Below are 57,671 nucleotides of genomic sequence, written 5' to 3'. Positions count from 1 at the left end.
CTATCCTTCGCAGCTTTCGGGCGGACAGAGACAAAGAGTCGCCTTGGCACGGGCGCTAGCGGTAGAACCAAAAGTTTTGTTACTAGACGAACCCTTTGGGGCGTTAGATGCCAAAGTGCGCAAAGATTTACGCGCCTGGTTGCGTCGCCTCCACGATGAAGTTCACGTTACCACAGTATTCGTGACTCACGACCAAGAAGAGGCGATGGAAGTTGCCGATGAAATTGTGGTGATGAATAAAGGTAAAGTCGAACAAGTAGGTACGCCAGCCCAAGTTTACGACCACCCCGCTACAGCGTTTGTGATGAGTTTCATCGGCCCGGTGAACGTGTTACCAAGTTCGGCGAAAATATTTCAGGGTAACGGGTTTGATTCTGCCCACCCAGAAATCTTCCTGCGTCCCCAAGATGTGGCGATCGAGACAGAACCTAACAGTACGAGTGTCCCTGCGAGAGTCAGTCGGATTATTCATCTGGGCTGGGAAATTCAGGCAGAGTTAACCTTGGACGACGGACAAGTGGTCATGGCGCATCTCACTCGCGATCGCTTCGACCAACTGCAACTCGAACCGCAGCAAAAGGTTTATGTCAAACCCAGAGAAGCGAAATCTTTTCCGTTATACTATTCGATTTAATGCCATTGGTCATTGGTTAAGACAGTGATGCGTGGTGCGTGGTGCGTGAGAAGAAGGTCTCTGTTTCCTGACTCCTGTACGGGCGGGTTTAGCAAATAAACTAACAGCTAGAACCGAAAATTTTTGGTCAAAACCCGCCCCTACGACTTCTCTGACTCCTGTACGGGCGGGTTTAGCAAATAAACTAACAGCTAGAACCGAAAATTTTTGGTCAAAACCCGCCCCTACGACAACTGATAACTGATAACTGGCTAAATCGAAAACACTAAAAAATATGAACTGGTTTGGTTTATCGCGCAGGCAATTTTGGTCGTGGGGAAAATTCTTTAGTCTGCTGAGTCTATGCTGCTTGCTGATTGTTAGTTGTAACACTTCACGTCCGCCAGCACAGACAACAGTGCCTACTCCTGGTGGTGGGGGTAACAGTCGCATTACCGTGGGGACAACTTTAAGACCGAGAACGATCGATCCCGCAGATAATTACGAATTAGCAGGCACTAATATTACTACAAGTCTGTGCGATCGCCTCTACACATACAAATTAGGTACGGGAGAATTAGAACCCCAGCTAGCTACAGCTTTGCCTAAAGTCAGTCAAGACGGTTTGACTTACACGATTCCCATCCGTCAAGGAGTTGTTTTTCATGACGGAACTCCATTCAACGCCGAAGCGATGGCGTTTTCGCTAAATCGATTTATTAAAAATGGCGGGAAACCAAGCGCCCTGCTGTCTGATGTAGTGAGTTCTGTAGCGGCGACAGGAAATGAGGAAATAACAATTAAATTAAAAAATTCTTTTGCGGCATTCCCTTCAGTCTTAGCTTTTCCTGGGATGTGCGCTGTCTCTCCCAAAGCCTATCAAATTGGTAGCAGTAAATTTTCGCCGACAAAATTCGTCGGTACGGGACCGTATCAGTTAAGGCAGTTTACACCAAATTTGGTACGGATGGATGCATTCGATAAGTATTGGGGTGCAAAACCGACAAATCAAGGTATCGACTTTCAAATTCTCTCGAATGCGGCAAATTTATACAATTCTTTCCGCACGAGTGCAGTAGATATTGCCTATCAAACCTTCGATCCGCAGCAAGTAGAGAGTTTAAAACAGCAAGCAACATCAAAAGGATGGCAGGCGATTGAAGAAAAAAGTAATACTGTCACCCATATGATTTTGAATGTCAAGCAAAAGCCTTTAGACCAGTTAGAGGTGAGACAGGCGATCGCTTCAATGATAGATCGTCCCCTACTGATACAACGAGTTTATCAAAATCAGGCGCAACCACTCTACAGTATGCTGCCCGATACCTTCGACAGTTATAAACCCGTGTTTCAATCGGCTTATGGCGATGGCAATGTAGAGAAAGCAAAAGCACTATTAGCCAAAGCGGGATACACCAAAGAGAACCCGTTGAAATTACAAGTCGTTTATCCTGGGTATTCCCTGATTCGAGAACAAATTGCAGGCACTTTGAGGGGATATGCAGCGCAAAAACTCGAAGGAATAATTCAAATCCAGCCGCAGCCAGAAGAATCAGCTACCTTTTTCGCCAACCAAGCCAAAGGAGCATATCAGGCAATTTTACAAGATTGGTATCCCGACTTTGGCGATCCCGATAACTACATTCAACCATTTTTAAGTTGTCCTAAAGGCGACGCTAGCGGTTGCGAGAATGGTGCTAGTCAAAGCCAAGGTTCGTTCTATTACAGCGATCGCATGAACAAATTAATCTCTCAACAGCGCCAAGCACAAGATCCGCAAGCGCGGGCAAAAATCTTTGGTGAAATCCAAGACTTAATTGCCCAAGACGTACCGATTATTCCCTTAGTTCAAAATAAAGACTATGTTTTTGCCCAAAAAGGACTTCAAGGCGTACAAATCGATCCGATTTTGAAACTTCCTTTGTGGCAGATGAAGAAAGGTTGAAAAAGTCAAAAGTCAAAAGTTAAAAGTCAAAACGTGCGTTAGCAAAATTATAGGCTGGCGATCGCGCCAAATACAAGACAACCGAGGGCGATACGTAAGAGAAACGGTAGCTTGATAATACTTGCAACTACAACAACTATACTTGCAGCGATCGCCCCCCAAATTTCTACAGTTGACTCTCCCAAGTCAGCCACGCTACTGGTAGCCATCACCAAAATTACCGCAAAACCAACTTTATCCAACCAACCCGCTTGCAACCGATCTGTTCTTACCCAAATGCCCACACTTCGCATCAAGAAAGTACCCAAACCAGCTAATAATATAATCCACCAAATATTCATCAGTTATCAGTTGTCAGTTGTCAGTTATCAAAAAGATAATTTCTTATCCGCGTTCATCCGCGTTTATCTGCGTTCCTATCTGCGTTTAAATCTTTTCTCGCAACACCACAGCCACGCAAGTCACCCCGAAAATTGACAGTAAAAAACCCCAAGTTCCCCAACTTTGAGTTATCAGTACCAAACCAATACCGATCGCCACTACCAACCACTCTCTACCGAGACGATCGCCAAGACTATCAACCAAAAGACAGATAAACAAACTCGGCAAAGCAAAACTCAACCACTGTACGGGTAACTTTGCCCCGATTTGACATCCCAACCAAGTCCCAGAAATCCAACTTAACCAACATAGAGTATGGATGCCGAAATAATAGAAATGCGATCGCGGTTTGCTAGTAATATCTAAAGCAAAAGCTTCATCTGTGAGTCCGTGAGCGAGGAATAATCGCTGTCCCAGCCCAAAAGAGTTAAAAATGCGATCGCTAGCCAGACTCATCGGAATATGGCGCAAATTAATCAGCAGCATCGTCAGCACGATACTCATCCAAAAGAGATCTTGCTTGACTCCTTCCAAAGCGGCAAATTGGGCAGCACCAGCATAAACCCAAATAGACATCGTAACCGCCGCTGATGTGGATACACCTACTCCAGTTGCCAACGCCCCAAAACTCATCGCCACGGGGAAATAACCAACTCCCACCCCCAAGGCGCGATATATGCCTTTCAAAAACTCCTGCATTGACCGTTCTCGAATCCGCTACAGTCCTAGTTTAAGTAGCGAGAGCAATTCAGTCTTGAACGATCTTGCTCTATACTCTTGCTAACGTAAGAGGGGATTGCCCATCTTAGCGATCTCGTAGTATACGATCTTGCTAGTTATAAAAACACCACATAATGCAATACAGTTCAGTTAAAAGTATTAGATCCTCAAAGATCCCCCCTAGCTCCCCTTAATAAGGTGGGAATAATGCCCCCTTTCTCAAGGGGGGTTGGGGGGATCGTCTTATCTGAACCGTATTGCCACATAATGGATGCGATCGTCGAAGCGGTTCATAAGAGTGCATCTGACACTCTGAAAAAGTACGAGCAAACCAGCATTCGGCTACTAGCAGGATTAGGAGTAGAAGGAGATACACATATGGGTATAACAGTCAAGCATCTTGAAAAAAACCTCCAAGCGATCGCCCATCTGAAACATAAAGATCGATTAGAAATTGGAACTGTACGCCACAATCTCATAGAACATCGCGATCGCGTTACTTCCATTACCATCATTCCCGACGGACGAACGCTCGTCAGCGGCAGCACAGATCGAACAATTAAAATTTGGCAAATCTAATTACAAAAATTAAATATTAATGATTCTCTGCCGCAAAAGATGCGAGTCACTAGCCATTTTGTTTCAGGTTTAGGTATTCTACAAGAGTTGCCGAACAGAGAGCGCGCGAACGTGGAGTCGGGTAAGTGACTGGTGGCTAGTGACTAGTGGAACCAGAATTGCTTCCTCGTCGCCCGACTCCCGACTCCCCTGTACGGGCGGGTTTTGAGCAAGGATTGATTGACGTAAGCGTGAGTTTTTTGCTAAACCCGCCCCTACGACTCCCACTCTCCTACTCCCGACTCCCGACTCCCTACTCCCTAATTAAGCCCGTGACAGTCACCAATTCCTCAAAACAGTACCATTACCGACCTTCGCATAAACCAAACCAGCTATTATATGGCTCTGGACAAGTTGCAGTAGTGACTGGTTGGACTGTCAAACAGGCGATCGCCAAGCATTTGCAAGAGAGCGAATATGCAGTCATCGGACAGTTATACTCGCCAACGCGGGGAATTAACTTGCTGATCCGCAATTTACTCGCCAATCCTCACGTTTGTTTCTTAGTCGTTCTCAACGCGACTAAAGAAGATAGAAACTCAGGGGGTACGAAGTGCTTGTTAGATTTTTTCGAGCATGGCTTTGCCGCAGGGTCAAGCGATACGGGAAAGCACTGCTGGGTGATTTGTTCCTCCATTCCTGGGTATATCGATATGGAAGTCGATGCTCTTGCATTGGAACAGTTACGGCAAAATCTTGTAGTTAAGGAAGTGTTTTCTATTACTGAAGCAGTTGAGCAGACGCGCAATTTTGTTGCTGTGACTCAACAACAAGAAATACAGCCTTGGGGTGTGCCTATAGAATTTCCTATAGGGAGTGTAGTTCCTACAGTTTTACCCGGGACTCGTTACGGACATCGAATTGAAGGAAAAACAATTGCTGAAACTTGGGTGAAAATTATTCACCGAATCAAAACGACAGGCACAATTCGACCGACTGGCTACGATGGACAATGGCAGGAATTAATCGATCTGATGGCAATTGTCACTGACGAACCAGAGGGTTTCTATTTTCCCGAACCAAATTACTTACCATGCGATCGCGCTTTCATTCAAGAATATCTCTCGCAGATTTTAGACGACCAGCCCTATAGAGAAGGGGTGAAATATACTTACGGTCAAAGATTGCGATCGCATTTTGGTCGGGATCAAGTCGAGCAGGTGATTCAAAAGCTGATCGGAGAGATCGATGCTGCTAGTGCCGTCATGACACTGTGGGATGTGAAAGACCATGAAAAAGGTGGTAGCCCGTGTTTAAATCATATTTGGGTGAGAGTTGTCGAGCAAGAAATATCATTAACAGCGACGTTACGCAGTAACGATATGTTTTCTGCATGGGCTGCAAACGCTATGGGATTGAGAGCGTTACAACAGCATATTCGAGATGAAATTGCCGCTCGTTCTAGTTACGATTTACGTATGGGACCGCTAATTACAATTAGCCAATCAGCCCATATATATGACGATACTTGGGAAAATGTAGACCAACTGATTAAGCAGCAGTATGCGGTAATTTCTAAACAATTAGACTACAACGATCCATGTGGAAACTTTCTAATTGAAGTTACAGACGGTGAGATAGTTGTTACCCAAACCACACCTGGTAGCGGTGAGGTTGTTGCTTGCTATTCTGGGAAAAATCCCTTAAAGCTATTAAGAGAAATTTGTGCTGCTTCTCCTTCTATTCGTCCAGATCATGCTGGATATTTAGGGATGGAGTTGCAAAAGGCATCTGAGTGTTTGAAAACAGGTAAGTTATATAACCAGGACGGAAAATGACAGCTAGCGATGACCAAAGACCAACGTGGAATGAGTACTTTTTAATGTTGGCTAAACTAGCAGCTACTCGTTCAACTTGCCTTGCTTTTCCAGTTGGCGCGGTAATTGTTAAAAACAAGCAGGTTGTAGCAACAGGTTATAACGGTTCGCCGTCTGGTTCGGCTCATTGCACTGCTCAAGGATTCTGCTATCCAGGGTTGAGCAGTTGTGACGCTAGTAAGAGCTTACCATCGCGGGCTGTACACGCAGAGGCAAATGCGATCGCCCAAGCTGCCAAACACGGTACATCTACTGATGGGGCGAGTATTTATGTCACCCTAGAACCTTGTTTATCTTGTTTAAAGTTAATTATTTCAGCTGGGATTAAAGAAGTTTTTTATGAAACTTCCTTTAATGGTGGCGAAAATGCTGTGGTGAGAGATTCCTTTGTCAAAGAAGGACTAGTGACGCTGCAACAAATTCATTTATCCGAAGCAACGCAGGAAAAAGCGGCTTTATTCCTACTCAATCATACATCTGTTGCTAGGTATGAAAACACTTATATTAGCTAGTTTTGTGAGTTATGGCACTTTGAACAATTCGCGGTTACAAGCGTCGAGCGTTTGTCATTAAGGCAAACAGCTTTCCCTGCTGACATAGCTGTAAGGCTTGAATTTTGACGACGGGACTGGCGCGTCTCGAACGCGCGACCTAGCGCTTCAGATTTGTGTGAGTTTCCCCACTCTCTGGACTATACCTTCACCATAGGCTTTTAGCCCGTAGGTGGCGACCACCTAGTCTCTACACCTTCCAAAGTCTTCCTGAGTTTTAAGTTTTAAGTTCTAATAGATACTCAAAACTTGCTATTCACTTTACTTTAGCTTGGCTCGGTATTCCCATGAAGTGCAAACATTGCGGTCAGTCTGCTAACTTTTTAGGGTTCACCGACTTCGATCGCATTCATACATAGAGTTTCCCCTATGATGCCCGATAGTTCAGGAGGCGCTCGCTCTATCCAACTGAGCTACAGCCCCAATCCTTTGCGATCATAGCATCAGAAGTCAGAAGTCAGAAGTCAAAAGTCAAAAGTCAAAAGTCAAAAGTCGGGTGAGTGACTGGTGGCTGGTAACTAGTAGTAAATAGGGTGTGGGGTGTGGGGAATTTTGAATTGTCTTGCTCCCTCAGCTCCCTCAGCTCTCTTCTCTCCCTTGTCCCCCTTGTCTCCCTCACTCCTCACTCCTCACTCCTCACTCCTCATTTCTGCCACGTACTATCCCACGGACTGCCACCGATTTCTAAGCCACAGACTGAACTTTTAGCCTCCAATATCAATTTCTTGCCACCACGCCAAGAATAGAGTTGTAAACTCACTTGCCCGCGCATTGTATCTTTACAACAGAAAACTAACCCATTCTGGGTGGGTGCGCGTAGGGGAGTGCCGGGTAAATCTGTCGTTCCCGTTAAAACAACTTCGTAATCAGCATTTCTTGCCTGCATTTGCCAGCAACCCCAGGGCTGGATGTTCCACGTTACCTCGGAGTTCCAAGGGACAAATTCGTAAAATTTACCCCGATAATGCAAGCCTACCATTGCTACAGATTCCATCCACCACAACACCCCACGCCTACCACCGCCAGCAGTTAAGGCTAAGTCGGGTTCGTCGTCAAAACTATTGCAATTCAGCCAAAACCATCTTTGCGGAAAAGCACCGCCCCAATTCTTTTCGCTATAGGCTGGGGCTTTGGTAAATTCGTAACGCTTACCGTGCCAATCGATCCAACCCGTGGCTAAACCGTGCGCCATCAAGATTTGCCAGCCAGGTTCAAATATTTGTAACGAAGACAGCCAACCAGCCGTAGATTGCTGTATCCTACCGCGATCGCCCCATCCATAAATCGGTTGGATCTCGTACTGCCAACGGCAAACACCATTATTGCCGGGATCGAGGATGATACCTTGGTTCCAGGTCGCAGTAGCCTGATAACCCTGTTGGATGTGGCGATCGAATTCGTCAGGAGAAAGCCAATTTGCTGGAGTATCTAAGTCTGTTTGTCCCCAATGTCCTAAAGCGAGTTGAGTCGGACTCGCCCAAAAGCGTTTTACGTCGGGATAAGTCCGCCATAAATACCGATCGTCAGGACCGAGAATCTGAGCTGCACCACCACTGTGGGGTTTACCGCCTATGGGGTCTTCGATCGAGTACATGAAAGCAAAAGTGTCGCCAGTATCCAAAGTAACGCGGTAGTACCAGCCTTCAAAAAAACGGCGATCGCTACCATCCCAGTGATAACCACTATGAGGAGTTTGTGTTGAGAAAGAAAAATTTTTGGGAATACTAACCATGACCGGATTTGTAAGTCCTATTCCAGTATGAGCGATCGCCTCATGCTATTGACGCAAGTAAGTTATCGCCATTGAGATGAGTCAAGTCGAAACCTATTACAAAATCCTGGGACTAAAACCTGGTGCAACTGCTGCTGAGGTGAAGCACGCCTACCGTACCTTGGCGAAAACTTGGCATCCCGATTTATTTCCCGATCGCTCCCAATTAAAGCAGCAAGCCGAAGAAGAAATCAAAAAAATTAACGAGGCGTACCAGCAACTCAAATGGCAGCAGCCACACGGAAGTAGGGTAGCTGCGGCTACAGGGACTTTCTCAACCTCCAAATCTTGCGCCGAGACTTATTTTAAGCGAGGGATGGAGAACGCGAGACGAGGTAGATATATCGTGGCGATCGAGGACTTTACGCAAGCGATTCGCCTCCAACCTAACTTTGCGGCTGCGTACAAATATCGCGGACTTGCTTGTTCTCGATTGGGAGACAAACATCGGGCAGACTCTGATTTTCAAATTGCTTTAGAACTGGAACCAAAACCCAAAACACCTAAGCCATCGCCTACAGCATCACCTCATACTCGCTGGAAATGCGTCAACACCCTCATCGGACATACGAACTGGGTATTTGCCGTGGCGATGAGTCCAGGCGGACAAACTCTAGTTAGTGCTAGTGCGGATACAACAATTAAAATTTGGGATTTAGCAACGGGAAAATTATTAAAAACTTCGATCGGACATACAGCATGGGTACGATCTATTGCTATCAGTCCCGATGGCAAATGGTTAATTAGCAGCAGCGACGATTGCACGATTAAGATTTGGCGGCTAGATACGGGAGAATTGGTAAATACGTTAATCGGACATGCCGATCCAGTTTGGTCGGTGGCGATCGCGCCTGATGGGACAAAGCTGGCTAGTCATGGTAAAAACAAGACAATCCACTTTTGGGACTTAACTACAGGACAAAGATTAGATACCCGTGTCGGTCAAGCAAACTCAGCCTATTCTGTTGCTTTCAGTCCTGACGGGCAAACTTTAGCGATTGGTAGTTGTAATAAAACCATTGAAATTTGGCATTTAGGCATGGAACAACTGCTGCACGTCCTCAAAGGACATTCGAGTTGGGTCAATTCAATTTCCTACAGTCCTGACGGGCAGTTTTTAACCAGTGCTAGTTATGACAAGACAATTAAATTATGGCGATTGGGTACGGCTAAACCTTTTTCTGCCGTGACGTGGCATCACAGCTATGTAGGATTTGTAGTATTCAGTCCCGACGGGCAGACTTTAGCTAGCAGGGGAGATAATACAATTAAGTTGTGGTATCCCAGTACGGGAAAGCAGTTATGTGCGCTTCAGGGACATACCGACTGGGTGAATGGAGTTGCTTTCAATCCACAAGGGAACGTACTCGCGAGTTGCAGTCGGGATATGACGATTAAGATTTGGCAACGGCTTTAACTCGGCGCGGTAACTGACGCAAAATCAGCACCAGAGCTTCTTCCTGCCAACATCTGATAAAAAGAGAATTGATTACGTACTAAAATGTTATAGTTTCTAACTTTAAGTTAAAATTGTCCCACCCATCAATTTTTGATATCTATAGGTTAATTCTGCTTGCATTAAACTCCAGCGTTGCAGAGTTGGATCTTTTTCCATCACCTTCTCAGCAGCTTCTCGCGCAATTTCTAAAACTGCCTGGTCGTCAATTAAACTTGCCAAGGTAAAATCTGGTAGTCCAGCTTGACGCATTCCCAAAACTTCCCCAGGACCGCGAAATCGCATATCTGCTTCAGCAATAAAAAATCCATCTTGAGATTCTTCTAATACTTTTAGGCGTTGACGAGCAGTTTCATTCTTAGGATTACCCATTAACAGACAAAATGATTGCGCCGCACCACGTCCGACACGTCCCCGCAACTGGTGCAACTGAGATAAACCAAATCGCTCGGCATTTTCAATGAGCATTACCGTAGCGTTGGGAACATCTACACCAACTTCAATTACAGTGGTAGAAACGAGAATTTGCGTTTGATTGTCGCGAAATAAATTAATCACCTCGTCTTTATCGGCTGACGACATGCGACCGTGGAGCAATCCGACTTGAAACTGGGGAAAAATGCTTTCTTGCAACTTTTGAAATTCATCGACTGCTGCTTTTAAGTCCAGCTTTTCCGATTCTTCCACTAAGGGCAAGACAATGTAAGCTTGTCTGCCTTGAGCAACTTCACGCAGAATTAATTCATAAGCGTGCGATCGCTCTTTACTAGACAATACAGTTGTGTGAATCTTTTGCCTACCTGGGGGCAATTCATCAATTTGACTCACATCTAAATCCCCATGCAAGGTTAATGCTAGAGTACGGGGAATCGGCGTAGCTGTCATCGTCAAAACGTGGGGAGACTCGCCCTTTTGTTGCAAACGAGCGCGTTGTCCGACACCAAATCGGTGCTGTTCGTCAATTACAACTAATCCTAAACGTTGAAAAATGACTTTATCTTGAATTAAGGCATGAGTTCCCACTAACAGGGGTAGTTCTCCCGTTTCTAGTTGGGCGTGAATTTGCCTTCGTTTCGCCGCCGGAGTCGAACCCGTCAGCAATTCTACAGGTAAATGTAATAAATTAAACCAACCAACTAACTTGCGATAATGCTGTTCTGCTAATACCTCTGTAGGAGCCATCAACGCCCCTTGGTAGCCTGATTGAATCGCGGCGAGAATTGCTACCACTGCAACAACCGTTTTCCCCGAACCCACGTCTCCCTGAACCAGGCGATTCATCGGTACGGATTTTTTTAAGTCGTTGAGAATGTCATTAATCACCCTTTGCTGCGCGCCAGTGAGTTTAAAAGGTAAAAGTTGATAAAACTTTTCCACCAATTGACCGCTTGGCGAGAGAACGGCACTATTAGCAATTTGCCGTGCTTTATATTGGCGTTGCAGCAAACCTAGTTGTAAATAGAAAAATTCGTCAAATACCAGGCGACGACGGGCAAGTTCTAAAGCGTCGGTATCAGCTGGAAAATGGATATTGGCGATCGCTTCTCTTACCTCAACAAATCCGTAATAATCGCGTAAAGCTTTTGGTAACGGATCTTTGAGATGAACTAGGGATGGAAGTGCGGTAGTGACAGCCTTGCGCACCATATCTGCCCCGACACCTTCCGTCAAGGGGTAAATTGGCACAACTCGACCCACAGTTAATGAATCAATTGTATCTCCTGGGTGTGCCAGCACCTCCAGAGCTGGTTTGTCCAGCGTCAGACCGTATTTACTCTCTTTCACCAATCCCGACGCTGCGACGACTGCGCCAGGTGGATATTTGCGCTTTTGTTGTTCTTGCCAGCCACGATGAGAATAACGTCCGCCAGCGAAAAAGTAGTTGATGCGAATTTGACCCGTATTATCTTTCAGGACAATTTCCAGAATGGATAATTTAGCATTACGGGGACTAGTAAAGCACTGGCACTTTTTTACCGTTCCTACTAGCGTTGCTGTTTCCCCTGCCTCTAAATCGCAAATCTTAACCTGCCGTGCGTAGTTAATATGATCGCGAGGATAGTAAAGTAACACATCCCTAACTGTATACAGTCCCAACTTGGCTAAAATCTCACCTCTTCTCGCACCAATTTCCGGCAACCTCGTCAAAGGCTGCTCTAAACTGGGTGCAAGACGTTGATTTATCTCTGAAGATTTAGTGGAAACGAGCGTTGATGTTTTGGGTTGAATGATGCGGGAGTCGGTAGGGGCGCACATCTGTACGCCCGTACTGGAGAGTGGGAAGTCGGATGAGTGGCTAGTGGCTGGTGGCTGGTGGCTAGAATTGCTTCCTTGTCCTCCTTGTCTCCTTGTCTCCTTGTCCTCTATGTCTCCTAGAGCGTATAAATGCTGCTGTTCCGAGACTTGTTGCGATAGGTGCAAGCATCTACGTGCTGCTGCAACTAAGCTTTGTCTCTCTTCCTGCGTCATCTGATGGTATTCGGCAAATTGCATTGCCATTTCCTGCCATCTACGTCTTTCTTCTACAGATAAAGTGGCAGGAGGTTTGCCAAAACTCAAACAGAGAAACTCGCTGAAGCGGTATTGTTTCCCTACCAAGTCTACAAAGCCTTTTTCTGCCTCCACAGCTAAGGCTTTCTGCAATCGCAACCAGTCTATATCGTCATTGGTCATTGGTCATTCGTCATTGGTCACTGGTTATTGGTCACTGCTCCCTGCTCCCTACTCCCTGCTCCCTACTCCCTTTCTTTACTGATAACTGATAACTGATAACTGACTATTCGTCAAACCAACTCGCACGCCATGCAGCTTCTGCTTCAGCGATCGTTCGCTCCCGCTGCCTCTTCTGATATTCTCGCCCTAAAGAAACTAAATTTGATTCTAGTTGCCGTACTTGGTTACGTGCAGTCCTGACATTGGTATCTGCAAACTCAACTTCTGACAACCGCAACTGAATTGCAATTAACTGCGTCACGCCACCTTCTTGCAAATCCTGCGGATTTTCAGTTTCAATTAATAAATTCATGACATTGGGTGGTCCTGCTGTCATTTCGCCCGTAGTTTCCGATACTGCGGTAGCAGCTTCTAGTAAAGGAGCAGGTAGTTTTTGAGGTAGAATGCCAGATTTTTGCAGTAATTGATTCGCATCTAAGGATAAGGTTTTGAGGACTTGGGCGATCGCTCGTTCTAAAATTTGCTGCCATTGTACTAGTTCTAAAGGGTTAGAAGGTGTAGCAGGAGACTCAGAATTCAGAATAGACGCTGACGCTACACTACGCGAACGGAATTCGGAATTCGGAATTATCTGTTCCTGTTCCTCTATCAAGTCCTGTTCTATTTCAGCGATCGCATTTTCTCTATCTAGCTGAATACTATGTGCTAGCTCCCGTGCCATTTCCATTGGGTTGTTCAACAGTTCTAGCAATCGTTCGGCTGCTGTTTGCCCTAACTGACGAAGCGATCGCTGCAATTGCTGTCTTTGATTCATAGACAGACTCAAAAATTGCTTGGGATACGCCTGAGTGCAGACTTGATAACTTGCTAAGATCAGCTGTTGGCGTGTAGCTTGTCCTAAAGCTTGACAATAACTCGTGTAGGCGCTGTTGAGTTCAGCAAATAACTTATTTGCCGACTTTTCCAAAGCTTGCATGTCTCGCTCAATTTGTTCGATTGCTCTTGCCATCTTTTCAGTTATCAGTTATTAGTTGTCAGTGACTAGTGAGGAGTGGCTAGTGGCTAGAATTGCTCCCGATCGCTCCCCCCTGCTCCCTACTCCCTGCTCCCTGCTCCCTAAAAAAAAGGACGGGTGGGTGCGTCGCACCATTTTAACCCGTCTAGTAAATTGAAGGGAGCTAATCAATAGCTCGATGATTTGGCTCTATTCTTCGGAGGACTTTTCGATGCCTTCACCTAAGACGTAGCGGGAGAAGCGACGGATTTGAATATTTTCGCCTAACTGGGCGATCGCTTCTTTCACCAAATCTTCTACTGATTTGTTTTGATCCTTGATGTACGCTTGATCCACTAAGGACATCTCTTTCAAGCGCTTTTCAATGCGTCCAACAACGATCTTTTCGCGAATATTCTCTGGTTTTCCTGCTAGATCGTCTTTCCCCATTTCAATTGCCTTTTCCTTTTCGACAACTTCAGGGGGAATATCGCTGACTCTAACGTACTCTACGTTAGGACAAGCGGCGATTTGCATGGCAATATTTCGCACTAATTCACTAAATGCTTGGTTGCGCGCTACAAAGTCAGTTTCGCAGTTCACTTCCACTAGCACGCCAATTCGCCCGCCAGTATGGATGTAACTATCTACTAGTCCTTCTGCTGCTACACGTCCAGCTTTCTTTCCAGCAGAGGCAAGCCCTTTCTGCCGCAGCCATTCAATGGCTTTTTCCATATCGCCATCAGTCTCTTGGAGTGCTTTTTTGCAATCCATCATGCCAGCGTTTGTTCTCTCGCGTAGCTCTTTAACAGCCTTTGCAGATATTTCCGCCATCTTCCCTCAATTCCTATTTGTTATTTGTTAATTGTTTGTTAGTCAATGATTAATTGTTTGTCACTATCAACCATTAACCATTAACCATTAACCTATCCTTCTTCCTCTTCTTCGTTAGGAATCACCGCATCAGTGTATTCACTTTCGCTTTCATCATAATCGAAATCTTCTTCAGCGCCCTCGTAATCTTCGTAATCCTCTTCCGCATCCAATTGTCCGTGTCGTCCTTCGTAAATTGCGTCAGCTAATTTGCCTACAATCAATTTGATCGAACGGATGGCATCATCGTTAGCAGGAATGGGAACGTCAACGAGATCGGGGTCGCAGTTTGTATCCAACATAGATACAATTTCAATGCCTAACTTCTGGCATTCTAATACTGCGTTGTATTCCCGCCGCTGGTCTACAATTATGACCACATCGGGAACTTTGCGCATGTTCTTGATCCCACCCAGGTATTTTTGAAGTTTAGCTAGCTCTCGCCGCAGTACGGATGCTTCTTTTTTGGGTAGTAAATCCAGCGCTCCGCTTTCCTCACGACGTTCTAACTCTTTCAATCGTTCGGCGCGAGTTTTAATCGTCGTCCAGTTAGTCAGCATTCCGCCTAACCATCGCTGGTTGACATAGCTAGCGCCACAACGCAAGGCTTCTTGAGCTACAATCCCCGCTGCTTGACGCTTCGTACCAACGAAGAGAAACTTTTTCCCTTGCTCGGCAGATTGTCTGACGTAATTGTAAGCTTCATCCATTAACTGAGCTGTCTGCACTAAGTCAATGATATGAACGCCATTACGAGCAGTGTAGATGTACTGAGACATTTTGGGATTCCACCTACGGGTTTGATGCCCAAAGTGAACCCCAGACTCCATCATTTGAGCCAATGAAACGACTGGCATATCTTCTTTAACTCCTGATTCGGGTTAATCCTCCACCCAGCTGCGTCTCCCAGGAAACACCCGAAAACGCTGGATGTGCGATTTGTAGACAACTTTTCTAGTATAATATGGTTTCCAACTAAAACGTTTCGGCACTTACGAAAAGTCTATACGGGTTTCTCTCCCATCAGAGAACGCCTCTACTCGGTTCTAGGTTTCATCAAAGCGTACTCTTCATAAACGCCTTGAACGTTGTACCAATTGAGGAAGATGCGGGCGACCTGTTCGGCTAATTGAGGCTTACCTTGGTTAATCAACCACCTTAAAACTGGGGCTAGGGTACGCTCGTTGAGTTGTCCGCCGAGGGAAAGAATACCCCACAGCCAGCGGTGTATCCAGGTCATTTGGATCATCATCCGCACTTCCCATGTTGGATGCTTTTGGTAGAACAAAACTCCCATGCGACCGCGTTGAATTTCTTTGTCGATTAAATTAGGAATCTGCTCTAAATTAAAGGCTGGATGCCAGTGATAGCCAACTGCGTCGGGGCATTTCACTAACTTTAATCCCAACTGTTTCAACCGCACGCCTAATTCCAAATCTTCCCAACCGTAGAGTTGAAAGCGCGTGTCGAATAACCCAGCTTTTTCTAGCCAATGGCGAGGAATAGCTACATTTCCCGTGGCAAAATAAGCCGCAGAAAAATCAGTAACTTTATATGGCTCGGCTGTAGGATTGTCAAAATTACAAGTATTAATGACTCGCCCATAGGTAAAAATGCGATCGCTACCATACATTTCTCGTCCCTGCTGCAACCCTTGAGCGTGCGCCTGCAAGAAATTCTCAGTCACGACCAAATCGCTATCGATGAACACGATCGTATCGCCTTTTGCCTGTTCTACTCCCAAATTGCGAGCCGCAGCTGGTCCCTGGTGGTCTTGTAAAAGCGATCGCAGGTGGGGAAATTCAGCTGCATTTGCCTCTAGCCATGCCAAAGTACCATCTGTAGAGCCATCATCGACTAAAACTACCTCATAACCTTCTATAGCCACATCGTCAAGGTTTTGGCGTTCTAGCGATCGCAAGCACTTCGCCAAAATTGGCAGGCGATTGTATGTAGGAATGACAATACTGAAAAACATCGCTTTTTTCCCAACACCATTTATAAGGGTAACGGGTAATGAGTCAGTCAAAAGTCAAAAGTTAAAACACTATTCCTGACTCCCGACTCCCGACTCCCGACTCCCGACTCCCGCTTTACGTGCTTCTAGCCACAAAGGGACAAAAATGACAGCGAAAGCGATCGCTAGTGCTACGATGCCAAACTTAGCTGTGAGAGCAACTAATTCTTCTAAAGAAACAATTTTACCGACGAAGAAAGCCAGCGTCACCATGACTGATGCCCAAGCAGCAGCTCCCGCTAAGTTATAAATAAAGAATTTGGCGTAGGGCATTTGGGCAACACCAGCCAGTGGACCTGCAAAAATACGTAATAAAGCGATAAATCTGCCAAAAAATACGGCTTTGGTGGCGTTGTGACTAAACTGCTCTTTCATTTCTAGGAGTCGGTCTTCTGAAATGCGGAAAATTCGACCGACTTGCAACATGAACGACCAACCGAATTTTCTGCCGATTAAATAGCCGCAAGTTCCACCAATAGCAGCTCCCGCGATCGCATCACCTAAAACGAGCCAGTAATTTAACTCGTCACTACCTGCAAGAAACCCTCCAACTATGGTTACGGTTTCACCTGGGACGGGAATACCGAGGTTTTCTAATAAAATTCCGAGAAAAACTGCCCAATAGCCGTACTGGTGGGCAATTTCCTGAATTCTTTCCAACGATAAAAACTCTAGTGACATCCAGCCGCCTTTACAAAGTTTTACTTTTCTTCCATCTTGGCGCGAGCCTGGAAAATGTGTCAATCCAAGTTATACTGCCGTTTATCCTCGCACCAGTCGAATATTACGAAAAACTACTGAAAATCAATAAATATTACATTAATTGCTTCACGTAATCTTTATAAAAAACTCGATTTGTAATAAAGATTCGGTAAAAACTGTTGATTTTACTGAAACTTGAAGGTTTCCATGCTTAAATCGATTCATCTGAAGCAGCCGCTCGAATACTTTACTAATTGTTTTGGTATTCAACCTAAAATGTAGCGATTGAGGCAGCAGTGTCCGCTCGTGAATCTACTGAGATCGATTGAATTAACTCTATGAACTACAACAGAAACAGCAGTGATTTTACGGTTGGATATATGCACTAAAAATCGTTAGCCTAAAATAGGAGTCAAGTTTACGTAAATAAAAGCGATTGATTCAGTCATTTTTTTATTTAAATATTTGTGAATTTATTAAACTTAAGGACAAATTTTTATAGGTTGAAACTTCCACTGATTCCTCAATAACTAAATTTCAAAAATCCTTGAATGGAGAAGCTTCAGACAATCGACAATTTGCGTCAGTTAATTTGAGCTTATATATAAATTCACAATAACTGGCTTGTCTAAATCCCTATTGTATGCACTGAGTAAATCGGCAATAATAATGATGAGTACACAAGAATTTCAACTAATTTTGCTTCAGCCACCAGAACGCCTAGACGAGAATGGTGGTAGTGCCTTAGAAACTCAATTGGCTGGGCTAATGCCTCAAAAGCAAGCTCTCTGGGTGATCGATCTAGCCCAAGTTGATTTCATGGATAGTGCTGGCTTAGTTTCCTTGGTGAGTGGGTTGAAATCTGCAAGACAAATCGGTTGCCGTCTAGTCCTGTGCAACGTGCAAGCTTCCGTAAGGCTAGTATTAGAACTAACACAACTTGATTCTGTATTTGAAATTTTTGATAGTTATGATGAGGTGCTAACAACTGTTAATTCACCTGCTCTAATGCGTTAGTTGGCGATCGCCTGAAATTGAGAGTTTTGAAAAACAAGTAGGGTGGGCAATGCCCACCCTACTTGTTTTAATTTTACGATAGCTTTATTCCACTGCTGCGGCTTCAGGAGTGGCTGTTGGTTCCTCTAACTTAAGCGTCAGGTAGCGAATGACTTCTTCGCTCAAGCGCATTGCCCTTTCCATTGGAGCTATAGCTGTCCCTGGCGCTTCATAGTTCATTTGAACGTAAACGCCTTCGCGCTGTCTGCCAATTTCGTAAGCAAGACGGCGCTTCCCGCGCAGCTGAATTTGTAGGTTAGTAGCTCCCTGGTCTTTGAGGAAGTTTTCATATTTCGCGATCGCCTGTTCGATCTGTTCCTCTCCCAGGTCGGGACGCAAAATGTACATTGTTTCGTAAGCTGATGGCATGGTACGCTCAATAATCTCCTTTTGGACAAAAAGGCTGCTTTCAGTTTTTTGACAAGCAGCAAGGAATAAATATTATATCAGTTATCAGTTGTCAGTTGTCAGTTATCAGTTGTCAGTTATCAGTTGTCAGTTGTCAGTTGTCAGTTATCAGTCGTCAACCGTCTTCACGTAGCTTGCTTCCCCGAAGGGGTAGTGTAGCGCAGCGTTTACCGTCAACCGTCAACCGTCTTCACGTAGCTTGCTTCCCCGAAGGGGTAGTGTAGCGCAGCGTTTACCGTCAACCAACAACCAATAACAATTAAGACTGCCCATCTTTTTGCTGAGCGTACATGACCCGCAGGACTAAAGCGGGGTCGATGTAATTGTTAGCGTATTTCAAACCCCAATGTAGATGAGGTCCGGTGGTGCGTCCAGTCATACCGACACGACCGATTCTGGCTCCAGCTGGTATTGTTTGCCCTTCCCACAAAACAATTCCGCCTTCGCGGTCGATCATGTAGCGGTTTTTGCCTTGAGTACCGACCTGTCCTTGCATGTGACAGTAAATGTGATCCCAAGCTCCAGAACGAATAATAACGTGCGTACCGCAGGCATCGCGATCGGCAACCTTGACTATTGTGCCAGTCCACCAACTGCGGACGTAACTACCTTGAGGCGCTACTAAATCTAACCCACTGTGAAATTCTAAGCCCGAACCGCCAGTAGGAGAGCGACGGTAGCCGAAAGGCGAACTATAGTATTGGAAATTTTCGACCGGAAAGGATGCTTTGCGCCAAAGATTACCAGTGGCAATTTTGTTTTGCGCTACTTCCTCTGCTGTTACCTTTTTGTGATGCCATGCTAGTAAGGGTAAGCTGACTAGACTGAGTGCAACCAGCAGCAAACTTTTTTTGGAAACAGTAAAACCCAGTCTTTGAAACCTTAGGAGTTGAAATTGCTTCATGCTTTGACTCCTAGTTCTGGGTACTGGTTTGACACCACGGGCGTTAACAGAATTCGAGCGATCGCAACTTGATTCATATAACTTAAATAAAATACTGGCAACTGACTAGCAGAGAAGGAAAAATTCCGAATATTACTGACTGATTAGTTTTAGTGGACTGTTGAGGTCGAACCGGTGTTGCCTCTATCTGAAATTTATATTTAAGTTCGCTATAGATTTAGGTTCGCTAACAATGTGAATAATTAGATTTCTCACAATTTGCTGAAAATCCTGCAAAAACTTAACACGATTTATCTTGCCATAGCAAGGGTAAATCTACGGAAGGACGCATCTACTCTGAGTCAGCGATCGGCGAACTGCGCAGAACCACTCGCGAATGTGTAAATTTATCGTTAGAATTTTTAAATTAATGAATTAAATCTCGATCGCCAGACGCTCTTACCTCATGCTGACAGAAATGTTGCCGTTTACTCTCAATTTAGATGCTACTGCGATCGCTGGAGCTAGTTTGTGGTCGCTGGCGTTATATTTAGCTTTTTCAGGCATAGGCGACTGGATCGTACACCAGCTCCAACGCTGGTTTAATTTTGCCGAGCGATCGCTTTACATAAATCGAGCCGAATTTGAAAAAACCCGTATAGCTAGAGAATCCCAGAACGCTTTTTACGCTTCACTATTCAGCATTGTGCCTTTTTTGATTTTTGGCAGCTTGTGTGATTACGGCATCGAACTGAGCTTAGGTCGGAGTTGGGCAATTAGTATGGGTATACTTGCCTGCGTTAGCTGCGGAGTCTACGAGTTAGGACGACGAGACGGTAGGGAACAGTGAACGGTTGTCAGTTGTCAGTTGTCAGTTGTCAGTTGTCAGTTATCAGTAAGAACGCAAAGGGGGATAATGGGTAATTGGTAGTTGGTGGTTGGTAGTTGGTAGTTGCTCCCTTGTCTCCCTTGTCCCTCCCTGCTCCCTACTCCCTACTCCCTTTATTTGCCAAGTTCTTCGCACACGATCTGAGCAATTTTAGCGGCGGCTCCTGTTTGTCCACGCACGCTGCGTAATTTGAAGCGCATTTCTTCTAGTTTTTCTGGATGCTGTAGATAGTCGAGTACGAGGTCTGCTACAGTTTGAGGTTGGAGTTTACCGACCAGTTCTGGCACGATTTCCGATTTTGCCCAGATGTTGGGCCACGATCGCAAGCCCAATCGCTGCAATACTAACCAGTTAATTGCTTTTGCCATACTCGTTCCTATTAAAGGTAAATTTACGAGTACCCCTGGGATACCATCCCAAGCCCGCATCGCGTCTAGTTGCTGAGTCGGTAACAAAACAATCATTGGCACGCCTAGAGAGCCTAATTCGGCTGTATTTGCGCCTACGGTTGTCAAGCACAAACAACATTGAGATAACAGATCGTAAGCAGGCGATCGCGTCCACAATTCTACTACTAAGCCGCCAGCTGTTTTTAGTAGGGGTGAGGAGTGAGGAGTGAGGGGTGCGAGGTGCGGAGTGGGGGACGCGGAGTGAGGAATTAGTTCGGCTGTGGAACCTTCTACTAAAGGAATAATTGGATTTTTTTCACGGTTGGCAAAGTCAGCCAGAGTTTGCACGTCTAAAGTAGGTGCGACGGGAATGACAAAGCGCGTCTGCGGTCGTTGTGTATGAATGTATTCTGCGATCGCTAACATCAAAGGTACTCCCTGTGATAGTTTCGCAGCTTTGGAGCCTGGTAATAAACCAATTAATTCAATTTTGGATTGGTCATGGATAATTGGTAGTTGGTAGTTGGTAGTTGGTAGTTGGTAGTTATTCTCCCCTGCTTTCCCTGCTCCTCTGCTTCCCTGCTCTCCCCTCACTCCTCGCTCCTCACTCCTCACTCCTCCAGAGGCTTCTGCCATCAAATCCCCTACTACCGTAAACTTGTGGGTATGTTTTGATGGAGCGCTATCGATTAAGTCTGGTTTCATGACGGCAAAGCGATCGATCCAACTATGCCAGCGCGTTTCCCACTCGACGTAAACTACAGTACGATAACCGAGACGCTTGCCAATGATGACTGAAAATAATTGATCTCCGCCTAAAAACACCACAACACCGCGAGTTCTCCAATCCCAGTTGTCTGCGGTTTTGCCCCAGAGCAAAAATTGCCAGAAATGCTCTGCTGCTTGCACTCTATCTACTTCTGAGTAAGATTGGGCGATCGCGGCTTCTTTGCCACTGGCATTCGGACAAGGAGAAAGCACGACGGAAATTCTGACATGAGAGCGATCGTCTCCTAGTTGCTGACGCAAAGCTTGCACGACGGGACGCACCCAGGTTGTGACTTCCCCAGGACCATTAGACAAAACCAAGATATCGATGTTATTTGTCATTTGTCATTGGTCATTTGTACCTTTTCATACCCTTGTTTTTAATTTTTTAGACTTTTATGAGTATCATAAAACGAAGATTTAACAGCATAATTTTAAAATTTATTTATTAAAATTTTGCAAAGATTAGGGAAAATCCTATGATTAGCGACTTCATGCAAAATTAACAAACGTAACGAAAAGTTACGAAATTTTTATCAAATTGTGTCAGTTACAGCCTGACTCTAACTTTTGGGAGGCACTTTCTGATAAAAAAAACTCATGTGCCGTGTATTTTCTACGCCGATCGCAGTACGGTTTTTCAACTGTAACGCGACCAGTTCACAATCTGTAGAGATCGTCGAGCTTACTGCGTAGAGGTACAAGTGGGACATTAGGAAAGTGTTTATCTGGTGTCCTACGTTCATTGCCAGAGATCCCTACAGACAGAGAACACGCATCAAAGGAGCCTTACCGAATGTTCACACACGTCAAGTCCACCATCCGACACATTACGCCCGACAACCTGGCAGAACGTGCTTTGATCAAGGTGGTCTATGTCGTGCTAGAGTCCCAGTATCAGAGTGCCTTATCGCAAGCGGTACGCCAAATTAACCAAAGCAATCCGAATTTGGCGATCGAAATTAGCGGCTATCTGATTGAAGAACTCCGAGATCCTGAAAACTACGAGGAGTTTAAGCGCGAGATCCAAACTGCCGACATCTTCATCGCCTCACTGATTTTCATTGAAGACTTGGCGCAAAAGGTAGTAGCAGCAGTAGAACCGCACCGATCGCAATTGGATGTGGCTGTTGTCTTCCCCTCAATGCCAGAGGTGATGCGCCTTAACAAGATGGGTAGCTTTTCGATGGCGCAGTTGGGACAATCCAAAAGCGCCATCGCCCAATTCATGCGCAAGCGGAAAGAAAAATCTGGGTCTTCTTTCCAAGATGGAATGCTAAAGCTACTCCAAACCCTGCCCAAGGTGCTGAAGTATTTACCCATTGATAAAGCCCAAGATGCGCGTAACTTCATGCTGAGTTTTCAGTATTGGTTGGGCGGTTCGCCGGAAAACCTGGAAAATTTCCTGCTGATGTTAGCGGACAAATACGTCATCAAATCTGTAGGGGCGCACGGTCGTGCGCCCCTACAATACCAGGAACCCGTAGTTTATCCCGATATGGGTATCTGGCATCCTTTGTCAACTACGATGTTTGAGGATGTCAAGGAATACCTCAACTGGCACAACAGCCGCCAAGACATCTCTAGCGACTTAAAAGACCCGCTAGCGCCTTGCGTGGGACTCGTACTACAACGCACCCACCTAGTAACGGGGGATGATGCCCATTACGTTGCAATCGTACAGGAACTTGAAGCAATGGGGGCGCGGGTGGTTGCTGTCTTTGCTGGTGGTTTGGACTTTTCCAAGCCTGTCGATGCTTATTTCTACGATCCGGTCAGCAAAAATCCGATTGTTGATACGGTGATTTCCCTCACCGGATTTGCTTTGGTAGGTGGACCCGCACGACAAGACCATCCAAAGGCAATTGAAGCACTGAAGCGGTTGAACCGTCCCTACATGGTTGCCTTACCTTTAGTGTTTCAGACAACGGAAGAGTGGCAAGATAGCGATCTAGGTTTGCACCCGATTCAAGTAGCATTACAAATTGCCATTCCCGAATTGGATGGGGCGATCGAACCGATTATATTATCAGGTCGAGATGGGGCGACAGGAAAGGCGATCGCCCTGCAAGACCGCGTTGAAGCAGTTGCCCAACGTGCCATGAAGTGGGCTAACCTGCGCCGCAAGCCAAAACTGGATAAAAAAGTTGCCATTACCGTATTCAGCTTTCCACCCGATAAGGGGAACGTGGGGACAGCCGCCTACTTAGATGTATTTGGTTCCATTTACGAGGTGATGCAAGCCCTGCGGAATAACGGTTATGACGTGCAGGATTTGCCAGGGTCGCCCAAAGAGTTGATGGAACAGGTGATCCACGATGCCCAGGCGCAGTATAGCAGCCCTGAACTCAACGTTGCCTACAAGATGTCCGTACCGGAGTACGAAGCACTCACCCCCTATTCCCAAAAATTAGAGGAAAACTGGGGTCCACCGCCAGGGCATCTCAACAGTGACGGGCAAAACCTTTTGGTCTATGGCAAGCAATTCGGTAACGTTTTTATTGGCGTACAGCCAACGTTTGGTTATGAAGGCGACCCGATGCGGTTGTTATTCTCCCGTTCTGCTAGCCCTCACCACGGTTTCGCGGCTTACTACACGTATTTAGAACAAATTTGGCAAGCCGATGCAGTGCTGCATTTTGGTACGCACGGTTCTTTGGAATTTATGCCAGGAAAGCAAATGGGGATGTCGGGCGACTGCTACCCAGATAATCTGATTGGCATGATTCCCAACTTGTACTATTACGCGGCAAATAACCCCAGTGAAGCCACAATTGCCAAACGCCGCAGTTATGCCGAAACGATTTCTTACTTGACACCGCCAGCCGAAAATGCTGGTTTGTACAAGGGTTTGAAGGAATTGAGCGAATTGATCGCTTCTTATCAAACTTTAAAAGATTCCGGTCGCGGTATCCCCATTGTCAACACCATCATGGATAAGTGCCGGATGGTGAATTTAGACCAAGATATTAACTTGCCAGAGCAAGATGCCAAAGATATGACTGCCGAGGAGCGGGATAATATTGTTGGCTTGGTGTATCGCAAGTTGATGGAAATTGAGTCGCGGTTGTTGCCTTGCGGATTGCACGTTATTGGGAAGCCGCCTTCAGCAGAGGAAGCGATCGCAACTTTGGTTAATATTGGTAATTTAGATCGGTCTGAAGAAGAGATCCAAAGTTTACCACGGATTATTGCCAATAGCATTGGGCGCGATATTGACGAAATTTATCACAATAGCGATCGCGGTCTCTTGGAAGACGTGCAATTATTGCAAAACATCACCCTCGCCAGTCGCGCCGCAGTCAGCGCCTTAGTACAGGCACAAACCGACGCAGAAGGTAGAGTATCCCTGGTTTCTAAACTCAATTTCTTCAATATGGGTAAAAAGGAACCTTGGGTAGAAGCTTTGCACCAAGCAGGTTACGCCAAGGTCGATCCGACTGCCCTCAAACCGTTGTTTGAATACTTGGAATTTTGCCTGCAACAAGTTTGTGCAGATAACGAATTAGGGGCTTTATTACGGGGATTAGAAGGCGAGTACATCTTACCTGGTCCCGGTGGCGACCCGATCCGCAACCCCGATGTCTTGCCTACAGGGAAGAATATTCACGCCCTCGACCCGCAGGCTATTCCAACAATGGCAGCGGTGCGATCGGCAAAAATCGTCGTAGACCGTTTGTTAGACCGTAATAAGGCAGAAAATGGGGGAAAATTCCCCGAAACCATCGCCTGCGTTCTCTGGGGAACCGATAATATCAAAACTTACGGCGAATCCCTAGCGCAAATTATGTGGATGGTCGGCGTGCGTCCGGTTCCCGATGCTTTGGGACGGGTGAATAAGTTGGAATTGATTCCCTTGGAAGAGTTGGGACGACCCAGAATTGATGTTGTCATCAACTGTTCTGGTGTTTTCCGCGACTTGTTTATCAACCAAATGAACCTGCTGGATCAAGCGGTGAAAATGGCGGCGGAAGCAGACGAACCTGTAGAAATGAATTTTGTCCGCAAACACGCCTTGAAGCAAGCTGAAGACATGGGAATTAACTTGCGCCAAGCTGCTACTCGCGTATTTTCTAATGCTTCCGGTTCCTACTCATCCAATATTAATTTGGCAGTCGAAAACAGCACCTGGGATAGCGAAGCCGAGTTACAGGAAATGTACCTCAAGCGCAAATCCTTTGCTTTCAGTGCCGATAATCCTGGAACGATGGAACAGTCGCGGCAGATTTTTGAAACCACGCTTAAAACTGCTGAGGTGACATTCCAAAATCTTGATTCTTCCGAGATTAGTTTAACGGACGTATCGCACTACTACGACTCAGATCCGACGAAAGTTGTGGCAAGTCTGCGAAATGATGGTAAGATGCCTGCTTCCTACATGGCAGATACAACGACAGCTAACGCTCAAGTCCGCACTCTATCAGAAACCGTGCGTTTAGATTCCCGTACCAAGTTGTTAAATCCCAAGTGGTATGAGGGAATGTTGTCTCACGGTTACGAAGGCGTGCGGGAACTTTCCAAGCGGTTAGTCAATACGATGGGTTGGAGTGCAACTGCGGGGGCTGTCGATAATTGGATCTACGAAGATGCTAATGACACCTTCATTAAAGATGAGGCGATGCGTCAGCGGTTGTTGAATTTAAATCCGCATTCCTTCCGCAAGATGGTTTCTACTTTGTTAGAAGCAAATGGACGCGGTTATTGGGATACTGATGAGAACAATTTGGATCTGCTACGCGAATTGTATCAGGAAGTCGAAGACCGGATTGAAGGGATTGAATAGATCGTAGGTTCATTAGGTTATAACCGTGTAGAGACGTTGCATACAACGTCTCTATATCATTTGTGCCTAAACCGATATGACATTATTCAAAAATAAATATCGCATTGAATCTGCACGGTTATCGAATCGAGATTATGCAGCAAATGGATTGTATTTTGTCACGATATGTACAGGCGATCGCGCCTGTTTTTTCGATGATATAGTAAACGCACAGATATATTTAACTGCGATTGGGCAAATTGATGTTTTTTTCGATTTTTACTAGTTGCAGTAGGTTATACAACAAGTCTTTATAAAAATTGTTAGATTAGTCAATACTAAGATTCTCTGTAATTCAATTTTAGCTTTTTCACTATAAATTTCTAAATAATCCTCTTTGCAGAATGGTTGAAAAACCACAAATATGTAGGTTCGTTTAGATATGGTGTCAAAAAGCTTTGATCCCTAATAGATTAGAAAAGAAAGTCATAAATTTAACTTCTTGATATAAATTGATTCGATCGCAGTAGCAATCACTAGAGAGGAAAATAGCTATGGTAACGGCGGTGACAGAAACGACCTCCCCAGCAGCAAAAGAGCGATCGCTCGTTCTCTGGTTTGAAGAGGTAGGAATTCACGATCTGGCTTTGGTAGGTGGGAAAAATGCTTCTTTAGGGGAAATGATCCAACAACTCACACCCCAAGGTATTAACGTCCCTAACGGCTTTGCGATTACTGCCTATGCCTATCGCTATTACATTCAGCAAACTGGTTTAGACACCAAATTGCGATCGCTATTTGCCGATTTGGATGTGGAAGATCTAAATAACTTACGCCAACGCGGTAAACAAGCAAGATCTATGCTGCGGTACACGCCTTTCCCGAAAGACTTAAAAGAGGCGATCGCGTCTGCCTACGAAAAGTTATGCGAAAATTACGGGATTGACACTGATGTTGCCGTTCGTTCTAGCGCCACAGCCGAAGACTTACCAGATGCTAGTTTTGCCGGACAGCAAGAATCCTACCTCAATATCAACGGCGTTGAAGGCGTACTAGTTGCCTGTCATCGTTGTTTTGCTTCCCTATTTACCGATCGCGCCATCTCCTATCGTCACAGCCGAGGTTTTGACCATTTCAGTGTTGCCCTCTCGATTGGCGTGCAAAAAATGGTACGTTCTGACTTAGCTGCTTCTGGGGTGATGTTTTCCATCGATACGGAGACTGGATTTAAAAATGCAGCACTAATCACAGCCGCCTATGGATTAGGCGAAAATATCGTCCAAGGGGCAATTAACCCCGACGAATACTACGTCTTCAAACCTACACTAAAAGCAGGATTTCGCCCGATTTTAGGCAAAAGATTGGGTTCTAAAGAATTCAAAATGGTCTACGATACAGGCGGATCGAAAGTTACCAGAAACGTTCCCGTGGTACCTAGCGATCGCGGTAAATATGCCTTGAATGACGCAGAGGTTTTACAATTAGCGCGATGGGCTTGCATTATTGAAGATCATTACTCCAAAGTCCGCGGTACTTATACCCCGATGGATATTGAGTGGGCAAAAGACGGCGTAACCGAACAATTATTTATCGTCCAAGCCCGCCCCGAAACCGTACAATCGCAGAAAAGCCTCAATGTTCTACGCAGCTATCACTTAGTCGGGGCTAATGGTAATACACCTATAATTACAGGTCGCAGTGTCGGTGAGGCGATCGGTCAAGGGAAAGTTAAAGTCATTACAGACGTGCATAGACTCGACCATTTCCAAACTGGAGATGTGTTAGTTACTGATAAAACAGACCCCGACTGGGAACCTATTTTAAAAAAAGCCAGCGCAATCGTGACAAATCAAGGTGGTAGAACTTGTCACGCTGCAATTATCGCCAGAGAAATTGGGATTCCGGCGATCGTCGGTTGTGGCGATGCTACTAGCGTGTTGCATTCTGGGCAAGAAGTCACGGTTTCCTGTGCTGAAGGCGATGAAGGGAAAGTTTACCAGGGATTATTACCGTTTGAAGTTCGAGAAGTTCCCTTAGACAACCTGCCCCGCACTCGTACCAAAATTATGATGAACGTGGGCAATCCTGCGGAAGCTTTCAGCTTCTCGGCAATTCCTAACGATGGTGTGGGCTTGGCACGGTTAGAGTTTATTATTGCCAACTATATTAAGATTCATCCCTTGGCACTGCTACATTTCGATCGCCTAGAGGATGAAGCAGAAAAAGCCAAAATTGCCGAGATGACAGCATTCTTTGCTGAGAAGCCCCAGTATTTTATTGAGAAATTAGCCCAAGGTGCAGCGACGCTAGCGGCTGCTTTTTACCCTAACCCCGTTGTTGTACGGATGAGCGACTTTAAATCAAATGAATATGCCAATTTACTCGGTGGAAAGCAGTTTGAACCCAAGGAAGAAAACCCGATGCTGGGGTGGCGGGGGGCAGCGCGTTACTACGATCCGCGTTATCGCGATGCTTTTGCTTTAGAATGTCAGGCGATCGCGCAGGTACGACAAGAGATGGGGTTAACCAATTTAATTCCCATGATTCCTTTTTGCCGCACTCCCGAAGAAGGGCGTAAAGTCTTAGCAGAAATGGCAAAACACGGTTTAGAACGGGGTAAGGATGGATTAGAAATCTACGTCATGTGCGAGTTGCCCAACAACGTTCTGATGGCGGAGGAATTTAGCGAAGTCTTTGATGGATTTTCCATTGGTTCTAACGATTTAACTCAGCTGACAATTGGATTAGACCGAGATTCGGCTTTGGTGGCAGGTTTATTTGACGAACGCACGCCAGGAGTTAAGCGATTGGTGCAAATGGCGATCGCTACTGCTAAAGCTAAAGGTCGTAAAATTGGGATCTGCGGTCAAGCTCCCAGCGATTATCCAGAATTTGCTCAGTTTTTGGTAGAACAGGGAATAGATTCTATGAGCCTCAACCCCGACTCCGTACTCAAAACTCTGCTGATGGTAGCAGAAGTAGAAGAGAAGCTGGGTCGCGGGTGCTAAGAGTTTGTGGGGTGGGTTATACCCGCCCTATTTTTTGAGAGCTTGCACTTGGCAATTGAAGTCGCTGCTACACGCGCAAAACCTGCCTATTCTGCGCGAATGCAAGTTTAACCCTTAACTTTCCATGAGTCCGCGCGGGCTAGTTTGCCTACGGCAAGCTGCTTTACGTCTATGTTTATTTAGCCGCGAATTCTATTCGCTGGGGCTTGGTGCTGTACTAATTATTTTTACGGATCTCCAATATAGGTAAAATTTACGTATTTCTACGATAGATACTGTATTAATTTGCTAACTCATAAATCAAACGCATAGTAGCTGGCAATCGTCCTCAATCATAGGTATATCGCTTAGCAAACATCTCCAAACACCGTATATCGGTCGAGTTAATGCTTGCAGATCGGCAATTTTACTGTAATTTAACTTCAGTAGAATTGCCCTTGGTCGATCTGAAAAATACATATTAACTTGATTTTGTGATGGTTATATAAAGTTGACTTAAACTAAGCGCGATCGCCCTGATTTTCACGGTTGAGATATTTCACTCTATTTCCTTAAGTGTCTAGATATATGCGATCGCATTTTTCAAGTTTCTTCAATTCCCCAACTCGAATTCAACTAGCAGCAAACTCTGTCTTGCTCGCACTCACTAAAGATACACAGTAGATCATGCGTAAGTTTCAAGCTCAGCAAATTGCACTAGCAGCTAGTGTTGTTCTTAGTATTACTATCGGTAGCTGTCATACAACGACTGCAAATAATCAAGGGAAATCTGGCGATCTGTCAGCTCAAAAACCAAGCCAAGATTTTCTCATTAGTCAGCAAGTAACTTCTGGAATTCTAGCCCAAGACCCCAAATCGCGAGACAAATGGCTGTGGCCCTTCTCCTCTACTTCGATTTGGAATATGCCAATTGGGGCTACTGCAACATACGTACCAGCAAATCTCCCGAAAGCAGGCTTTTTCGGTGCAGATCGGGAGTACTTCTATAAACTCAAAGCAGGCGATCCAATGCGTCCAGTTTTATCACCTGGAAGTTTTGGTCCTGGACGCTGTACGGGTAAGCAATCGATGGGTCTGTCTCTACCAATTCCTGACAACTTGATCGTCCCAGACGCAACCAGTCAGCCATACTCTACGCCTAATAACGCCGCAGCCTTTTTGATGCCAGATGGCAGAACGATCGAGCAACTCGAACCCCTTGCCCGTTGTACCGCAGGTGGAAACGTCCACGGCTGGCGTAACCCTTGGGGAGGAATAGACATCTACGGCGATGGGATTAAAGGCACTCACTTCGGGTCTGGGATGTCGGCGATTGGCGGTTCGATTCGCCGAGGCGAACTAACAAGTGACGAACCAATTCGCCACGCGATCAAAATCTTAGTTTGGGGCAAAAAATATCTCCATTATTCTAAATCTATGCCCGGTTATCGCTGGCCCGCCGACCGTGCCGACCGATATGCTGAGAGTGAATATAAGGGGACTAATTCCAAACTCGTACAAGGTAGTTTGTTAGCAATCCCAGCTCATGTGAAGATGGACAGCTTAGGGTTAAAGACTCCTGCGGGGCAGAAAATTTTCAAGGCATTGCAAAATTATGGTGCATACATAGTTGATGATGCTTATTGGGACGCTTACTACCTCGCTGTAGAACAAGGTGTTCCAGAGGAATTTCGCGCTCGCTACGGCTATAGTTTTGAAGGTCGTAGCGGTGCTTTTTATGACGACATGATGAAGCTAATGTCAGCTCTACACATCATTGACAATAATCGACCCGATAACATTGGTGGTGGTGGTAGATTGAGAGCGCCTCTCGCACCACCGATCGAGAATTAATTTAGCTAGACGTAGCGATCGCCAGTCAATAATTGCGATCGCCTGTTCGATCGCAATTATTACCCCAAATTAATTCAGGTAGCTTTCAATCAACTGGCGATATTGACTCTTTTGCTTTACGCCTTTGGTTTCGCTCAGCAACTCTTTATCTTTAAAGAATTGAATCGTTGGCGTTCCCGTGACTTGAGCGTTCTCGGCAATATCGGGGTCTGCTTGAATGTCAATTTCGACGAAGTGAATCTTGCCGTCAAACTCATCGACAACTTTATCGAGAATCGGTTTGAGCGTATGACAAGGTCCGCATCCAGGCGAGACGTATTTCACCATTAGCAGGCGATCGCTATCGTGGAATAGTTTGCGTAAAGCATAACCACCATGATGCCGTGTCTGAGCGAGATCGAACTCTTCTGGCGTGGCGGCTTGCTTGGCTTGATGCTCCAATTCGTTATTGGGAGTCTCTGGTTTTTGGTGAAATTCTTGGATCGATCCACTTGCAGATAACCACCGTTCTGCTAACATTGCTGCCATACAACCGCTACCAGCAGCCGTAATCGCTTGGCGATATTCGTGGTCTTGCACGTCTCCAGCCGCGAATACTCCTTCGACACTGGTTTCTACAGAACCGTGTTTGGTAACAATGTATCCCACATCATCTAATTCCAATTGACCTTTAAATAGAGATGTGTTGGGATTGTGACCGATCGCGTAGAATAAACCCCGCACGTCTAGCTTGCTTTCTTCACCTGTTTTGTTATTACGGATCAGCAAGCCTTCCATGTGCTTTTCGTTGCCAAACACATCTACTGCTTCCGTATTCCAGTGAACGGTAATTTTAGGATTGTTCAAAACGCGGTCTTGCATCGCTTTACTAGCACGCATTTTGTCACCCCGCACTAACATGTGTACCTCGTCGCCATATTTAGTTAGGTAGATCGATTCTTCAGCGGCGGAGTCACCAGCACCGATCACGGCTAATTTTGCTCTGTGAAAGATTGGTGTAGCGCCATCACAGATTGCACAAGCCGATATGCCTCGGCTCCAAAACTGATGTTCGCAAGGTAGTCCCAAACGCTTTGCTGTGGCTCCAGTCGCAATTACAATGCTATTCGTCTTGAATTCCCGCTCCTCAGAACGGACGGTAAAAGGACGCTGCGACAAGTCAACTGCAATTACGTCTTCGGTGTATAACTCTGCTCCCCAGCGTTCTGCCTGAGCCTTCATCCGATCCATTAGTTCCGGTCCTGTAATTCCTTCTGGAAAGCCAGGAAAGTTTTCTACTTCTGTCGTCGTCATCAGCTGTCCGCCAGGTAAGCCCCCTGCTTGAAAGCCTTCAAAGACAACAGGTTTGAGGTTTGCCCGCGCTGCATAGATAGCTGCCGTGTATCCAGCGGGTCCAGAGCCAATAATCACTAAGTTCTCAACAGCAGGATTGGTCATAGGGATCTAAATAAACTCATAACGACTACGCTTTTGTTATTATAGCAAGAGTCGTAGGGAAGTCAAAAGTCAAAAGTTAAAAGTCAAAAACTGTAGGGGCGGGTTCACCCGAAATACTCGTTGGAGTCAAATACGATCGGTAAACCCGCCCGTACAGGAGTCAGAAGCCAGAAGTCGGAAGTCAAAAGTCGGAATTAAATTCTTCCTCAGCTCCCTCAGCAACCTTGCGCTCCCTCAGCCTCCCCAGTTCCCCCAGCTCTCTTCCCCGACTCCCACTCTCCCACTCCCGACTCCCGACTCCCCCTCAGAAACTCCAACACTGCCGCATTCACCGCTTGATTCGCACCAGCGGAGGCATCGTGACCGCAGTTTGGCAGAATTTTTAATTGAGCGTTGGGGATACGCGATCGCAATTTCTCACCATCGCTACATGGAAACCAGCTATCTTGTTTTCCCCATAAAATTAAGGTGGGACATTTAATTTTGTGTAAATGATTTTGAATTTTAGTAATTAAGCTTGTTTTTTTTGCCTGTAAGTGTTCGATTTCCGCTGCTGCAATTTGTAAGTCTTCTGCAACTTTGGCGATCGTCCCAGGAAATTCTACAAATGGATAGGTCAGCCAATAGACATCTTCGTCTGTCAACATTGAGGGATCGAATAGTACAGAGCGCCGCTCTAATCGCATCAATTCCCGCATGACGGGGGCAAAAAAATATGGAAACCGAGTTGAATCGATCGCTTTGACTATTTCTGTTGGTAATTGCGATAGCAACCACATACCCCAATGCGGTAGGCGTTCGGGAAAAATTGGAACATTGACAACGATTAACTTTTCGATCAGTTGAGGATAAGCAAGCGCCAGCCCCAAACTTACTAATGCACCTAGTGATTCTGCAACGATGATGGCTGGTTCGTTGCACAAGCCGCTCACAATCCGCGATAGCTCGATCAATTGGTGATCGTGTCTTTCTCTGCGTAATGGTTTTTCCGAAAACCCGTAACCTTTAGCATCGAAACAAATAACGCGAAAGTATTTCGATAAGGGTTCGACGCTATAACGCCAGTTGTAACTCCAACTGCCAATTCCATGTATTAAAAATAGTGGCTTACCCGTGCCTTTCTCTCCGTAAGCAATAGAAACTGGGTAGCCATTCGCATCGATAATTTTTAATGTTTGTCTCCCCTGGGGAAAAGTTACCTGCCACCAGTCCTTCATTCCTGTCTTAAAACCTCAATTAGCTAGTCACTGCATTTAAGAGCAGTTTAAAAACTAGCACACTCAAGGTTACTAAACCTATACCAATAATTAAGAACCCTATCACCAGTAAAAACATCAACCAGCGATTGGCAGGCTTGCTGATATTTGTTACCCCTAAATGTGTTTCTATTAGCTCCAAGTTCTTAACGTTGGCTTTCCAAGCGAAATCAAACCAGTCGCCCACAATTGGAACAGTACCAACTACGCTTTCTAAAAGAATATTACTCACCATTTTTCCCAGCGTCTCTTTGGGAAGTCCCAAGCGCACGGCTTCTAGTACTATGTATGCAGAAAGCGCCGTGCCGATAAAATCTCCCGCTCCTGGTAACAATCCTAAAATGGGGTCTAAACCGATGCGAAACTTCGTCCCTGGAATTGCGATCGCATTATCCATTAGGTGTGTTAGTTTACGCAAGCGTTGAATAATAGCAAGCCGGGGATGATTTGTCACAACAGGAATTGGCGAAGTCCGAGACATAATGAGGGGTGAGGAGTTAGGGGCTAGGGGCTAGGGAAAATAACTCGATTATTGACTGCAAATTGAACTTTGGCACAAAGGCTATTACTGTCAATCTAAACATAGCTGAATACACTATGGGTTGTACCTATAGCCATATTTACCTAGCAATAGGGTGTGAAATGTGGGTATTGCCACTTACTACTGCTGTACGGGCGGGTTTACCTGAAATCTCGGTGACAAACAAAGTTTTTTGGTGAACCCGCCCCTACAACCATCAACTAACAACTAACAACTAACACCCAACCTCTTGCTTTTGGGCTTGAGCTTGAATGGCATAATCGCGAAATCTTTCCATATTGGCTTGCAGCGTCGATTCGACCGCACGACCTAAAAATAGGCTATCCATAATTTTGCCTAAAATCCCTGGAAAGGCATAGGCGACGCTGAGCTTAACAATGGTACTAGTGTGGCGATCGTAAAACCGAATTGCACCTTGATTTGGCAGACCATCCACAGATTCCCATTGAATAATTTGATTTGGTACTTTCTTCAAAATGCGCGAATGCCAGTCGAACTGCAATCCCCCCGTATTCAAATGCCAACGGGACAACTCAGGGTTATCCTCCAGCACTTTTACCGACTCAATCCACTTCATCCAACGCGGCATCTGCTCCAGATCTGACCACAATTCCCATACTTGGTCAATAGGAACTGGCACTTCAACCTGTACGCTATGCTCTAACCAATCTGGCATTGACTTTTCCTCTGCGTTGTTTAGTGTCTATGCGGTATCGCTCGAAGCTACTACCGCGCCTGCGTTTACCTATACAGCCGACAACTCGCCTTGGCTGGCTAGTTTTTCACTTGCCAGAATTGCTTTCGCTGCCAATCGCCCCGAAAGTGTTGCCCCTTCCATACTATCGATGTAGTCTTGCTGGGTGTAGCTCCCCGCAAGGAAGAAATTCGCGACTGGCGTAGTTTGATAAGGACGATACGGTTCCATCCCTGGTGCTTCGCGATAGAGAGACTGCGCTAACTTGACAACGCTATACCAAGTCATATTTAACTCCCGCGACGAGGGGAATAGTTCGTGGACTTGCTTGAGGACGTGTTGGGCGATCGCCTCGTTACTTTCTTTAATAAAAGGATCGCCTGGTGTTAGTACCAGTTGCAGTAAAGAACCCTGTCCCTCGCGGTAATAATCTGTCGGGCTAGTTAAAGCCAAATCTGCAAAGCAAGAAAAATCGGCATCCGGCGTATACAGTAAATTATCGATGCCTGCGGCTTGCTGCAATTGCTGGCGTTTTTGAGCGTCTTGCAGTTCTGTCACCCAACCATCAAACCGCAATTGTACCGTTGCTACTGGTACTGCTTCTAACTTATAGATGTTGTCAAATTGCGACCATTGCCGCCATGCCGCAGGTAAGAGCCGTTGAACTCCTGGTACGTCGCAAGCACACACATAGGCATCGGCAGTAATTGTTTCTTCTGTCTCGCCATTAGCAACAACTATACCCGTGACGCGGGTTTCGTCCCTATCTTCGGCAAACTGAATTTCTCTGACTCGCCGCCGCGTGTGAATTTTGACCTGCCTATCCTCTAGATACTTCACAATTGGTTTGTGCAAAAACTCATCCGGCGAACCTTCCAACATCCGCAATACAGAAGCCTCGCTTCGAGCAGCAAACATTTGGAAAATTGTCAACATACAACGAGCAGAAATATGCTCGCAGTCAATAAAACCTAAAGCATAGGCGATCGGGTTCCACATCCGTTTGATACTGCCATTGCTGCCACCCTGACGGCGGAACCAGTCAGCAAAACTGATATTGTCGAGGCTGCGGATTGTTTTCATTGCTCCCTCAAAGTCGATTAAACCCCTTACTATAGGGCTAGTAGCGAGGGCGATCGCATTTTGGACTTTATCTTGTAGTGACAGCTGCGAAGTGGTGAAAAAGGCTTTTAATCCATTAAACGGCGCACCTGTAATAAACCGAAAATCTAACGCTCCGGTGCGTCCGCCTTTATTAATAAAATTATGCACGTGTTCTTTTCGCAGTAGGTGTTCAAATGCCCCTACCTGCTTCATCAATTCAAATAGCTGGTAATAATTGCCAAAAAAGACGTGCAACCCCATCTCAACATGGTTGCCATTGGGATCTACCCAACTCCCGACTTTTCCACCTACAAAAGGGCGAGACTCATAAATCTCTACTTCCCAGCCAGCATCCGCCAACGTGACGGCAGTTGCTAGCCCAGCCAGCCCCGCACCGACAATCGCAACCCGCATGTGTTATATTTCCCGCTCAGTTTCTTTACGTATATTAACAGGGAGCAGGGAGCAGGGAGAAGAGAGCTGAGGGAGCTGAGGGAGCTGAGGGAGCTGAGGAAGGGACAAGGGAACAAGGGGGACAAGGGAGAATAATTACCCATTACCCATTACCCATTACCCATTACCAACTACCAATTCCCCACACCCTTTCTTCACTGATAACTGGTCATTGATAACTGATAACTGGTCTGGTAACTGTCGCTACGCCCAAAAAGTGGCGATCGCAGTAATCTGGGATTAAAATCTGTGAAGCAAGTATTGGCAAAGGTGCAGATCTTTGCTTAATGACGCAACAAAGCTCTGTAGGTAGTAAAAGTAGAGAAAATTTAGCATCTAACTTATGGTAGAACCTATGAAAACTCCTCATAAAGTTGTCATCGTTGGTGGCGGCTTTGCGGGGCTGTATGCAGCCAAAGCATTAGGAAAAAGTGGTTTCGATGTCACTTTAGTGGATAAGCGGAATTTTCATCTGTTTCAACCCCTGCTCTATCAAGTTGCTACGGGGACTCTATCCCCAGCCGATATTTCGTCGCCGTTGCGGGCGATTTTGAATCGACAAAAAAACACGAGAGTGCTGATGGGCGAAGTCATCGATCTCGATCCTCAACAGCAAAAAATTATTTTGCGTAATGGAGAATTAGCCTACGATAGTCTGATTGTGGCGACTGGGGTAAGTCACCATTATTTCGGTAACGACAACTGGGCAGAAGTTGCACCAGGACTCAAAACTGTAGAAGATGCTTTAGAAATGCGGCGGCGGATTTTTCTAGCTTTTGAAGCAGCTGAAAAGGAAACCGATCCAGAAAAACGTCGCGCTTGGTTGACTTTTGCGATCGCGGGCGGAGGACCAACGGGAGTAGAATTAGCGGGGGCGATCGCGGAGCTTGCTTACAGTACTTTAAAACGCGATTTCCGCAATATTGACACCAAAGAAACCCAAATCTTGCTGATAGAGGGTATGGATCGTATCCTACCACCCTACGATCCAAAGTTATCGACTCAAGCAGCGCACTCTCTAGAGCGGTTGGGCGTGACAATTAAAACCAAAACTTTGGTTACGAACGTCACCGAGGATGCTGTAACGATCCGTCAAGGTGAGAATATTGAATCTATTCCCACGCGAACGGTTTTATGGGCGGCGGGTGTGAAGGCTTCATCGATGGGAGAAGCGATCGCCCAACGCACGGGGGCGCAACTCGATCGGGCGGGACGAGTCATTGTCGAACCCGATCTAAGTCTGGCTAACTATTCCAATATTTTCATCATTGGCGATTTGGCGAATTATTCGCACCAAGATGACAAGCCTTTACCAGGAGTCGCACCCGTAGCCATGCAAGAAGGGCAATATGTAGCAGAACTGATCCAACGCAGGCTTCAGGGACAAGCTGTCATTCCTTTCCGCTACGTTGATATCGCCAGCTTAGCGGTGATCGGACGTAATGCCGCAGTGGTAGATTTGCGATTCGTCAAGTTTTCGGGAATTTTCGCTTGGCTAATCTGGTTATTCGTCCATATTTACTACCTAATTGAATTTGACAATAAGTTGGTAGTAATTTTCCAGTGGGGCTGGAACTATTTTACCCGCAAGCGAGGAGCGAGATTAATTACTGGCGAAGAATCTTTACTTCAGTTGGGAATTGATGAAAACGGTAATTATTACGCGCCCTCAGGCGATCGCTCGAACGTAGCTACTACTCACACCTAGTTAAGTTATCGGCTTGATGGTTTGTCATTTGTCATTTGTCATTTGTCATTGGTACGCACAAATATCTATTGACAAATGACTAATGATTCATTGGTTATTGGTTAAGTCTGGAGATGACAAAAGAGAAGTCGTAAGTCGTAACTAAGAAGACTAATTATTCACAAATGACAAATGACTAAGGACGAATGACTCAATTATTAGCAAGATTGCTGGCAACGCAGCCAAACATAAACTTCTTGACTTCTTTGGGAATTTTGCCAGTCGCTCTGTACTTTCTTTCTAGTTTAGAGAACTGTTCGAGATCGTATTCGTCTTGAATGCGATCGAGGACGCAAGCACAGACTTGTTTTTTACCACTTTTTTCCGTGCATTCCTGCATAAAACTTTGTACGACTTCTACCGGGTATGCATTGGTATTTGCTTCAGCTCGAACCAATGTAGGAAAGAAAAATGTGGCAGTAGAGAGAAGTGTGTATGTGAGTTGCTTTCCAGTCAGCATTTTCCGTTTAAGTTCAAAAAAATTTCATGAAGCAGACAAATCAAACATAATTTATCCGCACATTTTCTGGGTCAGAAAAATTACTGAAATTAAGATATTCTTAATTGGAAGCCAGCGATCGTTAAGTATTAATAGGGAAGTGTAAACAAGTAATACAAGTCAAAAACACTGATAAAAATCTCGTAATTTGGCGATCGCCTGTGTCAAGATGAAAAGTTACAGATTTATCAGTTATTAGTGGCTAGTGGCTGGTGACTAGTGGAACCAGAATTACTCCCCTGTCTCCCTTGTCTCCCCCCTCTCCCTTGTCCGACTTACGACTTACCAGTGAAGATTTTGACTCAGTAAGGCTGTTGCTGCTTCCCCATCTACAGCAGGAGAGAAAAAGTATCCTTGCGCGTACTCGGACTGTAAAGCTCGCAGTCGGGTAAGTTGTGTTGCGGTTTCTACTCCTTCGGCTGTCACCTCTAGTTCGAGTTGGCGAGCGAGAGTGAGGATAGTTTCCACAAGGGGGGCGTTGTCAGCGTTTTCAATTTGTGCCACAAAGGAGCGATCGACCTTTAAACCGTGAATCGGAAAGTGGTAGAGCCGCCCTAGAGATGAGTATCCCGTGCCAAAATCATCAATCCATAATTGCACGCCTAAATTTCGTAACTGCCAGAGGAGATCGGGCGCGGCTCCGGCTCCATCCATAATTGCACCTTCAGTAATCTCTAGGTGCAAGCATTCGGCACTTAATTCTGTATCCTGTAAAGCTTGCTGTACTTGCTGGCTGAGCTGAGGTTGACTGAACTGCTTGCCAGAAATATTTACACTCATCGTTAAAGGTGCGATCGCGGAAAATTGCCTTTGCCACTGAGCTAATTGAGCGCAAGCCGTGTAGAGTACCCACTGACAAATCCGGTTAATCAGTCCCGCCTCCTCTGCGGCGTGGATAAATTGGCTGGGGTTTTGCAAACCGTATTGGGGATGTTGCCAGCGAATCAGAGCCTCAAAACCGACAATTCTACCTGTAGCTAGCGAGATAATTGGTTGATAGTACAGGCGAAACTCTTGTCGTTCCACAGCATTTCTCAGATCTGTTTCCAATTGCAACAGTGCTACTGCCCTAGCGTGCATGTCAGGGTTAAATATTTGATAGCCTGACGTTCCCTGACTTTTGGCGCGATACATGGCAAGATCGGCATCTCGCAGTACGTCTTCGGAGTTGTCATAGCCAGTGGTACTCAAGGCAATACCAATACTGGCGGCGGTGAAGACTTCCTGTCCGTCTAAATGAAACGGCACAGCAAGCGCAGTATTAACTCGTTCGGCAACGCGAATTGCATCGCTAACATCGGTAATATCCTCGATCAGAATTGTAAATTCGTCTCCCCCGAGCCGCGCTACCGTATCTACAGGACGCAGGCATTCTTTCAGGCGATCGCCGATCGCCATGAGTAAGCGATCGCCCAGTAAATGCCCTAAACTATCGTTAATGACTTTAAAGCGGTCTAAATCTAGAAACAAAACGGCGAAAAAATTTTCTGGATGCCTTTTGTGATGCTCGATCGCTAATTGCAAGCGATCCATAAACAGCACGCGATTGGGTAAACCCGTGAGCGGATCGTGAAACGCATTCTGCCGCAATTGTTCTTCTACTTGTTTCAATTGGGTAATGTCGCGGCAAATCGTATTCAGTCCTACAGGTGTTCCCATTGCGTCTAAAATTAATTTGCTGCGTTCCCGAATCCAAAACACCGAGCCATCTTTACGCACTTTTCGCAGTTCGATTTCGCTCGTCGTCACTCTGTCGCGAAACATGCTCTCCATCCACTGCTGCGCCCAAGGAAGATCGGCTTCGTAAACTATCATCCAAGCCGAACTACCGATCAGTTCTTCTTGGCTATAGCCTAAATATTCAGCACTAAACTGATTTGCCGATTGGATTGTGCCATCAGGTGTCAGGGAAAAATAGGCATCGGGAGCCAGCTCGAATAATTCTTGATATCGCTTTTCACTTTCTCGTATTGCTTCAACTCTGGCGATTTCTGCTCTGAGTTGTTGACCAAAAAAAGAAGCCAAGCCACCTAATAATAAAATAGCCAAAGTCGCCACACCAATCGTAATTGCCAGCACGTAGTTATCAATGCCAGCAGGTATCTTGCTTAATTTTTGGACGCTAGGATAGAAATTGACTCCCGCCATCGCCAGATAGTGCATTCCATCAATCGCAGTTCCCGCTAAGATCGCACTTCCCAGCTTGCGCCAACTCTCAGCCGGAACCAGAACTTTAGCAGTCGGATGGAATGTCAGCCATAAGCCACAAAAGGATAAACCAACTGCACACAAATTAGAAAAAGCAACGAACCGCAAATCGTAAGTTGGTTCTGCTGCTACCAACATCGCCTGCATGGCAGTGTAATGCATCCCGATTGTCGCAAGCCCGACAAAAAAACTGCCAGACGACAACAACAGCCAATTCAACGGTAGGCGGCTGACGAGAAATAGCCCCAAACCAGCAGTCGCGATCGCCACTACCATTGACAGTAAGACGATTTCAAAGTTGTAAGAGATGGGAATTGGTAGTTGATAGGCAAGCATGGCAACAAAATGCATTGCCCAGACACTAATTCCTAAAGCGATCGCGCCGCCAACTGTCCAAAATTTCCGTGCCATTCCCCGCGCATAAATAACTTGTCCCACCAAATCTAGCGCTGTGTAAGCGCCAAAAATCGCGATCGCTAGCGAAAGAAAAACCACCCGCAGATCGTAGGTGGCGCTTAAGGCTCTACTTATCTGAATTATTTCCCGATCTACCATACTCGCTGCTGAGATTTTGGCAGCAGAAAATCCTGCCATAGGCTAATTTCTCTCAGCTTGCCATTTAAGTGCAGAGTTTTTCTCCCTCAAAAAGTATGATTTTTAACGACTATCCTACAGATTGATGCAGAACTGGAATCAAAAACTGCGTCAATGTAAATGCATCGACTCCGATTTGAGTTCTTTCTCGTTCTGCTAAAATGCCCGCTTGGGAGTGCCACCATGCCGCACACGCCGCGATCGCATCTACTGAGATATGTTGTGCGGTTGCCTGGGCAAGCAGTCCCCCTAGTAATCCAGTTAAAACATCGCCACTCCCACCCCGTGCTAATGCAGGCGTACTCTCAGGATTAATCCAGACTTGACCTGATGGATTGGCGATCGCCGTTCTCGCTCCCTTGAGCAATACCACTGCTTTGCTCGTCTGTGCTGCTTCTCGTACAGCACTAATGCGGTCTTGCATCGGGCTAGGAGCATCGGGAAATAAGCGCTTAAACTCTCCTGCATGAGGTGTGAGGACGGTTGGCGACGATCGCCGCGATAACTTTTGCGTCCCCAAAATGGCAAGAATATTCAAACCGTCTGCATCCAGAACTAGGGGGCAATCGTTGTTCAAAACTCCTTGGATAATCGGCGTAGCTTCTAAAGTCAGACCGGGACCGCAGGCAATGGCTTGAAATGATTCTAAATCGGTTCCTTCTGGTAAATCGAGCTGGGCGATCGCGCCATTATCGGTTTCGGGACAACCTACAACTAATGCTTCAGGGAGTTGCGCGTTCAGCAGGGGTTTGAGCGATTCAGGCACGGCGATCGACAGCATTCCGACACCACTTGCTCTAGCACCTAAAGCTGTCAGTAATGCACCGCCAGCATAGCGTCGCGAACCGCAAATGAGTAACAAATGCCCTTGTTTGTACTTGTGAGTGACTGGCGGACGAGTCAGGGGAAGAGTGGCGATCGCCAAGTCACTCGTCACGCGCTTGACTTTGGGCGCTTCCAAAACAGCATGTATATCTGCTGTGGGGATGTCAAAATCGATCAGTTCTACCGTACCGATATACTCTAATGCTCGATCTTGTAATAATCCTTGCTTCCACAATCCCAAACAAAAAGTTCGCGTTGCTTTAACTGCCTTTCCCAGCACTTCTCCTGTATCTGTATGCAACCCAGAAGGGAGATCGATGCTGAGAATAGGCATAGACCAGCGGTCGAGTTGGTGAATATCTGAGGCGATTGGCTCGGTGATTTGGCGTTCCATGCCAAACCCAAATAAGCCGTCGATTAACAAGTCACAATCTTGCAAGGGAGCGATCGCCTCAAAATGCGGGATGCCTAAACTCTCAGCATACTGTGCGTGTTGGTTGGTTAATTCTTTTAATTTGGCGATCGGACGGTAGATGAGAACTTCATACCCTTGGAAATGTAACTCTCGCGCCACCACTAAAGCATCACCGCCGTTATGTCCTGGTCCTACCAGCACGCCGACCCGTCGCACTTGGGGATAGGGATACAATGTTTGTACTCGTCGGGCGATCGATATCCCTACCTTTTCCATCAAAGCTGCAACTGGCATTCCCGCAGCAAATATCCGCGCCTCAATCTGGCGCATCTGCTCAGCCGTAACTACGACTTGCTCAATTTGTTTGCGTCTAGAGCGATCTGGTAGCAAAGCTCAAACCCAAAGCTTACTTTATCTAGACTACCAGCCTTATCGAGCTACAGCTTAACCTTGAATTATAAAGCTTGAGGCGATCGGCTTTTCGGGTCGTGTGGCGATCGCCGTTTGAGACATCTAGTAAGATTAACGCTAGAGTAGCAGCAGTTTACCAGGACAGATTGTATGTATTCAGTCATGCGTACTGTGGATATGACCTTGCCCCTCTGGGGTTTAGTAATTTTCATCGTATGGACGATCGCTGTCGTTGTCTCTTTGCTTGTCGTGAGAATTCGGCATCTCTCTGCTGGTGGCTCTGTCAAAGATTTCGCCACACCAAACGATGAAAGCTTGCTTTGGCGCTTATATCGCGTCCAAGCTAACTTGGTGGAGAACCTACCTTTATATTTAGGAGTTCTGTTTCTGCTAACAGTTCGAGGCGTATCTGGAACAGTGGTAGATTCACTTGTTGTCGCGTACATCGGATTTCGGCTAGCACACTCGCTGATTCACATCGCTGGCTTAAATCCGTTGTATCGAGTTTTCTGTTTAGGCAGTCAGTTTGTTTGCTTGGTTGCCTTAATTGCATTAGCAGTTTTCTAAGTTCCCGTCACATCTATTACCACTACTTCTATCTAGTTCTATCTAATAATCAAATTTTTGTAACTTTCTATGTATCGAATTTATCGCTATGAGTAATTATGTTTTTCAGCCTGGACAAAACCAGAGTAAAAATAAGTACGTTGGCTGCTGGAGAGAAACTAGTTGGTAGGAAATCCCATTGACATTTTCACCAGAAAATCTTGCATCTTTGCTTGCTCAAGGTGCTGGTTTGGAAATGACAACGTATACACATCAAGATGTTGCACATTGGTGCGATCGCTCTCATATGGCGTTTATGTACGGTGATTGACCTGTTGATGAAGATAGTACGCTCAAAATGTGTGCAGATATCACAGAAGAGGTATCAGCACAGTGGGATTTATATCTTTCCAATACTTATAGTCTAGAACAACTTCAGACACTTTGCTTTTCCAGAGTTGAGTTACCAAAACAGTGGTTTAAGAATTGGTATCAGCAGATTAGACAATTGTTGTCCCAGCCACGGCATAACAACTCTAATGCAACGGATTGCTAAGCTGCTTGTGGAGTTGCTACGATGCAGCCATCCTACCTGCCATAAGCAACTGTGCTAACTGACCAACATATCGCCGAAGCGTTAAGCCGTGCTTATATTCGCGCGATCGCTGGACGTGCCGGACTCAACTTAGCCATTCGAGAATATGACTATGGTGTAGATGGTAGCTTCGATGAAGTCATCGTACGGCAAAATCGCCGAGTCGAATCTGGCTTTTCCCTCAGTTTTCAACTCAAAGCTTCAACCCAATGGAAACTCGACTCCACCCATGTTATCTATGACCTAGAAGCGAAAACCTACAATGACTTGATTCTCAGACGCAGCATAAGAGCCGCGATACCCTGTATCCTCATTTTGTTAGCATTACCCCCCGATTCGACACAATGGCTCATTTGCGAAGAATCAGAACTGAGATTGAAAGGAACTTGCTACTGGGAATATCTCAGTGGCAACCTTAGCGGAAATCGCCAGTCTGTCAGGATCTACATTCCCCGAACCCAACGCCTCACCCCAGAATCTTTGCTAACTTTAATGGAGAATGTCAAAACAGGAGAGTGGTCATGACCCCTGAAGTTTTATCAAATTATCCTCAAATTCAGGAGCTTCGCCTTGCTGAAGTGGTCAACTATCTCCAACAAAATCACTGGATGGCGATCGATCATCCCAATCCACGGTTATTCGTGTTTGAGAAGGGTGTGGACGATCGAGGCAAACCGATTCAAATTGTTCTGCCTAGTCGAGATGATTATGAAGACAAGCTCTATTTACTAACTAAAGCAGTGAATCTGCTATCTGTCTTGCAATCCGTATCTTTCCAGGAGATTGTGGATGCAATCAATTCAGATGTAAATACTAGATAAGCCCGCTCGATGTGGCGATCGCCTCACCGATCGCCTCAAAATACTCATTGTCCGTAATAAACTCGCGCCCTTCTCAGTCCCGAAGCTCGTAGATAGCGCCGCCAATTTTCGGCTTGTTCTTTTGCCAAAAATGGTCCCACTCTTACGTGAGTCCGAGGTTCCTGACGCTGGCTGACTCTGACTGGCATTCCCATTCTTAGCTGTTGGATTCTCTGCTCGATCGCACCTAATTTATTTTGTTTAGCAGGAATGACTACGAAATAAAATTTACCTGTAAAATCTGTATCTTCTCCAGTTGAAAGATTGACAATTCGTGCATCAATGCCTTGAGATTCTAGGGCGATCGCTAGTTTTTGGGCATTAGCAGTCTGTTGAAATATTCCTGCCTGAATCACGTTTCTTTGTTGATACTGGCGCACGAATGCCGATGGCTCAAACTGTTTGATTCGTTGTAGCGTCAATGCATTCGGATTATTCACATAAACCAAGTAACTCGTAGTGCGAGGAGTAGGTACGGGATTTACTGGTAAAGGTTTAACTGGTGGGGGATTTACTGGTGCAGATGAAGGTGCTTGGAAGTCAAGTTCGCGGGGAGTGAAATTAGAATTAGAAATTCGGAATACTCGCCCTTCAGGAGAGAAGCGAGCTACGGAATTCGGAATTGATTTTTTGTTTTCAGCGACGGGTTGCGTTTGAGTAGCGTTAGCAGCTAGTGTTAACCATGTCCCTACTAATAGAGTTACGGCTGGGGCGATCGCCAGGTTCCAACTAATATCTAAATTAAAAAATTTGGCTATTATGGGAGATTGAATTTGCCGCTTCATCGTAGCTAGCCTTGTGCTTCAAGTCAAGTAGTTATTGAATATAAAACAATTTTTGCTGCATTCCCACCCACTGAGCTGAAAAATAGCTTTTGAGCTGTGTGCGAGCAACAAAAATACAAAGAAAAAATTAACCCACCCTCACTCTTACCCCCAGAGCATTTCTGCGGAAACTTTTTCTGAGTCGGGTTCGCTGCAATTTTATCTTCGGTAGATGTACGGATCGGGAGTCGGGAGTCGGGAGTCGGGGGAAGAGAGCAGAGGGGCAGAGGAGCAGGGAGCTGAGGGAGCTGAGGGAGCAAAACAATTCAAAATTCAAAATTCTTACACCCCACACCCCACACCCCACACCCTTTCTTCACTGATAACTGATAACTGATAACTGACTAAATCATTTTCTCCGGTCGGACGAGGCGATCGAATTCGGCTTCGGTGAGAAAACCCAATTCGACACAGGCTTGGCGTAAGGTGGTGCGATCGCTATATGCTTTTTTCGCGACAGCAGCAGCGCGATCGTAACCAATATGCGGGTTCAGTGCTGTGACTAGCATCAGGGAATTGGTGAGAAAATGCTGAATTTGTTCTCGATTTGGCTCAATACCAATGACTAAATGCTCCGTAAATGAGGAGCAAGCATCGGCTAATAACCGGATGGAGTGCAGTAAGTTGTGTATCATGACAGGTTTAAACACGTTTAGCTCGAAGTTACCTTGAGATCCGGCAACTGCGATCGCGGTGTCGTTTCCCATCACTTGTACGCATACCATTGTCATCGCTTCACACTGAGTGGGATTGACTTTTCCCGGCATAATTGACGATCCAGGTTCATTCGCAGGTAAAATCAGCTCTCCCAAGCCACAACGGGGACCAGAACCCAACCAGCGCAGATCGTTAGCAATTTTCATTAACGAAGTTGCTAGGGTTTTCAGCGTCCCACTGGCAGCAACGATCGCATCGTGAGCCGCTAAAGCGGCAAATTTATTTGGTGCAGAGATAAATGGTAATTGGGTGCGATCGCTAATTTTCGCCGCCACGCGATCGGCAAATTCTGGATGCGTATTCAATCCCGTACCTACTGCTGTACCACCAATTGCTAATTCATATAAATCTGGTAGTGCAGCTTGAATGCGAATTAAATCTTTTTCTAATTGAGCGATATAACCAGAAAATTCTTGTTCTAAAGTCAACGGTACGGCATCCATCAAGTGAGTGCGACCGATTTTGACAATTTCCTGAAATTCCTCAGCTTTAGCCGCCAATGCATGTCGTAATTTCTTCACCATTGGCAGCAACCGATGGTAAATCTCTTCGGCTGCGGCAATGTGCATTGCTGTCGGAAACGTATCGTTGGAAGATTGGGACATATTTACGTGGTCGTTGGGGTGAATTGGCTTTTTACTGCCCAATACTCCCCCAGCTAGCTCGATCGCGCGATTGGCAATAACTTCATTTGCATTCATGTTGGTCTGAGTGCCGCTTCCCGTCTGCCAAATTCGTAACGGAAAATGGTCGTCTAGCTTGCCAGAAATTACCTCTTCTGCGGCTTGCACGATTAAACTCGCTTTATCTTCCGGCAATTGTCCCAATTCTTGATTGACAACCGCCGCTGCTTGTTTCAAGATGCCGATCGCCCGAATCATTTCCCGTGGCATGGTATCGTTGCCAATGGCGAAGTAAATTAGCGATCGCTGGGTTTGTGCGCCCCAGTAGCGATCGTTCGGTACTTCAATTGTCCCCATACTATCGGTTTCAGTCCGAGTGCCGATTTGAGCAGTCATGGGTTCCATTAGCATTGTTCCTTAATTCACCACATCCTACATCCTATGTCACTCCAATTCGCAACTGAAAAAACTATATAAAGATTGTTTATACAATCATCGTTTATACAATATTTGTACGGGCGCACAGCTGTGCGCCCCTACTTAAACAATCGATCGCACCACTCCCCCCTCAACCCGCAAAGCTGCGCCGTTAATAGCAGACGCTAAGGGACTGGCTACGAAAGCAACTAAAGCCGCAACTTCCTCCGGCGTGGCGAAGCGTTTAATCAAAGAAGAAGGGCGAGTATTCTCGAAAAACTCTTTTTCTACCTGGCTAGGATCGATATCTTGAAACTGCGCCATATCTTGCACGAAAGTTTCTACACCTTCTGACTTGGTGGGACCTGCCAGAATCGAATTTACCGTAACGTTACTACCAACTGTAGTTTCTGCCATTCCTCGGGCTAAAGCAAGCTGTGCGGTTTTGGTTACGCCATAATGGATCATTTCAGCGGGAATATTCACAGCTGATTCGCTGGAGATAAAAATAATCCGTCCCCAGTTTTGTTGCAGCATGAGTGGTAAGTAATGCCGCGATAACCGCACGCCACTCATGACGTTAGTTTCGATAATTTCCATCCAATCTACATCTGTGATTTCGCCAAATTCCTTGGCTTGATAAATTCCCAGATTATTCACCAAAATGTCTACAACTGGTACTTGCTGAAACGTTAACTCAGCACCGACAGCAGTAGATAAATCTGCCGTTACGCCCTGTAATTTTGCCTCTGGATAAATCTGCCTAATTTTATCCATCGCACTACCAACTCGTTCTGGTTTTCTGCCATTAATCGCCACAGTTGCTCCCTCTTGGGCTAAAATCGTGGCGATCGCCAAGCCAATTCCAGCAGTAGAACCACTAATTAGGGCGATTTTGTCCGTTAGTTGAAGATCCATTCGCTCGCTCCTTACAAATTAAGGTCGCAGATTAAGGTCTAATCAAGCGATGCATATCTAAAGATGGTGGTGAAATTGTAGTCTGTGTCACCATGTCGTGAATCTGTCCTCGGTGGTGAGTTTGATGGTTGAAAAAGTGAGCGACTAATAAATTGACCGGATCTCTACAAGTTTTTCCGGCATTATTGACATACTCGATCGTCCCGTGCAAAAACTCCACAGTTAGAGCGCTAACAAAAGCTGCAATTCGCTCATCTTCTACTTGACGTGCCATCCATAATTCGTCAAAATCTTCGTAAAGAATTGCATCGAGCATAGTTGATGGTATGCGATCGCCTGCAAACCGTGTCAGCCAAATGCGATCTCCCACTAAAATATGATTGAGCGTGCCATGAATGCTCTTAAAAAATGCAGGTCGGTTTTGCTTGCGTTCTGCATCGCTTAACTGGGAACAGACTTGATATAATTTGTGATTTGCCAAACTGTTGTAGCGGGCAAGCATTTGAAAATGTTCGACAAGCATATGGCTGTCATTTGTCATTGGTGAAACAATATTTTTAGAATTGGAGGCAGATTTTCCCGAAGTGAGAACCGCTTTCCATGTATTTCAAAGCTTCTCGTGCTTCAGAAACAGGAAAAACGCGATCGATAATTGGCTTCATTTGATGTAGTGTAATTGCTTGATTCATGGCTTCAAACATTTCTCGCGAACCAACATAAATTCCGCGTACGCGCACGCTTTTCATTAATATTGACACGGTGCTAATCTCGCCACTACCACCGCTGAGAACGCCGATTAAACTAATTTGTCCCCCTATACGTACAGCCCGTAAAGATTCGTTTAAAGTTCCCGAGCCGCCAACTTCTACAACTAAATCGACACCCTCACCGCCAGCTAATTCTTTGACTGTTTTACCCCACTGGGGAGTTTGTTTGTAATTAATTGTTGCTGAAGCACCCAACTGCTTGACTTTTTCTATTTTTTCATCGCTACTGGAGGTAGCAATAACTCGCGCCCCGGCAATTTTGGCAAACTGAAGGGCAAAAATCGAAACCCCACCTGTACCTTGTACGAGGATTGTCTCGCCAGCTTGGAGGCTACCGGAGTGAAATAAGGCATTCCAAGCGGTGACGGCGGCGCAGGGTAATGTAGCTGCTTCTGCGTCTGTGAGGTGCGCTGGGACGTGTACTAAGCCATCTTCGTGCAATACTACATATTCTGCCAGCATTCCGTTTATAGCTCCACCCAAAGCGGAGTTAGTTTTTGCTGCGGTTAGTTTTCCGGCGATCCAGTCTTGGAAGAAAATACCCGCCACGCGATCGCCTACTTTCACTCGGGTCACTCCTTCCCCTACTGCTACCACCTCTCCCGCGCCATCAGAAAAGGGAATTAAAGGTAAAGGAATATTGGGATTGTATAGCCCTTTCACCACCATCAGATCGCGGTAATTTAGAGATACTGCCCGGACTTTAATTAATACTTGTCCGTAACTAGGGCTAGGATCTGGACGTTCTGCAATGTTTAGAGAGTCTAAACCGAAGGAATTCTGAATTTCATATACCTTCATTGCATTCCTCCATCTAGGTTAAGCGTTTAAAAATGTTATGTGTAACTTACTCAGGCTGCCGATCTGGTGCTGGTGTTGTTTTTTCAAATAGTTCTAGGGATGCAGCTTGACGAAATGCTCCGCAATAATGCATGGTCATTACAGCTTTAAAAGCCCAGTGATTTTGCGGTATATCGGTAAAAGGAGATGGTAGCGTTTCAGCCCGATTTTGAATGCAAGCCTCAGCAATTTGGTTAGGCGCAGATGGTGCGATCTCAGTAGGAGACTTTGAAGGCGACTTTGATTCAGATGGTTGGGTTTGCGCCTTAACTGGCACAGCAAAACTTGTCAAAAGAAGAAAAGCGATCGCAATATTTTTAATTGTCATAAATTGTCATTTGTCATTTGTCATTTGCCATATATCCAATTTCATCGCCCCCCTTAAAAAGGGGAGTTGGGGGGATCTTCTATGACGTAGTTGAAAGAAAATAGACGATCGCAACTTAAAAATGCGAACTATTCAACCTGCTTTTTACTATAAAAGATCTGAATTATTTTACTCAAGCTAACTACAATTAAAACCACAGCTAAGCTAACAGCTAAGAAAGGTAATACGAGCGCCAAGATTGACAAGACAAATGCACCGAAAGATTCAAGTGTTGCTACGACTGAATTACCGAGTCCAATTGTCAAAGCCGTAGAAGATATACGAGCAAGTCCCGTTAAGCCTTGAATTGTACCAGCTGTACCACCACCTGCGATCGCGGCTAAAGTCCACTTAAGCAAAGGATCGGTATCGGGTAGAAAAGCAGCGGTAATAGCAGTACCAATTGCGATCGCCGTTGGAGTAGCAACAGTATCTAGCAAATGGTCTAATAAAGGAATATAGTAAGCTCCCACTTCCACCACCGTCGCCACAGCAAAAGCAATGAGTGCGGGATAAGTCCCCACCCAGGCAAATCCTGAAGCCAGGGGCAAATGACCGAAAATAGCTGCAATACTCATGACTAATGGTGGAATAAAAATCCGAAAGCCACAAGCAGCACTGAGAGCTATACCGATACTAATACCTTCTATGGTGTCCATCTTCGGGGAATGGGAGACAAGGGAGACAAGGGGAACATGGGATATAAGGGAGGCGAGAAAGTAATTCTTCTAGTCACCAGTCACCAACCACTAGCCACTGATAAATGTTAGCGCTTTTCAGTGCCTTGATTGCCACCACCTTCAGCCATTTGATCGCTGCTGCCAGATTCCGGTACAGCAGAGGGTTTAGCATCGGTTTGAACTGCATTACCAGTTTTGCGAATGTCTTCCTCAACGGGGGTTTGATAGCCGCCGGAAGCTGATGACGTATTTTTTTCTTCTGACATAATTTTTTCCAAATTCATGCTAATTTGGCATCATTCTATACAGCAATGAAATTCAATCTCCTCTCTCTTACATGTAGTTTGATTTAACTTTTGCTCTACCTTTAGGAGTAATTTTGTGGAGGGGAGCAGGGAGCAGGGAGCAGGGAAAAGAGAGAGTCACCCAGCGTAGGGTCGCGCTTGGAAGTTGGGGGAGAAAAACTACTTTTGTCTCCTGTCTTCTGTCTTCTATCTCCTCAGTTTTGACTTCTGACTTTTGACTTCTGACTTCTGAGTTTTGACTTTTGACTTCCTCTATTGTGGTAAAAAATACTTAAGCTAGAATTTTGACAAGCAGTTTCACGATAAGGAAAAATGCCGTGTTCCCTTTGCGCGATGATGTTCCTACGTCAATTACACCTTATATTACCTATGGATTAATCGGTGCAAATATTGGTATTTTTCTTTACCAATTAACTCTGAACCAACAACAATTACAAGAATTTTTCTATTCGGCTGCCGTCGTACCTTGCCAATTATCAGGAAATATAGTAAGTAGATGTCCCATTCCAACGCCGCAGCAATTACCAGAATGGATGACGTTAATTTCATCTCAATTTTTGCATGGCGGCTTCTTACATATTGCCGGAAATATGCTGTTTCTCTGGATTTTTGGTAATAACGTAGAAGATCGTTTGGGGCATGTAAAATTTTTGATTTTTTATCTTACTTGTGGAGTTTTGGCAGCGTTATCTCAGTGGTTTTTCTCGCCAAATTCAACTATTCCCTCATTAGGTGCAAGTGGGGCGATCGCAGGAGTGATGGGCGCGTACATTTTGCGCTATCCCCAAGCAAGGGTATTGACTTTAGTGTTTCTGGGGTTCTTCGTGACTACCTTGCAAATTCCGGCAGTTTTTTTCTTAGGATTGTGGTTTGTTCAACAAGCTTTATATGGTGTTGCCAGCTTACAAGTTCCTAGCAATATTGGGATGGAAAGTGGCGGTGTAGCTTATTGGGCGCACGCCGGAGGATTTGTATTTGGGGCAATTCTCGCCCCAATGTTTGGACTATTGAAACGCGATTAACCTTAGGGGCGGGTTTACCGAGATCTCAATTTTGACGACAAATATTTTTGGTAAACCCGCCCGTACAGACATATGCGTGTCAGAGGTTTATTGTTTTGATTCAGATACAGATGCGATCGCTTCTGGTTGTGGTAAATTCTGTTGGGGCGATCGCTGAAACACAATTTGTAATAGTGGTGGGGCGATAAATGTGGTGACAATGACCATGACAATAATTGCTGCATCTAAGGCAGGGGGTAACACCCCAGTCGCAGAACCAATTCCAGCAAAAACAAGTCCGACTTCACCTCTAGGAATCATACCCACGCCGATCGCTAAACGATTGACTTTTTCTTGCCCGAAGACGGTGAAGCCAGTGACGACTTTACCCAGAATTGCGACAACAATCAGAAAGCTTGCCATAATCAGCCCTTCCCGATTTGCTGGGACAGCTGGGTTTAAAACACCGATGTCTGTTTTGGCACTAACAACCACAAAGAAAATCGGCACGAGAATATCTGCGATCGGTACGACCTGATTTTTCAATTCGCGACATTTTTGCGTTTCTGCTAATACTAACCCAGCAGTAAAAGCACCCAAAATTGCCTCTAATTTGATGACAGTGGCAATGTAAGATAAGGCAAAAGCGAAAATGAGTGCTGGAATTAATAATTGACCGCGAGTTTTGAGTGCATCGACTAACTGGACGAAGTAGGGATTTAACCAGCGTCCGATTAAAATTGCTCCTACTAAGAAGACGACTGAACTGAGAATCAAATAAATGATATTCGTCAATTCGACTTCTCCAGTTTTGGCAAGACTAGCAACTACGGCTAGCACGATGATACCTAAAACATCATCCAGCACCGCCGCCCCGATAATGATCTGTCCTTCCGAACGGTTGAGATAGTTGAGTTCTGCCAAAACTTTAGCCGTAATACCGATGCTAGTTGCCGTCAAAGCTGCCCCTGCAAAAACAGCTGGTACGGTGGAGATGTGGAAGAAGGCAATTAAGCCCAAAGTACCAAATAGAAACGGTGTCACGACTCCCACGATCGCGACGATTGTAGCTTGAGTTCCAACGCGCAGCAATTCTTGTAAATTGGACTCTAACCCAATTTCAAATAGCAAAATCACCACACCAATTTCCGACAGAACCGAAATCACTTCGCTGTCTATCTGAAATGTTGTCGTTACTCCATCTACACTCAATCCCGCCGTAGCTTCTAGAAATCTCATTAACAGCGAATTAGAACTGTCGCCACCACCTTCGGGAAATACCAACAGATGTAAAGCCGAGATCCCTACCACCAAGCCGCCAATCAGTTGCCCTAAAACTGGTGGTAAATTCAGCCGCGCGCATACTTCCCCGCCAATGGTACTGGCTAAGTAAATCACAACCAGACTAGCTAAGATGCCAGCGAAAATGAAGGGGGAATTGTCTGCTGTTGACGCACTCGCAAGTAGAGAAGTGCTACCGATACGGATCGACTCGAACCAGGCGATCGCGTCAAATACTGGTGCTGCGGAAATCAGTCCACCAAAATTCATGCTTTAACCTCAAGTCACTTTCTCAATTATCAGTTAACAGTTAACAGTTATCAGTTGTCAGTGATTAGTGACTAGTGGCTGGTGGCTAGTTGTTAAATTCTTTATCTAGTCACCAGCCACTCACTCTCTTACTAATGACTCTTGACCAATGACCAATTACTCAATCTTTAGATTGAAAGGCAAACGGGCATAAACTCCTAAAGGATCGTTCATTGCTTGCAGAATCGCAAGCTCGTCGCGCATTTTAGCAACTTCAACCGCGATCGGGGCTGGCAGTGCGAGTTGGTTTGCAGCAGTATTGTGACCCAACGCGGTTCTGACTCCATCAGAGACTTGCCCAAATAAGCGTTCTTCTAAAGAACGGGTTTCGGGATATTCTGCTACTTCCCAGTCATCGCCTAACTTTGCTTGCTTTGTGGCGTAGTCAATTGCTGCATCCAAGCCACCAATTTCATCGACTAATCCGATCTGTTTGGCACTGACACCCGACCAAACTCGACCTTGGGCAATTTCCTCGACTTTCTGTTGCGGTAAATCTCGTCCCTCAACAACTTTTGATAAGAATGTACTGTAGATGCGATCGACCGCGCGTTGATAGACTGCTAATTCTGCGGGAGATTTAGGGCGAGAAACAGTTTGACTGTCAGCATATTTTCCGGTTTTCACCACATCCCAGGTCACACCGTTGTTATTTGCCAGCTTTTGAAAATTTGGCAGCAGTCCAAATACGCCGATAGAACCCGTAATCGTATTAGGTTCGGCAAAAATCCGATTGGCATCGGTGACAATCCAGTAACCGCCGGAAGCTGCAACATCGCCCATAGAAACAACGACTGGTTTTTTGGCTTCCCGCGTCAGGCGGATCTCGCGTTGAATGATTTCTGAAGCTGTGGCACTTCCACCAGGACTATTTACCCGTAAGACAACAGCTTTGACATTGGGATTCTGTCGCAGTTGGCGGAAAATCCGGGCAAAGCGATCGCCTCCTACTTGTCCCGCCTCTCCTTGACCGTCAACAATATCACCTTCAGCGTAGACAATCGCCACTTTATTCTCTGAGTTACGTTCTACGCCCAACGCTTTACCAGAAACTCCAGCGTATGCACTCAAGCTAATTTGGCGGAAGGTTTTATTTTCTTTTTCCTCACCAGTTAGCTGCTTTAACTGCGCCAAAACGCGATCGAAATAGTCTACTTTGTCCACTAATCCTTGTTTTTGGGCTGTTTCTGCCAACAAGAAACCTTGACCGTCTGCGATCGCTTGTAACTGGTTGGGGCTAATTTTCCGGCTTTGACCAACTGCCGCGCGCCACTCTCCCCACAGATCGTTTAATAATTTCTCTGTCTGTTGCCGATTTTCTGGACTGAGATTTTTGCGAATTAATGGTTCTACGGCGGCTTTAAACTTACCTACCCGAATCACCTGTATTCCAACGCCAAATTTCTCCAGTGCCCCCGTTAAGAATGGAGTTGAAGCACCCAAACCATTAATCTCCATTGCGCCAAGGGGGTTCAGCACTACAGTATCCGCCACGGAACTGAGATAATATTCTTTCTCACCCCAACTTGAGCTGTAAGCAATAATTTTTTTGCCAGCAGCACGGAACTTTTCCAAGGCTCCCCGCACTTCTTTAAATTTGGCGTAGCCACTGCTGCCATCCTCTGCGCCATTGCTGCCATCGAGATAAATCCCAATAATTTTAGGGTCGCGTCTTGCCTTTTCCAGGGTATCTAGCACCGTGCGAAGGGCGATTGTACGGTTACTTTCTCCTGAAAGAGCATTCTGAATCAAAGCGCTGGTACTAGAGTTACGCGGGGCATCGGTGATGTTGAGAGATAGATCGTAAACTAAAACCGATCTATCCTTAACTTGCGGTTCGTTATCTTGAGCAGCCAAAGCCACCAAGATGACAAGCATTCCAGATATACTCAGACCAAAAAATAGTAGCAGTCCGAGCAAGGTTCCAATGGCACTAGCAAAAGTTTGTTTGAGGAAGTTACGCATTTAACTAGGGAGTAGGGAGTCAGGAGAGGGACAAGGGGGACAAGGGAGACAAGGGGAACAAGGGAGACAACTACCAACTACCAACTACCACTCTTTACTGATAACTGATAACTGACAACTGACAACTGATTTATTTTTCCCACAACGATCGCTCATGCTACACGCTGCAATGTTTGAGATTGTTTGAGTTGTTGTAAGTTAGCGCTACCAGTACAAAAGAGGACGGTGGTAATTTCGGCAATTAAGACTTCTGCAAGGGCGTGTAGGGTTGATTCGGAGTCGGCAGCTGCTCTGAGAAAAGGCATGGCAAGACCTGCCAGATCTGCTCCCAGGGCGATCGCTTTAGCAACTTCTAAGCCATGTCTCAACCCACCAGAGGCAATCAGAGGAATATTGGGGGCAACCTGTCGCACGTTGGTAATGCATTCTGCTGTAGGAATACCCCAATCGGCAAAGGTGAGTCCGAGGCGGCGTTGCATGGCTGTTTCTGCTCGTTCGCTTTCTACTTTTGCCCAGGACGTACCACCTGCACCCGCTACGTCAATGGCTGCAATTCCAGCATTGATTAGTTTTTGCGCCATGTCGCCTGAAATCCCATTACCGACTTCTTTGGCGATCGCAGGTACAGGCAACTTCTTACACAGTTTTTCAATTTTGTCAAGTAAGCCGCAGAAGTTGACATCACCTCTGGGTTGAATGCACTCTTGTAGGGGATTGAGATGCAAAATCAAGGCATCGGCTTCGAGGATGTCTACTACCCGCAAGCATTGTTCTAAGCCATATTCGTAGTTGAGTTGCACTGCACCCAAGTTAGCGAATAAGGGAATATCGGGAGCTAGCGATCGCACGGCGAATGTATCGGCAACTTGCGGTTTTTCCACTGCCACCCGTTGAGAACCTACACCCATCGCGATTTTGTAGTGTTGGGCAACTTCAGCCAAGCGTCGATTGATGATGCCTGCTTGCTCCGTACCCCCAGTCATGGAAGAAATTAGCAAGGGTGCGCCTAGTTTCTTACCTAAGAAGGTAGTCGTTAAGTTAATGTCACTGCGATTCAGTTCGGGTAAACAGGTATGGGTAAAGCGATAGCGTTCTAATCCATTTGTAATAGACTGGCATTGCACGTCTTGTTCGATGCAAATTCGTAGGTGGTCGGCTTTGCGAGATTGGGTGGCTGCGGGCAAATTGGTAGGAAGGTTCACAAGTTTGAATTAGAGCATCTTTTACTACCATTTTCTCAGTCTTGGGGAGAAGATGCAGGTAAGTTTTCATCCTGCTTGTTCTACTGTTTGCTGCAAGCTACTGTAACTCACGACTCGATCGCGACCGGAATGTTTAGCAGCAT

Annotated in this window: 55 protein-coding genes (2 of these 55 only partly in view); 20 read left to right on the top strand and 35 right to left on the bottom strand. The window is 45.7% G+C overall.

Annotated features, from left to right (window positions below; all coding sequences use genetic code 11):
- Positions 1–634 carry the 3' portion of a sulfate/molybdate ABC transporter ATP-binding protein gene (locus QH73_RS18865; RefSeq protein ID WP_039715913.1) on the top strand. It extends 383 nt beyond the left edge of the window, so 634 of the gene's 1,017 nt are visible here — the last part of the coding sequence; the start codon falls outside the window, past its left edge; its stop codon occupies positions 632–634.
- Between the two features lie 9 nt (positions 635–643).
- On the opposite strand, the gene QH73_RS28355 is transcribed toward QH73_RS18865, so the two are convergent.
- The gene (locus QH73_RS28355) at positions 644–1,066 is read right to left on the bottom strand and encodes a hypothetical protein (RefSeq protein WP_236147095.1); all 423 of its coding nucleotides are present in this window, start codon (positions 1,064–1,066) and stop codon (positions 644–646) included.
- Between QH73_RS28355 and QH73_RS18860 the strand changes: the two genes are divergently transcribed.
- Positions 1,032–2,558, top strand: a complete 1,527-nt coding sequence (locus QH73_RS18860; protein WP_309476508.1) for an ABC transporter substrate-binding protein — start codon at positions 1,032–1,034, stop codon at positions 2,556–2,558. The two genes, QH73_RS28355 and QH73_RS18860, sit on opposite strands and share 35 nt — an antisense overlap.
- A 47-nt stretch (positions 2,559–2,605) precedes the next feature.
- Here QH73_RS18860 and QH73_RS18855 read toward each other — a convergent pair whose 3' ends face one another.
- The gene (locus tag QH73_RS18855; protein WP_039715915.1) at positions 2,606–2,899 is read right to left on the bottom strand and encodes an AzlD domain-containing protein; all 294 of its coding nucleotides are present in this window, start codon (positions 2,897–2,899) and stop codon (positions 2,606–2,608) included.
- Positions 2,900–2,984: 85 nt separating this feature from the next.
- On the bottom strand, positions 2,985–3,638 hold the full coding sequence (locus QH73_RS18850; RefSeq protein ID WP_039715916.1) for an AzlC family ABC transporter permease: 654 nt from the start codon (positions 3,636–3,638) through the stop codon (positions 2,985–2,987).
- 228 nt (positions 3,639–3,866) lie between these two features.
- Here QH73_RS18850 and QH73_RS18845 point away from each other — a divergent pair, with 228 nt between their 5' ends.
- The 3 genes from QH73_RS18845 (at position 3,867) to QH73_RS18835 (ending at position 6,606) form a co-directional block, all read left to right on the top strand.
- Positions 3,867–4,238: a WD40 repeat domain-containing protein gene (locus tag QH73_RS18845; protein WP_132867368.1), complete on the top strand. Its 372-nt coding sequence runs from the start codon at positions 3,867–3,869 to the stop codon at positions 4,236–4,238.
- 311 nt (positions 4,239–4,549) lie between these two features.
- On the top strand, positions 4,550–6,055 hold the full coding sequence (locus tag QH73_RS18840) for a thymidylate synthase (RefSeq protein WP_039715917.1): 1,506 nt from the start codon (positions 4,550–4,552) through the stop codon (positions 6,053–6,055).
- On the top strand, positions 6,052–6,606 hold the full coding sequence (locus QH73_RS18835; RefSeq protein ID WP_039715918.1) for a deoxycytidylate deaminase: 555 nt from the start codon (positions 6,052–6,054) through the stop codon (positions 6,604–6,606). The genes QH73_RS18840 and QH73_RS18835 overlap by 4 nt, the downstream gene beginning before the upstream one ends.
- Before the next feature lie 682 nt (positions 6,607–7,288).
- Here QH73_RS18835 and QH73_RS18830 read toward each other — a convergent pair.
- A complete protein-coding gene (locus tag QH73_RS18830; RefSeq protein ID WP_039715919.1) occupies positions 7,289–8,377 on the bottom strand; it encodes a tocopherol cyclase family protein in 1,089 nt (362 codons plus the stop codon).
- Between the two features lie 76 nt (positions 8,378–8,453).
- Between QH73_RS18830 and QH73_RS18825 the strand changes: the two genes are divergently transcribed.
- Positions 8,454–9,833, top strand: a complete 1,380-nt coding sequence (locus tag QH73_RS18825) for a WD40 domain-containing protein (RefSeq protein ID WP_039715920.1) — start codon at positions 8,454–8,456, stop codon at positions 9,831–9,833.
- Positions 9,834–9,935: 102 nt separating this feature from the next.
- Here the strand turns inward: QH73_RS18825 and recG are convergent, their stop codons facing one another.
- From recG to QH73_RS18795, 7 genes are all read right to left on the bottom strand, one after another.
- A complete protein-coding gene (gene recG / locus QH73_RS18820; protein ID WP_039715921.1) occupies positions 9,936–12,545 on the bottom strand; it encodes an ATP-dependent DNA helicase RecG in 2,610 nt (869 codons plus the stop codon).
- Positions 12,546–12,648: 103 nt separating this feature from the next.
- On the bottom strand, positions 12,649–13,554 hold the full coding sequence (locus QH73_RS18815; RefSeq protein WP_039715922.1) for a hypothetical protein: 906 nt from the start codon (positions 13,552–13,554) through the stop codon (positions 12,649–12,651).
- Between the two features lie 18 nt (positions 13,555–13,572).
- Positions 13,573–13,695, bottom strand: coding sequence for a hypothetical protein (locus tag QH73_RS28895; RefSeq protein WP_286194132.1), 123 nt, complete (start codon positions 13,693–13,695; stop codon positions 13,573–13,575).
- Between the two features lie 54 nt (positions 13,696–13,749).
- The gene (tsf, locus tag QH73_RS18810; protein ID WP_039715923.1) at positions 13,750–14,373 is read right to left on the bottom strand and encodes a translation elongation factor Ts; all 624 of its coding nucleotides are present in this window, start codon (positions 14,371–14,373) and stop codon (positions 13,750–13,752) included.
- 92 nt (positions 14,374–14,465) lie between these two features.
- Positions 14,466–15,269, bottom strand: coding sequence for a 30S ribosomal protein S2 (gene rpsB, locus QH73_RS18805; protein ID WP_015153701.1), 804 nt, complete (start codon positions 15,267–15,269; stop codon positions 14,466–14,468).
- Positions 15,270–15,448: 179 nt separating this feature from the next.
- Positions 15,449–16,390 (bottom strand): glycosyltransferase family 2 protein, encoded by a 942-nt coding sequence (locus tag QH73_RS18800; RefSeq protein ID WP_039715924.1) that lies wholly within the window; start codon positions 16,388–16,390, stop codon positions 15,449–15,451.
- A 69-nt stretch (positions 16,391–16,459) separates the two neighbouring features.
- Positions 16,460–17,110: a DedA family protein gene (locus tag QH73_RS18795; protein ID WP_039715925.1), complete on the bottom strand. Its 651-nt coding sequence runs from the start codon at positions 17,108–17,110 to the stop codon at positions 16,460–16,462.
- Positions 17,111–17,800: 690 nt separating this feature from the next.
- Here QH73_RS18795 and QH73_RS18790 point away from each other — a divergent pair.
- Positions 17,801–18,148 carry an STAS domain-containing protein gene (locus QH73_RS18790; protein ID WP_052290089.1) on the top strand — a complete coding sequence of 116 codons (348 nt, stop codon included), beginning with the start codon at positions 17,801–17,803 and terminating at the stop codon, positions 18,146–18,148.
- 84 nt (positions 18,149–18,232) lie between these two features.
- Here QH73_RS18790 and rpsF read toward each other — a convergent pair whose 3' ends face one another.
- On the bottom strand, positions 18,233–18,556 hold the full coding sequence (gene rpsF / locus QH73_RS18785) for a 30S ribosomal protein S6 (protein WP_039715926.1): 324 nt from the start codon (positions 18,554–18,556) through the stop codon (positions 18,233–18,235).
- A 95-nt stretch (positions 18,557–18,651) separates the two neighbouring features.
- Between rpsF and QH73_RS18780 the strand changes: the two genes are divergently transcribed.
- Positions 18,652–18,819 carry a hypothetical protein gene (locus QH73_RS18780; protein WP_165587735.1) on the top strand — a complete coding sequence of 56 codons (168 nt, stop codon included), beginning with the start codon at positions 18,652–18,654 and terminating at the stop codon, positions 18,817–18,819.
- Positions 18,820–18,854: 35 nt separating this feature from the next.
- Here QH73_RS18780 and QH73_RS18775 read toward each other — a convergent pair whose 3' ends face one another.
- Complete coding sequence (locus tag QH73_RS18775; protein ID WP_039715927.1) at positions 18,855–19,499, bottom strand: M23 family metallopeptidase; 645 nt, start codon at positions 19,497–19,499, stop codon at positions 18,855–18,857.
- A gap of 445 nt (positions 19,500–19,944) precedes the next feature.
- On the opposite strand from QH73_RS18775, the gene QH73_RS18770 reads away from it, so the two are divergent.
- Entirely contained in the window at positions 19,945–20,328 is a 384-nt protein-coding gene (locus QH73_RS18770; protein WP_039715928.1) for a hypothetical protein, read from the top strand.
- A gap of 152 nt (positions 20,329–20,480) precedes the next feature.
- Here QH73_RS18770 and QH73_RS18765 read toward each other — a convergent pair whose 3' ends face one another.
- A complete protein-coding gene (locus tag QH73_RS18765; RefSeq protein WP_039715929.1) occupies positions 20,481–21,866 on the bottom strand; it encodes a glycosyltransferase family protein in 1,386 nt (461 codons plus the stop codon).
- A 454-nt stretch (positions 21,867–22,320) separates the two neighbouring features.
- Here QH73_RS18765 and QH73_RS18760 point away from each other — a divergent pair, with 454 nt between their 5' ends.
- The 4 genes from QH73_RS18760 (at position 22,321) to QH73_RS18745 (ending at position 31,127) form a co-directional block, all read left to right on the top strand.
- The gene (locus tag QH73_RS18760; RefSeq protein WP_039715930.1) at positions 22,321–26,307 is read left to right on the top strand and encodes a magnesium chelatase subunit H; all 3,987 of its coding nucleotides are present in this window, start codon (positions 22,321–22,323) and stop codon (positions 26,305–26,307) included.
- Between the two features lie 76 nt (positions 26,308–26,383).
- Positions 26,384–26,572, top strand: a complete 189-nt coding sequence (locus QH73_RS18755; protein WP_039715931.1) for a hypothetical protein — start codon at positions 26,384–26,386, stop codon at positions 26,570–26,572.
- A gap of 268 nt (positions 26,573–26,840) precedes the next feature.
- A complete protein-coding gene (gene ppsA / locus QH73_RS18750) occupies positions 26,841–29,294 on the top strand; it encodes a phosphoenolpyruvate synthase (protein WP_039715932.1) in 2,454 nt (817 codons plus the stop codon).
- Positions 29,295–29,960: 666 nt separating this feature from the next.
- Entirely contained in the window at positions 29,961–31,127 is a 1,167-nt protein-coding gene (locus QH73_RS18745) for a hypothetical protein (RefSeq protein WP_039715933.1), read from the top strand.
- A gap of 69 nt (positions 31,128–31,196) precedes the next feature.
- On the opposite strand, the gene trxB is transcribed toward QH73_RS18745, so the two are convergent.
- The 6 genes from trxB to QH73_RS18715 form a co-directional block, all read right to left on the bottom strand.
- Positions 31,197–32,564: a thioredoxin-disulfide reductase gene (gene trxB, locus QH73_RS18740; RefSeq protein WP_039715934.1), complete on the bottom strand. Its 1,368-nt coding sequence runs from the start codon at positions 32,562–32,564 to the stop codon at positions 31,197–31,199.
- Positions 32,565–32,779: 215 nt separating this feature from the next.
- Positions 32,780–33,781 carry an alpha/beta fold hydrolase gene (locus QH73_RS18735; RefSeq protein WP_236147079.1) on the bottom strand — a complete coding sequence of 334 codons (1,002 nt, stop codon included), beginning with the start codon at positions 33,779–33,781 and terminating at the stop codon, positions 32,780–32,782.
- Between the two features lie 19 nt (positions 33,782–33,800).
- On the bottom strand, positions 33,801–34,301 hold the full coding sequence (locus QH73_RS18730) for a DUF4112 domain-containing protein (RefSeq protein ID WP_039715935.1): 501 nt from the start codon (positions 34,299–34,301) through the stop codon (positions 33,801–33,803).
- Between the two features lie 274 nt (positions 34,302–34,575).
- The gene (locus QH73_RS18725; protein WP_039715936.1) at positions 34,576–35,037 is read right to left on the bottom strand and encodes an SRPBCC family protein; all 462 of its coding nucleotides are present in this window, start codon (positions 35,035–35,037) and stop codon (positions 34,576–34,578) included.
- Between the two features lie 69 nt (positions 35,038–35,106).
- Positions 35,107–36,573 carry a 9,9'-di-cis-zeta-carotene desaturase gene (gene zds / locus QH73_RS18720; protein WP_039715937.1) on the bottom strand — a complete coding sequence of 489 codons (1,467 nt, stop codon included), beginning with the start codon at positions 36,571–36,573 and terminating at the stop codon, positions 35,107–35,109.
- Between the two features lie 208 nt (positions 36,574–36,781).
- On the bottom strand, positions 36,782–36,982 hold the full coding sequence (locus QH73_RS18715) for a hypothetical protein (RefSeq protein WP_165587734.1): 201 nt from the start codon (positions 36,980–36,982) through the stop codon (positions 36,782–36,784).
- Between QH73_RS18715 and QH73_RS18710 the strand changes: the two genes are divergently transcribed.
- Positions 36,956–38,320: an NAD(P)/FAD-dependent oxidoreductase gene (locus QH73_RS18710; RefSeq protein WP_039715938.1), complete on the top strand. Its 1,365-nt coding sequence runs from the start codon at positions 36,956–36,958 to the stop codon at positions 38,318–38,320. The genes QH73_RS18715 and QH73_RS18710 overlap by 27 nt on opposite strands.
- Before the next feature lie 190 nt (positions 38,321–38,510).
- On the opposite strand, the gene QH73_RS18705 is transcribed toward QH73_RS18710, so the two are convergent.
- The 3 genes from QH73_RS18705 to QH73_RS18695 all read right to left on the bottom strand — a co-directional run bounded on the left by QH73_RS18705 (position 38,511) and on the right by QH73_RS18695 (position 43,290).
- On the bottom strand, positions 38,511–38,819 hold the full coding sequence (locus tag QH73_RS18705) for a hypothetical protein (RefSeq protein WP_039715939.1): 309 nt from the start codon (positions 38,817–38,819) through the stop codon (positions 38,511–38,513).
- Positions 38,820–39,140: 321 nt separating this feature from the next.
- Complete coding sequence (locus QH73_RS18700; RefSeq protein WP_201278220.1) at positions 39,141–41,660, bottom strand: EAL domain-containing protein; 2,520 nt, start codon at positions 41,658–41,660, stop codon at positions 39,141–39,143.
- A gap of 70 nt (positions 41,661–41,730) precedes the next feature.
- Positions 41,731–43,290, bottom strand: coding sequence for a bifunctional ADP-dependent NAD(P)H-hydrate dehydratase/NAD(P)H-hydrate epimerase (locus tag QH73_RS18695; protein ID WP_039715940.1), 1,560 nt, complete (start codon positions 43,288–43,290; stop codon positions 41,731–41,733).
- 171 nt (positions 43,291–43,461) lie between these two features.
- Between QH73_RS18695 and QH73_RS18690 the strand changes: the two genes are divergently transcribed.
- From QH73_RS18690 to QH73_RS18680, 4 genes are all read left to right on the top strand, one after another.
- A complete protein-coding gene (locus QH73_RS18690) occupies positions 43,462–43,878 on the top strand; it encodes an MAPEG family protein (protein ID WP_039715941.1) in 417 nt (138 codons plus the stop codon).
- A gap of 178 nt (positions 43,879–44,056) precedes the next feature.
- Positions 44,057–44,188, top strand: a complete 132-nt coding sequence (locus QH73_RS28890; protein WP_286194131.1) for a hypothetical protein — start codon at positions 44,057–44,059, stop codon at positions 44,186–44,188.
- Between the two features lie 276 nt (positions 44,189–44,464).
- Entirely contained in the window at positions 44,465–44,977 is a 513-nt protein-coding gene (locus QH73_RS18685; RefSeq protein ID WP_039715942.1) for a DUF4365 domain-containing protein, read from the top strand.
- Positions 44,974–45,273, top strand: coding sequence for a hypothetical protein (locus QH73_RS18680; RefSeq protein ID WP_039715943.1), 300 nt, complete (start codon positions 44,974–44,976; stop codon positions 45,271–45,273). Before QH73_RS18685 ends, QH73_RS18680 begins: the two co-directional genes overlap by 4 nt.
- 44 nt (positions 45,274–45,317) lie before the next feature.
- On the opposite strand, the gene QH73_RS18675 is transcribed toward QH73_RS18680, so the two are convergent.
- Positions 45,318–46,097, bottom strand: a complete 780-nt coding sequence (locus QH73_RS18675; protein WP_052290091.1) for an SPOR domain-containing protein — start codon at positions 46,095–46,097, stop codon at positions 45,318–45,320.
- A gap of 211 nt (positions 46,098–46,308) precedes the next feature.
- On the opposite strand from QH73_RS18675, the gene QH73_RS18670 reads away from it, so the two are divergent.
- Positions 46,309–46,473 carry a hypothetical protein gene (locus QH73_RS18670; RefSeq protein WP_165587733.1) on the top strand — a complete coding sequence of 55 codons (165 nt, stop codon included), beginning with the start codon at positions 46,309–46,311 and terminating at the stop codon, positions 46,471–46,473.
- 7 nt (positions 46,474–46,480) lie between these two features.
- On the opposite strand, the gene fumC is transcribed toward QH73_RS18670, so the two are convergent.
- The 7 genes from fumC to QH73_RS18635 form a co-directional block, all read right to left on the bottom strand.
- Positions 46,481–47,881: a class II fumarate hydratase gene (gene fumC, locus QH73_RS18665; RefSeq protein ID WP_236147078.1), complete on the bottom strand. Its 1,401-nt coding sequence runs from the start codon at positions 47,879–47,881 to the stop codon at positions 46,481–46,483.
- Positions 47,882–48,016: 135 nt separating this feature from the next.
- A complete protein-coding gene (locus tag QH73_RS18660) occupies positions 48,017–48,811 on the bottom strand; it encodes an SDR family NAD(P)-dependent oxidoreductase (protein WP_039715944.1) in 795 nt (264 codons plus the stop codon).
- Positions 48,812–48,842: 31 nt separating this feature from the next.
- Positions 48,843–49,352, bottom strand: a complete 510-nt coding sequence (locus QH73_RS18655; protein ID WP_236147077.1) for a DinB family protein — start codon at positions 49,350–49,352, stop codon at positions 48,843–48,845.
- Positions 49,353–49,368: 16 nt separating this feature from the next.
- Positions 49,369–50,379 (bottom strand): zinc-dependent alcohol dehydrogenase family protein, encoded by a 1,011-nt coding sequence (locus tag QH73_RS18650; protein ID WP_039715946.1) that lies wholly within the window; start codon positions 50,377–50,379, stop codon positions 49,369–49,371.
- Positions 50,380–50,425: 46 nt separating this feature from the next.
- Entirely contained in the window at positions 50,426–50,746 is a 321-nt protein-coding gene (locus tag QH73_RS18645; protein ID WP_039715947.1) for a hypothetical protein, read from the bottom strand.
- A gap of 128 nt (positions 50,747–50,874) precedes the next feature.
- Complete coding sequence (locus QH73_RS18640; protein WP_039715948.1) at positions 50,875–51,444, bottom strand: DUF4126 domain-containing protein; 570 nt, start codon at positions 51,442–51,444, stop codon at positions 50,875–50,877.
- 107 nt (positions 51,445–51,551) lie between these two features.
- The gene (locus tag QH73_RS18635) at positions 51,552–51,731 is read right to left on the bottom strand and encodes a hypothetical protein (protein ID WP_236147076.1); all 180 of its coding nucleotides are present in this window, start codon (positions 51,729–51,731) and stop codon (positions 51,552–51,554) included.
- A gap of 356 nt (positions 51,732–52,087) precedes the next feature.
- Here QH73_RS18635 and QH73_RS18630 point away from each other — a divergent pair, with 356 nt between their 5' ends.
- Complete coding sequence (locus QH73_RS18630; RefSeq protein WP_039715950.1) at positions 52,088–52,792, top strand: rhomboid family intramembrane serine protease; 705 nt, start codon at positions 52,088–52,090, stop codon at positions 52,790–52,792.
- A gap of 87 nt (positions 52,793–52,879) precedes the next feature.
- Here QH73_RS18630 and QH73_RS18625 read toward each other — a convergent pair whose 3' ends face one another.
- The 4 genes from QH73_RS18625 to QH73_RS18610 all read right to left on the bottom strand — a co-directional run.
- On the bottom strand, positions 52,880–54,322 hold the full coding sequence (locus tag QH73_RS18625; RefSeq protein WP_132867366.1) for a cation:proton antiporter: 1,443 nt from the start codon (positions 54,320–54,322) through the stop codon (positions 52,880–52,882).
- Positions 54,323–54,478: 156 nt separating this feature from the next.
- Positions 54,479–56,326 carry a signal peptide peptidase SppA gene (sppA, locus tag QH73_RS18620; protein WP_039715951.1) on the bottom strand — a complete coding sequence of 616 codons (1,848 nt, stop codon included), beginning with the start codon at positions 56,324–56,326 and terminating at the stop codon, positions 54,479–54,481.
- Positions 56,327–56,478: 152 nt separating this feature from the next.
- Positions 56,479–57,528, bottom strand: coding sequence for a type 2 isopentenyl-diphosphate Delta-isomerase (fni, locus tag QH73_RS18615; protein ID WP_039715952.1), 1,050 nt, complete (start codon positions 57,526–57,528; stop codon positions 56,479–56,481).
- Positions 57,529–57,594: 66 nt separating this feature from the next.
- On the bottom strand, positions 57,595–57,671 hold the 3' portion of the coding sequence (locus QH73_RS18610; protein WP_052290092.1) for a diguanylate cyclase. 1,255 nt of this gene lie beyond the right edge of the window; only the last 77 of its 1,332 coding nucleotides appear in the window; its start codon lies off the right edge, out of view; its stop codon occupies positions 57,595–57,597.

Source organism: Scytonema millei VB511283 (assembly GCF_000817735.3).
In the GTDB taxonomy this organism is placed as follows: Bacteria; Cyanobacteriota; Cyanobacteriia; order Cyanobacteriales; family Chroococcidiopsidaceae; genus Chroococcidiopsis; species Chroococcidiopsis millei_B.
Note: the sequence above shows the minus strand (reverse complement) of the source record. Positions and strands in the feature narration are given on the sequence as shown.

Bases quoted from the DNA above. Each gene is read 5' to 3' on its own strand.
- QH73_RS18835 (WP_039715918.1), top strand. From the start codon at position 6,052: ATGACAGCTAGCGATGACCAAAGACCAACGTGGAATGAGTACTTTTTA.
- QH73_RS18845 (WP_132867368.1), top strand. From the start codon at position 3,867: ATGCCCCCTTTCTCAAGGGGGGTTGGGGGGATCGTCTTATCTGAACCG.
- QH73_RS28895 (WP_286194132.1), bottom strand. From the start codon at position 13,695: ATGGTGCGACGCACCCACCCGTCCTTTTTTTTAGGGAGCAGGGAGCAG.
- QH73_RS18705 (WP_039715939.1), bottom strand. From the start codon at position 38,819: ATGCTGACTGGAAAGCAACTCACATACACACTTCTCTCTACTGCCACA.
- QH73_RS18650 (WP_039715946.1), bottom strand. From the start codon at position 50,379: ATGAAGGTATATGAAATTCAGAATTCCTTCGGTTTAGACTCTCTAAAC.
- QH73_RS18765 (WP_039715929.1), bottom strand. From the start codon at position 21,866: ATGACAAATAACATCGATATCTTGGTTTTGTCTAATGGTCCTGGGGAA.
- QH73_RS18710 (WP_039715938.1), top strand. From the start codon at position 36,956: ATGGTAGAACCTATGAAAACTCCTCATAAAGTTGTCATCGTTGGTGGC.
- QH73_RS18640 (WP_039715948.1), bottom strand. From the start codon at position 51,444: ATGGACACCATAGAAGGTATTAGTATCGGTATAGCTCTCAGTGCTGCT.
- rpsF (WP_039715926.1), bottom strand. From the start codon at position 18,556: ATGCCATCAGCTTACGAAACAATGTACATTTTGCGTCCCGACCTGGGA.
- trxB (WP_039715934.1), bottom strand. From the start codon at position 32,564: ATGACCAATCCTGCTGTTGAGAACTTAGTGATTATTGGCTCTGGACCC.
- QH73_RS18680 (WP_039715943.1), top strand. From the start codon at position 44,974: ATGACCCCTGAAGTTTTATCAAATTATCCTCAAATTCAGGAGCTTCGC.
- recG (WP_039715921.1), bottom strand. From the start codon at position 12,545: ATGACCAATGACGATATAGACTGGTTGCGATTGCAGAAAGCCTTAGCT.
- QH73_RS18770 (WP_039715928.1), top strand. From the start codon at position 19,945: ATGCTGACAGAAATGTTGCCGTTTACTCTCAATTTAGATGCTACTGCG.
- sppA (WP_039715951.1), bottom strand. From the start codon at position 56,326: ATGCGTAACTTCCTCAAACAAACTTTTGCTAGTGCCATTGGAACCTTG.
- QH73_RS18675 (WP_052290091.1), bottom strand. From the start codon at position 46,097: ATGAAGCGGCAAATTCAATCTCCCATAATAGCCAAATTTTTTAATTTA.
- QH73_RS18815 (WP_039715922.1), bottom strand. From the start codon at position 13,554: ATGGCAAGAGCAATCGAACAAATTGAGCGAGACATGCAAGCTTTGGAA.
- QH73_RS18635 (WP_236147076.1), bottom strand. From the start codon at position 51,731: ATGTCAGAAGAAAAAAATACGTCATCAGCTTCCGGCGGCTATCAAACC.
- QH73_RS18645 (WP_039715947.1), bottom strand. From the start codon at position 50,746: ATGACAATTAAAAATATTGCGATCGCTTTTCTTCTTTTGACAAGTTTT.
- QH73_RS18745 (WP_039715933.1), top strand. From the start codon at position 29,961: ATGCGTAAGTTTCAAGCTCAGCAAATTGCACTAGCAGCTAGTGTTGTT.
- QH73_RS18715 (WP_165587734.1), bottom strand. From the start codon at position 36,982: ATGAGGAGTTTTCATAGGTTCTACCATAAGTTAGATGCTAAATTTTCT.
- QH73_RS18690 (WP_039715941.1), top strand. From the start codon at position 43,462: ATGTATTCAGTCATGCGTACTGTGGATATGACCTTGCCCCTCTGGGGT.
- QH73_RS18790 (WP_052290089.1), top strand. From the start codon at position 17,801: ATGATGAGTACACAAGAATTTCAACTAATTTTGCTTCAGCCACCAGAA.
- QH73_RS18825 (WP_039715920.1), top strand. From the start codon at position 8,454: ATGAGTCAAGTCGAAACCTATTACAAAATCCTGGGACTAAAACCTGGT.
- ppsA (WP_039715932.1), top strand. From the start codon at position 26,841: ATGGTAACGGCGGTGACAGAAACGACCTCCCCAGCAGCAAAAGAGCGA.
- zds (WP_039715937.1), bottom strand. From the start codon at position 36,573: ATGCGGGTTGCGATTGTCGGTGCGGGGCTGGCTGGGCTAGCAACTGCC.
- QH73_RS18725 (WP_039715936.1), bottom strand. From the start codon at position 35,037: ATGCCAGATTGGTTAGAGCATAGCGTACAGGTTGAAGTGCCAGTTCCT.
- tsf (WP_039715923.1), bottom strand. From the start codon at position 14,373: ATGGCGGAAATATCTGCAAAGGCTGTTAAAGAGCTACGCGAGAGAACA.
- QH73_RS18800 (WP_039715924.1), bottom strand. From the start codon at position 16,390: ATGTTTTTCAGTATTGTCATTCCTACATACAATCGCCTGCCAATTTTG.
- QH73_RS18670 (WP_165587733.1), top strand. From the start codon at position 46,309: ATGTACGGATCGGGAGTCGGGAGTCGGGAGTCGGGGGAAGAGAGCAGA.
- QH73_RS18755 (WP_039715931.1), top strand. From the start codon at position 26,384: ATGACATTATTCAAAAATAAATATCGCATTGAATCTGCACGGTTATCG.
- rpsB (WP_015153701.1), bottom strand. From the start codon at position 15,269: ATGCCAGTCGTTTCATTGGCTCAAATGATGGAGTCTGGGGTTCACTTT.
- QH73_RS18795 (WP_039715925.1), bottom strand. From the start codon at position 17,110: ATGTCACTAGAGTTTTTATCGTTGGAAAGAATTCAGGAAATTGCCCAC.
- QH73_RS18625 (WP_132867366.1), bottom strand. From the start codon at position 54,322: ATGAATTTTGGTGGACTGATTTCCGCAGCACCAGTATTTGACGCGATC.
- QH73_RS18850 (WP_039715916.1), bottom strand. From the start codon at position 3,638: ATGCAGGAGTTTTTGAAAGGCATATATCGCGCCTTGGGGGTGGGAGTT.
- QH73_RS18855 (WP_039715915.1), bottom strand. From the start codon at position 2,899: ATGAATATTTGGTGGATTATATTATTAGCTGGTTTGGGTACTTTCTTG.
- fumC (WP_236147078.1), bottom strand. From the start codon at position 47,881: ATGGAACCCATGACTGCTCAAATCGGCACTCGGACTGAAACCGATAGT.
- QH73_RS18700 (WP_201278220.1), bottom strand. From the start codon at position 41,660: ATGGCAGGATTTTCTGCTGCCAAAATCTCAGCAGCGAGTATGGTAGAT.
- QH73_RS18830 (WP_039715919.1), bottom strand. From the start codon at position 8,377: ATGGTTAGTATTCCCAAAAATTTTTCTTTCTCAACACAAACTCCTCAT.
- QH73_RS18660 (WP_039715944.1), bottom strand. From the start codon at position 48,811: ATGGATCTTCAACTAACGGACAAAATCGCCCTAATTAGTGGTTCTACT.
- QH73_RS18775 (WP_039715927.1), bottom strand. From the start codon at position 19,499: ATGAAGCAATTTCAACTCCTAAGGTTTCAAAGACTGGGTTTTACTGTT.
- QH73_RS18730 (WP_039715935.1), bottom strand. From the start codon at position 34,301: ATGTCTCGGACTTCGCCAATTCCTGTTGTGACAAATCATCCCCGGCTT.
- QH73_RS18735 (WP_236147079.1), bottom strand. From the start codon at position 33,781: ATGAAGGACTGGTGGCAGGTAACTTTTCCCCAGGGGAGACAAACATTA.
- QH73_RS18655 (WP_236147077.1), bottom strand. From the start codon at position 49,352: ATGACAAATGACAGCCATATGCTTGTCGAACATTTTCAAATGCTTGCC.
- QH73_RS18760 (WP_039715930.1), top strand. From the start codon at position 22,321: ATGTTCACACACGTCAAGTCCACCATCCGACACATTACGCCCGACAAC.
- QH73_RS28355 (WP_236147095.1), bottom strand. From the start codon at position 1,066: ATGCGACTGTTACCCCCACCACCAGGAGTAGGCACTGTTGTCTGTGCT.